Annotated in this window: 43 protein-coding genes, 1 tRNA gene and 3 pseudogenes; 30 read left to right on the forward strand and 17 right to left on the reverse strand. The window is 47.1% G+C overall.

Features of this window, described 5'->3' with window-relative positions; translation table 11 throughout:
- Positions 1–89 (reverse strand): annotated as a pseudogene (locus EII32_RS12515) (transposase); the annotation flags it as partial.
- 287 nt (positions 90–376) lie between these two features.
- On the opposite strand from EII32_RS12515, the gene EII32_RS07690 reads away from it, so the two are divergent.
- Both EII32_RS07690 and EII32_RS07695 read left to right on the forward strand, forming a co-directional pair.
- A complete protein-coding gene (locus EII32_RS07690; protein WP_233582349.1) occupies positions 377–1,111 on the forward strand; it encodes a glycosyltransferase family 32 protein in 735 nt (244 codons plus the stop codon).
- Positions 1,112–1,173: 62 nt separating this feature from the next.
- Positions 1,174–2,226, forward strand: coding sequence for a glycosyltransferase family 4 protein (locus EII32_RS07695; protein ID WP_125234855.1), 1,053 nt, complete (start codon positions 1,174–1,176; stop codon positions 2,224–2,226).
- Between the two features lie 311 nt (positions 2,227–2,537).
- On the opposite strand, the gene EII32_RS07700 is transcribed toward EII32_RS07695, so the two are convergent.
- Genes EII32_RS07700 through miaB form a run of 5 tightly spaced genes read right to left on the reverse strand, consistent with a single transcriptional unit; the run spans position 2,538 to position 7,121 of the window.
- On the reverse strand, positions 2,538–3,095 hold the full coding sequence (locus tag EII32_RS07700) for an RNA methyltransferase (protein ID WP_125234856.1): 558 nt from the start codon (positions 3,093–3,095) through the stop codon (positions 2,538–2,540).
- A gap of 7 nt (positions 3,096–3,102) precedes the next feature.
- Entirely contained in the window at positions 3,103–3,525 is a 423-nt protein-coding gene (locus tag EII32_RS07705; protein WP_125234857.1) for a SufE family protein, read from the reverse strand.
- A 4-nt stretch (positions 3,526–3,529) separates the two neighbouring features.
- Positions 3,530–4,771: a peptidase U32 family protein gene (locus tag EII32_RS07710; protein WP_125234858.1), complete on the reverse strand. Its 1,242-nt coding sequence runs from the start codon at positions 4,769–4,771 to the stop codon at positions 3,530–3,532.
- A 49-nt stretch (positions 4,772–4,820) separates the two neighbouring features.
- Positions 4,821–5,741: a site-specific tyrosine recombinase XerD gene (xerD, locus tag EII32_RS07715; RefSeq protein WP_125234859.1), complete on the reverse strand. Its 921-nt coding sequence runs from the start codon at positions 5,739–5,741 to the stop codon at positions 4,821–4,823.
- A gap of 42 nt (positions 5,742–5,783) precedes the next feature.
- Positions 5,784–7,121 carry a tRNA (N6-isopentenyl adenosine(37)-C2)-methylthiotransferase MiaB gene (gene miaB / locus EII32_RS07720; protein ID WP_125234860.1) on the reverse strand — a complete coding sequence of 446 codons (1,338 nt, stop codon included), beginning with the start codon at positions 7,119–7,121 and terminating at the stop codon, positions 5,784–5,786.
- A gap of 270 nt (positions 7,122–7,391) precedes the next feature.
- On the opposite strand from miaB, the gene glmS reads away from it, so the two are divergent.
- The 10 genes from glmS to EII32_RS07770 all read left to right on the forward strand — a co-directional run bounded on the left by glmS (position 7,392) and on the right by EII32_RS07770 (position 16,976).
- The gene (glmS, locus tag EII32_RS07725) at positions 7,392–7,805 is read left to right on the forward strand and encodes a methylaspartate mutase subunit S (RefSeq protein WP_125234861.1); all 414 of its coding nucleotides are present in this window, start codon (positions 7,392–7,394) and stop codon (positions 7,803–7,805) included.
- The gene (gene glmL, locus EII32_RS07730; protein WP_125234862.1) at positions 7,802–9,184 is read left to right on the forward strand and encodes a methylaspartate mutase accessory protein GlmL; all 1,383 of its coding nucleotides are present in this window, start codon (positions 7,802–7,804) and stop codon (positions 9,182–9,184) included. Before glmS ends, glmL begins: the two co-directional genes overlap by 4 nt.
- Before the next feature lie 26 nt (positions 9,185–9,210).
- Positions 9,211–10,674 carry a methylaspartate mutase subunit E gene (locus tag EII32_RS07735; RefSeq protein WP_125234863.1) on the forward strand — a complete coding sequence of 488 codons (1,464 nt, stop codon included), beginning with the start codon at positions 9,211–9,213 and terminating at the stop codon, positions 10,672–10,674.
- A 154-nt stretch (positions 10,675–10,828) separates the two neighbouring features.
- Entirely contained in the window at positions 10,829–12,067 is a 1,239-nt protein-coding gene (locus tag EII32_RS07740; RefSeq protein WP_125234864.1) for a methylaspartate ammonia-lyase, read from the forward strand.
- 83 nt (positions 12,068–12,150) lie between these two features.
- Positions 12,151–13,530 (forward strand): acyclic terpene utilization AtuA family protein, encoded by a 1,380-nt coding sequence (locus EII32_RS07745; protein ID WP_125234865.1) that lies wholly within the window; start codon positions 12,151–12,153, stop codon positions 13,528–13,530.
- A gap of 11 nt (positions 13,531–13,541) precedes the next feature.
- On the forward strand, positions 13,542–13,862 hold the full coding sequence (locus EII32_RS07750) for a DUF4387 domain-containing protein (RefSeq protein WP_125234866.1): 321 nt from the start codon (positions 13,542–13,544) through the stop codon (positions 13,860–13,862).
- A gap of 113 nt (positions 13,863–13,975) precedes the next feature.
- The gene (locus tag EII32_RS07755) at positions 13,976–14,920 is read left to right on the forward strand and encodes an alanine-tRNA synthetase second additional domain-containing protein (RefSeq protein WP_125234867.1); all 945 of its coding nucleotides are present in this window, start codon (positions 13,976–13,978) and stop codon (positions 14,918–14,920) included.
- Positions 14,921–14,963: 43 nt separating this feature from the next.
- Complete coding sequence (locus EII32_RS07760) at positions 14,964–15,806, forward strand: fumarate hydratase (RefSeq protein WP_125234868.1); 843 nt, start codon at positions 14,964–14,966, stop codon at positions 15,804–15,806.
- A gap of 259 nt (positions 15,807–16,065) precedes the next feature.
- Positions 16,066–16,623: a Fe-S-containing hydro-lyase gene (locus EII32_RS07765; protein WP_125234869.1), complete on the forward strand. Its 558-nt coding sequence runs from the start codon at positions 16,066–16,068 to the stop codon at positions 16,621–16,623.
- Positions 16,624–16,697: 74 nt separating this feature from the next.
- Positions 16,698–16,976, forward strand: a complete 279-nt coding sequence (locus tag EII32_RS07770; protein WP_125234870.1) for a hypothetical protein — start codon at positions 16,698–16,700, stop codon at positions 16,974–16,976.
- Positions 16,977–16,991: 15 nt separating this feature from the next.
- On the opposite strand, the gene EII32_RS07775 is transcribed toward EII32_RS07770, so the two are convergent.
- The gene (locus tag EII32_RS07775; RefSeq protein WP_125234871.1) at positions 16,992–18,713 is read right to left on the reverse strand and encodes a Na/Pi cotransporter family protein; all 1,722 of its coding nucleotides are present in this window, start codon (positions 18,711–18,713) and stop codon (positions 16,992–16,994) included.
- Positions 18,714–18,856: 143 nt separating this feature from the next.
- Here EII32_RS07775 and EII32_RS07780 point away from each other — a divergent pair, with 143 nt between their 5' ends.
- A complete protein-coding gene (locus EII32_RS07780) occupies positions 18,857–20,524 on the forward strand; it encodes a nucleoside kinase (protein ID WP_125234872.1) in 1,668 nt (555 codons plus the stop codon).
- A 423-nt stretch (positions 20,525–20,947) separates the two neighbouring features.
- On the opposite strand, the gene EII32_RS07785 is transcribed toward EII32_RS07780, so the two are convergent.
- On the reverse strand, positions 20,948–21,364 hold the full coding sequence (locus tag EII32_RS07785) for a rhodanese-like domain-containing protein (RefSeq protein WP_125234873.1): 417 nt from the start codon (positions 21,362–21,364) through the stop codon (positions 20,948–20,950).
- Positions 21,365–21,643: 279 nt separating this feature from the next.
- Positions 21,644–22,060, reverse strand: a complete 417-nt coding sequence (locus EII32_RS07790; RefSeq protein ID WP_125234874.1) for a DUF3127 domain-containing protein — start codon at positions 22,058–22,060, stop codon at positions 21,644–21,646.
- Positions 22,061–22,262: 202 nt separating this feature from the next.
- Here EII32_RS07790 and dnaN point away from each other — a divergent pair, with 202 nt between their 5' ends.
- Genes dnaN through recN form a run of 5 tightly spaced genes read left to right on the forward strand, consistent with a single transcriptional unit; the run spans position 22,263 to position 28,094 of the window.
- Positions 22,263–23,387, forward strand: coding sequence for a DNA polymerase III subunit beta (gene dnaN / locus EII32_RS07795; RefSeq protein WP_125234875.1), 1,125 nt, complete (start codon positions 22,263–22,265; stop codon positions 23,385–23,387).
- A 10-nt stretch (positions 23,388–23,397) separates the two neighbouring features.
- The gene (locus tag EII32_RS07800) at positions 23,398–24,255 is read left to right on the forward strand and encodes a 3'-5' exonuclease (protein ID WP_125234896.1); all 858 of its coding nucleotides are present in this window, start codon (positions 23,398–23,400) and stop codon (positions 24,253–24,255) included.
- Positions 24,256–24,259: 4 nt separating this feature from the next.
- Positions 24,260–25,471 (forward strand): bifunctional phosphopantothenoylcysteine decarboxylase/phosphopantothenate--cysteine ligase CoaBC, encoded by a 1,212-nt coding sequence (gene coaBC, locus EII32_RS07805; RefSeq protein ID WP_125234876.1) that lies wholly within the window; start codon positions 24,260–24,262, stop codon positions 25,469–25,471.
- Positions 25,472–25,526: 55 nt separating this feature from the next.
- Positions 25,527–26,429 (forward strand): DUF4835 family protein, encoded by a 903-nt coding sequence (locus tag EII32_RS07810; RefSeq protein WP_125234877.1) that lies wholly within the window; start codon positions 25,527–25,529, stop codon positions 26,427–26,429.
- A 3-nt stretch (positions 26,430–26,432) separates the two neighbouring features.
- The gene (gene recN, locus EII32_RS07815) at positions 26,433–28,094 is read left to right on the forward strand and encodes a DNA repair protein RecN (RefSeq protein ID WP_125234878.1); all 1,662 of its coding nucleotides are present in this window, start codon (positions 26,433–26,435) and stop codon (positions 28,092–28,094) included.
- A 332-nt stretch (positions 28,095–28,426) separates the two neighbouring features.
- On the opposite strand, the gene EII32_RS07820 is transcribed toward recN, so the two are convergent.
- The 3 genes from EII32_RS07820 to EII32_RS07830 all read right to left on the reverse strand — a co-directional run bounded on the left by EII32_RS07820 (position 28,427) and on the right by EII32_RS07830 (position 31,272).
- Positions 28,427–29,428 (reverse strand): TlpA disulfide reductase family protein, encoded by a 1,002-nt coding sequence (locus EII32_RS07820; protein ID WP_125234879.1) that lies wholly within the window; start codon positions 29,426–29,428, stop codon positions 28,427–28,429.
- A 47-nt stretch (positions 29,429–29,475) separates the two neighbouring features.
- Positions 29,476–31,155 carry a tetratricopeptide repeat protein gene (locus EII32_RS07825; protein WP_125234880.1) on the reverse strand — a complete coding sequence of 560 codons (1,680 nt, stop codon included), beginning with the start codon at positions 31,153–31,155 and terminating at the stop codon, positions 29,476–29,478.
- Positions 31,156–31,187: 32 nt separating this feature from the next.
- Positions 31,188–31,272: transfer RNA gene (locus EII32_RS07830), tRNA-Leu, on the reverse strand.
- Between the two features lie 176 nt (positions 31,273–31,448).
- Between EII32_RS07830 and EII32_RS07835 the strand changes: the two genes are divergently transcribed.
- Positions 31,449–31,670 carry a hypothetical protein gene (locus tag EII32_RS07835; protein WP_125234881.1) on the forward strand — a complete coding sequence of 74 codons (222 nt, stop codon included), beginning with the start codon at positions 31,449–31,451 and terminating at the stop codon, positions 31,668–31,670.
- Between the two features lie 126 nt (positions 31,671–31,796).
- On the opposite strand, the gene EII32_RS07840 is transcribed toward EII32_RS07835, so the two are convergent.
- The 5 genes from EII32_RS07840 to EII32_RS07860 form a co-directional block, all read right to left on the reverse strand.
- Complete coding sequence (locus tag EII32_RS07840; RefSeq protein WP_125234882.1) at positions 31,797–32,579, reverse strand: DUF5672 family protein; 783 nt, start codon at positions 32,577–32,579, stop codon at positions 31,797–31,799.
- 4 nt (positions 32,580–32,583) lie between these two features.
- A complete protein-coding gene (locus EII32_RS07845) occupies positions 32,584–33,342 on the reverse strand; it encodes a lipopolysaccharide kinase InaA family protein (protein ID WP_158611151.1) in 759 nt (252 codons plus the stop codon).
- A 599-nt stretch (positions 33,343–33,941) separates the two neighbouring features.
- The gene (locus tag EII32_RS07850) at positions 33,942–34,358 is read right to left on the reverse strand and encodes a hypothetical protein (RefSeq protein WP_125234884.1); all 417 of its coding nucleotides are present in this window, start codon (positions 34,356–34,358) and stop codon (positions 33,942–33,944) included.
- A 418-nt stretch (positions 34,359–34,776) separates the two neighbouring features.
- The gene (locus EII32_RS07855) at positions 34,777–36,273 is read right to left on the reverse strand and encodes an MBOAT family O-acyltransferase (protein WP_410524576.1); all 1,497 of its coding nucleotides are present in this window, start codon (positions 36,271–36,273) and stop codon (positions 34,777–34,779) included.
- Positions 36,274–36,283: 10 nt separating this feature from the next.
- Complete coding sequence (locus EII32_RS07860) at positions 36,284–37,657, reverse strand: hypothetical protein (RefSeq protein ID WP_125234885.1); 1,374 nt, start codon at positions 37,655–37,657, stop codon at positions 36,284–36,286.
- A 441-nt stretch (positions 37,658–38,098) separates the two neighbouring features.
- On the opposite strand from EII32_RS07860, the gene EII32_RS07865 reads away from it, so the two are divergent.
- From EII32_RS07865 to EII32_RS07915, 11 genes and pseudogenes are all read left to right on the forward strand, one after another.
- The gene (locus EII32_RS07865; protein ID WP_158611152.1) at positions 38,099–40,972 is read left to right on the forward strand and encodes a thiol protease/hemagglutinin PrtT; all 2,874 of its coding nucleotides are present in this window, start codon (positions 38,099–38,101) and stop codon (positions 40,970–40,972) included.
- A gap of 508 nt (positions 40,973–41,480) precedes the next feature.
- A pseudogene (locus EII32_RS12520) lies at positions 41,481–42,109 on the forward strand (transposase).
- Positions 42,110–42,273: 164 nt separating this feature from the next.
- Positions 42,274–43,779: a hypothetical protein gene (locus tag EII32_RS07875; RefSeq protein ID WP_125234887.1), complete on the forward strand. Its 1,506-nt coding sequence runs from the start codon at positions 42,274–42,276 to the stop codon at positions 43,777–43,779.
- Positions 43,780–43,783: 4 nt separating this feature from the next.
- Positions 43,784–44,227: a hypothetical protein gene (locus tag EII32_RS07880; RefSeq protein WP_125234888.1), complete on the forward strand. Its 444-nt coding sequence runs from the start codon at positions 43,784–43,786 to the stop codon at positions 44,225–44,227.
- A 120-nt stretch (positions 44,228–44,347) separates the two neighbouring features.
- Positions 44,348–45,892 (forward strand): hypothetical protein, encoded by a 1,545-nt coding sequence (locus EII32_RS07885; protein WP_125234889.1) that lies wholly within the window; start codon positions 44,348–44,350, stop codon positions 45,890–45,892.
- A 3-nt stretch (positions 45,893–45,895) separates the two neighbouring features.
- The gene (locus EII32_RS07890) at positions 45,896–49,432 is read left to right on the forward strand and encodes a hypothetical protein (protein WP_125234890.1); all 3,537 of its coding nucleotides are present in this window, start codon (positions 45,896–45,898) and stop codon (positions 49,430–49,432) included.
- 21 nt (positions 49,433–49,453) lie between these two features.
- Positions 49,454–50,080: a hypothetical protein gene (locus EII32_RS07895; protein WP_125234891.1), complete on the forward strand. Its 627-nt coding sequence runs from the start codon at positions 49,454–49,456 to the stop codon at positions 50,078–50,080.
- Positions 50,081–50,108: 28 nt separating this feature from the next.
- Positions 50,109–50,627, forward strand: coding sequence for a TIGR02281 family clan AA aspartic protease (locus EII32_RS07900; RefSeq protein ID WP_125234892.1), 519 nt, complete (start codon positions 50,109–50,111; stop codon positions 50,625–50,627).
- A gap of 115 nt (positions 50,628–50,742) precedes the next feature.
- Positions 50,743–51,549 carry a hypothetical protein gene (locus tag EII32_RS07905; RefSeq protein WP_125234893.1) on the forward strand — a complete coding sequence of 269 codons (807 nt, stop codon included), beginning with the start codon at positions 50,743–50,745 and terminating at the stop codon, positions 51,547–51,549.
- Between the two features lie 14 nt (positions 51,550–51,563).
- Entirely contained in the window at positions 51,564–52,592 is a 1,029-nt protein-coding gene (locus EII32_RS07910) for a hypothetical protein (protein WP_125234894.1), read from the forward strand.
- 343 nt (positions 52,593–52,935) lie between these two features.
- A pseudogene (locus tag EII32_RS07915) lies at positions 52,936–53,083 on the forward strand (IS5/IS1182 family transposase); the annotation flags it as partial.

The raw sequence follows: 53,083 nt of genomic DNA on the forward strand, positions 1-53,083 counted from the left end.
CATAGGTTTTTACTCAGTTCAACATTCAAATTCTTGTCAAACTCATCAATAATACAGAAAATTTCTATAATTTTGTCTTTGGTAATCATCGCTTGGTTATTTTGCAAACAACTGATTTAAAACAATAAAATTACAAAGAACTAACGAGATTACCAACTTTTACAAAGACTTTCTTAACCCGAACTCGCATATTATGATATGCTATCATTTCAGCACATACCAGACTTTCAAAGATTAAACATTCAAGATAGAAATACAATTTCTTTGGATGTTTTTGAATCGTCATATCTAAATTTGTGTGTATAAGTTGTTTTTTGTCAACAACATGTTTGTAATGCCGGAAAGAATGTGTAATTTTGCAGCAGTTTTTTAAAAGATGGCAATAAACACCGCAATGATACCCAAGACAATACATCTCTGCTGGTTCAGCGACGACCCTTTCCCCGCCGAAATAAAGGCATGTCTTCAATCTTGGAAGAAATACATGCCCGGATATACCATAAGGCGATGGACAATGGCAGATGCCAAGGCAATAGGCTTCGATTTCATTAACGAAGCACTTAAGCACCGCAAATGGGCATTCGCCGCCGATGCGGTGCGCTTCCATGCCGTATATACCGAGGGGGGAATCTACATGGACAGCGACATATTGCTCTACCGAGGTTTCGAGGATTTGATACCGGAACACGGATTTGCCACCTTTAATGAGAAGATTGACCACGAAGACACACCTTTAGCGTTGCAGGCAGCATTCTTTATGGGAGAAAAGGGCAACACGTATTGCAAAGAAATGACGGAATATTACCGCACACACCATTTCGAGAAAGACGACGGAACGCTCGATCAGACCGTGTCGCCGATGATAATGGCTGCGGTGGCCGAGAAATACGGTGCGAGACATTCGACAGAAATATTGCGTCTCGACGGTTTCACGATATACCCCACCGACTATGTTGCACCGCGCAAGAGATACGACCGCAAGGATGTTACTTTCGCACGGCACTTGGTGAACCACAGTTGGAAAAACGATCAAAAAATCGGACGAAAGATAGAGAAGTACCTCAAACACAAGTATCATGCACTGAAATATTTCTTATTCAGGAAATATTGAATGCCGGCGGCAGCCACATATTTTATTTTAAATAATAACCAAAAAGAAAAACTATATAAAAGATGAAGAGAATAGCCGTCGATCTACGTTTTCTCGACTGTTATACCGGTTTCGGAGACATCTGCCGTAACTATGCACGAAGACTTTCCGCGATAAATGTCCCCGACATGCACTTCATATTCATGTTATCCGACAACCATTTCGGAGAGTTCGGGCAGTCGGTGACTTACATTTCATGCGATCATCCGGAAGAAGACATACGGAACAAGGGACTGAAAATAGACTTGTGGCACAGCACCGACCAAATGTACGAATACTATTACGAGTCGCCGGAGACGGTTCATCTGCTCACAATACACGACCTGAATTTCCTTTACGAGAAGAAACATTTCCACCGGTGGAAGCATATATGGCGTTTCAGAAAGCGTGTGAAGAATGCCGACTACATATCGTTCATATCCCACTTTGCCAAGAACGACGTTGACCGAATTTACGGACTGAAGGACAAGCCGTACTGCGTGATATACAATGGTATTACCCCCGTTGGCGACAAGGAGGGCGTAAAACCGGCATTCGTGGGCGACAATAACGAGAAATTCTTCTTCGCCATAAGCCAGATACGCAGGAAAAAGAATTTCCACACGCTGGTGCCGATGATGTTGAATTTCCCCGACCACAAACTATACATCTGCGGTGACAACGATTTCAAATATGCCGAAGAGATACGAAAGTCAATAGCCAAATTGGGACTTGACCGCGTGAAACTAACCGGGCGCGTTTCGGAAGACGAAAAGACATGGCTATACAAGCACTGCGAGGCATTCCTCTTCCCGAGCAAGGCAGAAGGTTTCGGCATACCGGCAATAGAGGCTATGCAGCAGGGTTGCAAAGTATTCTCCTCACGACTGACAAGCCTGCCGGAAATATGCGGCAAGCACGCCGTATATTGGGACAACTTCGAGGCGGAACACATGGCACGGGTGGTGAAAGACGGACTTGCCGTGGACGACAGTGACATGGTGCAGGAGCGGAAAGATTACGCACACTCGTTCAACTACGACAAATACACGACAGAGTATTTGCAACTATACAAAAAGATACTCTGTCAAAAGTAGCAACGGCGTTTCCCCGCATGTAAACATATATCAAGACCTCTGCAAATTAATCACTTTTGCAGAGGTCTCGAACTTTTTTACGTTATTTCTTACACCGAACCAGTATGTCATTAGTGCTTAATCGTACTGCAATTTCGGCGAAATTACCGACCAATTTCGGCGGTTTCACTCATCAATTTCGGCGAAATTGCCAAATCGTTTTCATCGAATGACAAACGTTATTGTCATCAACTCGTAAAAGAACGCATGTCAATAAAAAAATATATGCAGACGGTACTGTGCGTAATTACTTTTGCAGAGTTTTTACATTGTTATTTTTTGAAGTGCCGACGTGCAAACTCCCATATAATTATGCCTGCCGTCACGGCCACGTTGAGTGAGTGTTTGGTGCCGTACTGCGGTATTTCTATGCAACCGTCGGAACGGTCGATGACCTCTTGACGCACCCCTCTCACTTCGTTGCCGAAGACCACTGCGCAGCCGTTTATGCCGTCATTGCCGCAGTGTAATGGCAGAGATTCGTCGTTGCCGAGCATCACCGATCCTTCACACTGCTCTATCGAGTAAACCTTGCAATTCTTTGTCCGCAGGTATTCAATTGCATCGATTGCCGTGTGGAAATACCTCCATGCGACACTGTCTTCGCCTCCGAGAGCCGTCTTGTGAATTTCCGGATGCGGCGGTGTCGCCGTGATACCGCACAGCAGCACTTCTTCTACTCTGAAAGCATCGCATGTTCGGAATACAGAACCGATGTTATACATAGAGCGCACATCATCGAGAACCACCGTTAGCGGCAGTTTCCCGGCTCGTCGGAAATCTTCCGGCGACAGTCGTTGCATCTCTATTGTTCGCAGTTTTCTTGGCATGTTTCGTCTATCCTTTCATTTTATACGCCAATGCGTATGCCCTTATCTGCTTTATCATTGCCAGCAGTCCGTTGGAACGCGTAGGCGACAAATGCTCGCGCAGCCCGATGCGGTCGATGAAGTACAGGTCGGCATCGAGTATTTCCTGCGGCGTGTGTCCGTCGAGTACCCTTATGAGCAGTGCCACAATCCCTTTCACTATAAGAGCATCGCTCTCTGCCGAGAATTTCATTACCCCGTCAACATGGTCTGCCTGCAGCCATACTCTGCTCTGACAACCGTCTATGAGGTTGCTTTCGTTCTTGTATTTTTCGTCGAGAGGTCGTTGTTCGTTACCGAGATCTATCAGCAGTTGATATTTATCCATCCAGTCTTCGAAGTCGGAAAACTCCTCTATCACCTCGTCTTGCAGTTCGTTGATTGTTGCCATTTCCTTATTTTGCTTTTATCAGTTTGAACAATTTGTCGCTCGGCCTGACCTTTCCCGGCACCTCTATGCTCACGCGTGTACCCTTGGCAGCCGTCGTAACGGAACCGTTGTCTCCGTGTATTTCTTCCGGTGTGACATACACCACGCCGGTTGTGGGACCGGTAATGAGCAGATTGTCGCCCGTTGAGAACTCGCATGCTTCCACCGAGAACTCCGCCACCCCGAGTTTGGAGAAATATTTCACACCCTTTCCCACATACTGTTTCCTTTCGGTGGCACTACTGCCATATTCCGTGTTCCACTCACCGAGTTCCCGTCCGAGATAGTATCCGTCCCAGAATCCCCGGTTGAACACCTTTGCGAGCCGCTCGTCCCACTCGTCTTTCTTCTCCTCCGTGAATGTTCCGTCGGTTACTGCCTTGATTGCTTCTTTGTAACATTTCACGACGGTATATACATATTCGGCACTCCTTGCCCTGCCCTCAATTTTAAATACGCGTACTCCGGCATTCATCATCTTGTCTATGAAGCGCAGCGTTTTCAAATCCTTCGGGCTCATTATGTATTTGTTATCCACCTCGAGTTGCGTTCCCGTTTCGCTGTCTGTAACGATGTACGACCTGCGGCACAGTTGCATACATTCCCCCCGGTTTGCACTTCGTGCCGCGTTGTCGAGCGAAAGATAGCACTTACCACTAACTGCCATACACAACGCTCCGTGGCAGAACATCTCTATTCGCACGGGGTTTCCGTTGGGACCGCAGATGCTCTGTTCCTCTATCCCACGGTATATCTGCCCCACCTGTTCCATGTTAAGTTCTCTTGCAAGTACCACTACGTCTGCAAACCGTGCATAGAAACGCAATGCCTCGATGTTCGAGATGTTGAGTTGTGTTGACAAATGAACCTCTTGCCCGATACTCCTGCAGTAGGTCATAACAGCCACGTCGCTTGCTATCACCGCCGTAATGCCTGCCTCTCGTGCCGCATCCACAATACGGTGCATTGCCGCGATGTCTTCGTCGTATATTATTGTGTTTACCGTGAGGTATGTTTTTATTCCGCATGCGTTGCATTGGCTTGCAATTTCACGCAGGTCGTCGATGCCGAACCTGTTTGCACTGTGCGAGCGCATGTTCAACTGTCCGATACCGAAATATACCGAGTCGGCTCCCGCTTGTATCGCTGCCGCAAGGCTCTCGCGGCTTCCCACCGGAGCCATCACTTCGAAAGATTTGTAATCCATTGGTAATCTTGTTTTCTTTTGTTTGTTTTATCGAGGCTTTTAAAAAGAACTATCTCTCCTTTTTGTTCCTCGGGTGATGCCGCAATATCTCGTTGCGGAGTGTCCGGGTGCTGACGTGAGTGTATATTTCTGTTGTCCCGATGCTCTCATGCCCCAGCATTGCCTGTATCGCACGCAGGTCGGCACCGCCTTCGAGAAGTGCCGTGGCAAATGAGTGGCGCAACGTGTGCGGCGATATGGTTTTCGTTATGCCGGCATCTCGTGCATAGTTCTTTATAAATATCAGCACCATGGTGCGCGTAAGGTGTGCGCCGCGGCGGTTCAGGAAAACATAATCTTCCTCGCCGGGCTGTATGTTCATTTCATTTCTGGTTTCGAACCACAGGTTCAATTCTTTTACGGCACGGTCGGATATTGGCACGAGCCGCTCCTTGCTTCCTTTGCCTAAAACGCGTATGAAACGCTCGTCGAGATATAAGTTGGATAGCGGTAAGCGCACCAATTCGCTCACTCGCAGTCCGCAGGAGAAGAGCATTTCTATCATTGCGCGGTTGCGGTGTCCCGCCCATTTCGTCAAATCTATGGCATCTTCAAGCATATCCACCTCCTCGGTTGACAGCACCTCTGGCAGGTGTTTTCCCGTTTGCGGACTCTCAAGCAGTTCCGACGGGTCTTTATCCATCCATCCATCCTTTACCATGAAATTGCAGAACGAGCGTACCCCGCTGAGAATCCTGCACTGCGACTTTGCCCCGATGCCTATGTCATGCAGCGATGCGGCAAATGCCCGCAGGTGGTCGAGGGTAACATCTGTAAGTGCGATGCCCTCTGCGTCAAGGTAGTCGGACAATTTCTTCAAGTCGCGCCGGTAAGCATCCAACGTGTTCTCGGAGTATCCCCTTTGCAGTCTCAGGTATCTGTTGTATGCTTTCAGCATTTCCACATTTCCGTTGCCGCCCGTCTTTCCCATTTCCTTATCCTCCCTTTTCCCCGTATTATGCGCAGCCTGCCGTCATTCTGCAAGTTCGCCGAGCAACGTGGCACTCGAAGAACCTGTTATTCTTACGCGCACGGTCTCTCCGATATGGTGTCCGCCCTTCGGGAAAACCACCATTTTGTTTTGCTCGTTTCGCCCGCACAACTGTTCTCTTGAGCGTTTTGAGAAATTCTCCACGAGAACATCGAACACCTTGCCCACGTCCTTTGCATTCTGTTCGGCGGATATTTTTGTCTGCAACGCTATCATTTCCGACAATCTGCGCAGTTTCACTTCCTCCGGAACATCGTCCGGCAGATGCTTCGATGCGTATGTACCCGGTCTTTCGGAGTATTTGAACATGAACGCGGAATCGTAACCCACTTGCCGCATCAGCGCCAGTGACAAGCGGTGGTCTTCCTCCGTCTCGCCGTGGTATCCCACAAAAATGTCGGTTGACAATCCGCAGTCGGGCACAATCCTTCGTATTGCCGCGATACGGTCAAGATACCATTCGATGGTATATTTTCGATTCATCATTTTCAAAATGCTGTTGCTTCCGCTCTGCACCGGCAAATGTATATGCCTGCACACATTCGGCATTTCGGCAATAACCCGCAGGGTTTCGTCGCTCATGTCTTTCGGGTGCGACGTGGTAAAGCGCACTCTCATGCCCGGCACCGTCTCTGCCACACGTTGCAGAAGCATCGGAAAATCTACCGTTGTGGCACCTTCCTCATACTTGTAACTGTTTACGTTCTGCCCGAGAAGTGTCACTTCTCTGTATCCGCGTTCGTCAAGATCTCGTGCCTCGCGCAGTATGCTGTTTACATCGCGACTGCGCTCGCGCCCTCTCGTATATGGCACTATGCAGTAATGACAGAAATTGTTGCAACCGCGCATTATACTCACAAAACCTCCTATTTTGGCAGCGAAAATGCGTTGCGGCACAATGTCACGATATGTCTCGGTTGTAGATAATTCGATGTTGATTGCCTTGTTGCCCATCTCTGCCTGTGCAATGAGATCCGGAAGGTTCATGTACGAGTCAGGTCCTGCCACGAGGTCGGTGTGGTGGTTCTTCAACAAGTCTTCTTTCACTCTCTCCGCCATGCAGCCAAGCACTCCTATTATGAGCGGATTGGGGGGCGATACCGAACGCCTGTTGCGTCTCATGGCATTCAGTTCTTCAAGCCTGTGATAAATTTTCTGTTCTGCATTGTCACGCACCGAGCATGTGTTGAGAAACACCGCATCGGCCCGCATAATGTCTTGGCAAACGTCGTACCCTGCCATCTTCATTACCGAGGCCACTACCTCGGAGTCGGCAACGTTCATCTGACAGCCGTATGTCTCGATAAAAAGTTTCTTCATCAGAATGATATTTGCGTGCAAAGGTAGCGAGAAAAAACGACTTCGAGAAACAATGCACTAAAAAGTATGATAAAGAACAAACTCAACATGCCAATTATATCAGGCATAAAGATAGTTAATAAGGTTAATTAATGTTTACAAAGACTTGCCAAATGAAAATTATATGTAATTTTGTAACAACTTAATAATACGCGACAGGTGGAAATATCTGACACCTTAAATTATAAAAAATAGATTTCAACCTTAAAATAATAATACACATATTATACTATGGACAAGAAAACTGTAGTGACCGGTGTTATTGGTGCGGACGTACATGCCGTAGGTAATAAAATCCTATGCTATGCATTGGAACAGGCTGGTTTCAATGTTGTAAACCTCGGAGTGATGGTGGCACAGGAAGAATATATCGCCGCCGCACTTGAGACTAATGCCGACGCAATACTCGTATCGTCGATGTACGGCCATGGAGAGATAGACTGCAACGGACTGCGCGAGAAATGCGATGAGGCAGGACTGAAAGATATTCCAATCCTTGCCGGAGGCAACCTCGTTGTCGGGAAACAGAACTTTGAAGACGTTGAAAAACGATTCATGGCAATGGGGTTCACGAAAGTTTATCCTCCCGGAACCCCTTGCGAAACGACAATAGCAGACTTGCAAGAGATATTGGCTGAAAAATGAAATACCTGACAGTTGACTTCGGCAGTACATACACAAAAGTGACAGCCATCGATGCGGTGGCAGGAAAAGTTGTGGGGACGGCTTCGGCTTTCACCACCATAGATACCGATGTGATGGAAGGACTGCACAATGCTCTGCGGAAACTTGAGACTGACATAGGCGAGTTCAAGTATGACAAACTGCTTTGTTGCAGCAGTGCGGCCGGAGGACTGAAAATGGTTGCCCTGGGACTGGTTCCCGAACTTACCGCTAAGGCTGCCAAGATGGCTGCGTCGAGTGCGGGGGCAAAAGTGGTGAAGGCATACGCTTTCGAGATTTCGCAGGCCGAGCAGCAGGAGATATACGACATAAATCCCGATCTCGTACTGCTGTGCGGAGGCACCGACGGAGGCAACAAGGAAGTTATACTCGCCAATGCGAGACGGCTTTGCGACGTAAAGCGCAATTTCGCAATCATAGCGGCAGGCAACAAGAGCGCATCGTACGAACTGGCAGAAATTTTCAAGGACTCGGGAAAGGTGTGCGTGATAACGGAGAACGTAATGCCACAGTTCAACAAAATAAACATACAGCCGGCGAAACAAAAGATAAAGGAACTATTCATCAGTCGCATAATAGACGCGAAGGGACTTTCCAAAGTGCAAAAGATGTGCGAAAATCAGATAGTACCAACACCGTTGGCAGTACTCACAGGCTGCGAACTGCTCAGCAAAGGGCACGGCATAGACGAGGGTATCGGCGATTTGATGGCCGTTGACCTCGGTGGAGCAACAACAGACGTGTACTCCATGGCCGACGGCGCGCCCACGATAGAAAACGTATTGATTAAAGGACTGCCCGAACCGTACAGCAAACGTTCGGTGGAAGGCGACCTCGGAATGAGATACAGCCTTACATCGCTCGCCGACGAACTCAACATGGAGGTGTTCGCTCAGGAAACAGGGGTGCCGCAAGACAAGGTGGAGGCATGGATAAAAACATGCTCGGCAAAGCCTTCGACGCTCCCTTCCAACGATGAAGAGGCAAAGATAGAGCAGGGATTGGCAAGGAATGCGGTGAGAATAGCAGTGGAACGACACTGCGGATATTTTGAAGAGGCATACACTCCGATGGGGCAAATATTCACACTCACGGGAAAAGATCTGACACAAGTACCGTTCGTGGTAGGCATCGGAGGCTCGATAATAAACAGCAGCAACCCGGAAAACATACTTAGAGGGGCTGAATGCACTAATGCAACGAACACCATGTACGCCAAGCCGAAGCACCCCGGATATATGCTTGACAAGAAATATATATTCGCATCGATGGGACTGCTTAGTACCATGGAACCGAAACTCGCACTAAAAATACTCAAAGAAGAAATAAAACTTATATAATTTAATATATTCCTCTATCACAACTTATGGAATTAAAAAACCGGAAAATTTCAGAAGACCGGTTCTTCGCCGAAAGGAAAGAAGTACTGGCACAATGGGAAACTGGAAAAGGAGTGGATTTCGAAGAGGCGGTGGCCTACCAAAAGAGCATCGCCCCGGAAAAGCGTTTCTCGGCAAAACTGGCTAAGGCCGTTGAAGAAAAGACAACTCTCATACAGCCGCGCGCCGGCGTAGCATTATATGAGGAGCACACGAAACTGTTGAAGTTCCTCGAAGAAGACGGCGAGGCCGACTTGCTGCCATCTACAGTTGACAGTTACACACGACTGAACCGTTACAACGAGGCAGAGACAGGCATACGGAAAAGCCGCGAGACGGGCAGATCGATGCTCAACGGTTTCCCCATAGTTAACTATGGCGTGGATATTTGTCGCAGAGTTACATCGGCATTGAAAAATCCGGTGCAGGTGCGTCACGGAACACCCGATGCACGTCTGCTTACAGAAATATCTATTGCCGGAGGTTTCACCTCGTACGAGGGAGGCGGCATATCGTATAACGTTCCGTACTCGAAGAACCACCCGATAGACAAGGTAATCGCACACTGGCAATACACCGACCGTCTCATCGGAATGTATGAAGAAGCCGGGGTGTCAATAAACAGAGAACCGTTCGGCCCGCTTACCGGCACACTTATCCCGCCGTGCATATCCAACACGGTGGCAGTAATAGAGGCGTTGCTGGCTACAACTCAGGGTGTAAAAGATTTAACTGTTGGCTACGGACAATGCGGAAACCTTATACAGGATGTTGCCGCCATACGCGCCCTTGACATAATGACACGCAGATATTTAGACCGCTTCGGTTTCAATGATGCCCGCATCACAACGGTATTCCATCAGTGGATGGGCGGTTTCCCGCAAGACGAGGCAAAATCGTTCGGAGTAATATCATGGGGTGCTGCCGCTGCCGCACTGGCAAAGGCCACGAAAGTAATCGTGAAGACACCGCACGAGGCAATGGGTGTACCCACAAAAGAGGCCAATGCTGCCGGACTGCGTGCCACGAAACAGGTTATAAACATGCTCAAAGACCAGAAATTCCGCGAAGTTCCGGAAGTTGTGGCAGAGAGCGAGATAATCATGGCAGAGATGAAATGTATCCTCGACAAAGTTGAGGAATTGGGCAAAGGAGACTATGCAGTAGGTACGGTGGCAGCATTCGAGGCAGGAATAATCGATGTGCCTTTCGCACCGAGCAAGTTCAATGCCGGTAAAGTAATGCCTGCACGCGACAACCTTGGCGCAGTGAGAATACTCGACCTCGGATACATGCCGTTCACGCAAGACCTGAAAGATTTCCACCGCAACAAACTTGAAGAGCGGGCGAAATACGAGAGCCGTCCAGTCAGTTTCCAAATGGTAATAGACGATGTTTATGCAATCGGCAAGGGACATCTCGTGGGCAGACCCGGGAAAGTGGAACAGTAGAAAGTAAAGAACTCGTATTTAAGCAGGGGGAAAAAGAAATAAAAAGCATTCAAAAAGAATGATGCACATTTTATTTTGAACACATGCTTAATAATGCGGAGAAAAAGAAAATACCGTACATAACAAGAATAGTAAAATTTTAATATATCTGAAAATGAAAATTCAAAAAGTAGTGTGCGCACCGGGAAAAACCGGTTTCTTCTTCGATGACCAAAAGGCCATCAAGTCGGGCGCGAAAAACGACGGTGCTTTCTATGAAGGCGCACCTGTCACTCCGGGGTTCACGGCTGTAAGACAGGCAGGCGAGTCAATCTGTGTTATGTTCTTGTTGGAGAACGGAGCCATTGCGTACGGCGATTGTGCCGCAGTGCAGTACTCCGGCGCCGGAGGACGTGACCCGTTGTTCCTCGCAGCCGATTTCATACCGGTAATCGAAAAGGAGATTGCTCCGCTCTATGAAGGAAAGGAAATCACTTCGTTCCGCGAAATGGCAGACATCGTTGACAAGAATGTCAGCCCTTCTACGGGAAAGAAATATCACACTGCCATACGTTACGGCGTTACGCAGGCATGTCTCGACGCAGTCGCAAAGAGCCGGTCGAAACTCATGGCACAGGTTATCGCCGAGGAATATGGCACGGAAATATCAAAGAACATCATACCCATATTCTCACAATCGGGCGATGACCGCTACATGAACGCCGACAAAATGATAATGAAAGGGGCAGACGTATTGCCCCACGCACTGTTCAACCATGTAGAGACAAAGGTGGGACTGAAAGGCGAGAAGATAAAAGAGTATATCGAGTGGCTGCGCAACCGCATCATAAAACTGCGCCAGTGCGAGTGCTACAACCCGACAATACATATCGATGTATATGGCACATTGGGCATTGTTTTCAACAACGATTTCGAAGCCATAGCCAAATACGTCGGCGAATTGGCAGAGATAGCAAAACCGTTCCGGTTGAGAGTAGAAGGCCCCGTTGACATGGGAGAAAAGCAGGCACAGATAAAAGCACTTGCCGCCATACGCGCAGCGATGGATCGCGACGGCATAGACGCAGAAATAGTTGCCGACGAGTGGTGTAACACCTTGGAAGACATAAAAGACTTTACCGAGAGCAAGGCCGGGCACATGGCACAAATAAAGACTCCCGACCTCGGCGGAATAAACAACAGTATCGAGGCCGTCATATACTGTAAGAAAAACAATATGGGAGCTTATCTCGGAGGAACATGCAACGAGACAAACCGCTCGGCAGAAATCTGCGCACACATTGCAATGGCCACATCGCCCGTACAGTATCTGGCAAAGCCGGGCATGGGCGTTGACGAAGGCTACATGATCGTGTTCAACGAGATGAGCCGCATATTGGCATTGACAAAATAATACATTATACATCCACATTTATGAATTTTCTCCTAGGGCAGACCTGTCACGGTTTGCCCGGGGAATAAAAAAGCAAAGAAGAAATGGAAGAGATGAGAATACTTTCCCCCACGGCAATACTTGGATACGGTTTCCCAATGGAATCGTTTGTGGAGGGAATGAAACGCAAACCGCACGTTATTGCGGTTGATGCCGGCTCGTCAGACCCGGGACCTTACTACCTTGGCGCGGGCAAGTCGTTTACAGACCGCAACTCTGTGAAAAGAGACCTCGAAATAATGATTCCCGCAGGCATAGAGGCTAAAATCCCGGTAATCGTGGGAACGGCGGGAGGAAGCGGTGCAAGACCGCACGTTGAGTTTGTACTCGACATTGTGCGCGAGATTGCGTCCGAAAAGAAACTTTCTTTCAAAATGGCCGTGATACAATCGGAGTTCGAGAAAGATTTCATCAAAGAGAACCTGCGCGACGGAAAGGTTACACCGCTTGCTCCGGCAAAGCCCATTACCGAGAAAGATGTTGATGATGCCGTACACATAGTGGCTCAAATTGGCGAACAGCCATACATCAAAGCCCTTGAAAAAGGTGCCGATGTTATTATCGCCGGACGCTCATACGACCCGTCGGTATTCGCCGCACTCGCCATAAAAGAGGGTTTCGACAAGGGACTTGCCATTCATTTGGGCAAAATCTTGGAATGCGCCGCAATATGCGCACTGCCCGGAAGCGGAAGCGACTGTATGTTCGGCTATCTGCACAAAGACGATTTCGTGCTTGAGCCACTGTCGCCAATGCGTAAATGTACCACATTGTCTATTGCTGCACACACTCTCTACGAGAAGACAAACCCGTACGTACTGCCCGGTCCCGGAGGTGCAATCGACCTGCACGAGTCAAAGTTCGAGCAAATAGACGACAACAAGGTACGTGTGTCCGGAAGCAAATTCGTACCCACGGAGCAATATTTCGTGAAACTCGAAGGTGTGCGCCGCGTAGGATACCGCACCATGTCGCCGGCCGCTGTCAAAGACCCGATAATGATTTCAAAGATAGACAGTATCGTGAAGAGCGTGAGGGAGCGCGTGGAGAACAACTTCGAGAAATTCGGCATCACGGATTTCTTCCTCGATTTCAAGATATACGGCAAGAAAGGAGTAATGGCTATGTTCGACGGTTCCGAGGAATCACACTCCGACGAGTTGCTCATCATTATCGAGGCGGTTGCCGATTCTCAGGAAACTGCCAACACGATATGCAGTTTCGCACGCAGCACGATGCTACATTTCGGCTACGAGGGACGCATCTCCACTGCGGGCAATCTTGCATTCCCTTTCTCACCATCCGACTGCAAGATGGGCGAGGTGTTCGAGTTCAACATCTACCACCTGTTAAAGGTAGATGACCCGGTAAGCCTCTTCCCTATATGTTATGAAACATTCGACAACGGAATAAGCAACTGTTAAAAGCAACGATTATGCAGAAATATAACTTGATAGACGTGGCATACGTCATAAGGAGCAAGAACTCGGGACCTTACGAACTGACATTCGATGTCATTTTCAAAGAGTTCGGCATGTATGAGAAAGTAAAGGCTGCCCGGATTTTCAACGATAAAATGTTTGCCGCTTTATATAAAATAAAGGAGGAAGACATAATAAACATCGTACACTTTGACCCTGCGAAGGCAATAAAGATTACGATTGTACGTCCAATCCCATCGGGCGCGCTCGGTGAGACCGACGTTTATGGCGCACAACAGCATGTGCCATTGATGAATAGTTCGTTTGAACTTTAGTATTTCCTTCAAGCCTTTCCTCGGTTTTATGCTTTTGCCTTGTTCGCATTGCCGCAGGGAAGGCTTTTTCGTTGCATAACACTTTATAAAAACCACATTATAAACCACAGCCTATGATTAACCCTGTCCAGAAATACCTCATCGCATCGCAATACTACGCACCGCGTGGAAAAGAACGCCTCATATTCCTCGGAGAACACATCTCGCAACGCCACCTGCAGTTTTCCGACAGACTGATAGGCATCGTGGGAGACGCCGGCTCGGGAAAGTCGTCGCTGATAAAGGGAATGTTCCCCGGACTGGAATTGTCGAACGACGACGACGTAATCAACCCTCGCAAGATAATGCTGACACGCGACATAATCGCAATGGACGAGGTTCGCGAGGCTGCATCGTTCCATCTCGATATACGTTTCATGCAGGGTTTCTTCCAAATGTACGAGATAGCACAGTTCATAAGAACTTTGCTCGAAAACAAAAAAAGGGTAATCATAGAACATTTCAACCTTATATACTCCACGCTCGGCATCAATGCCGACATCATTGTAGGCATTGGCGAAGAAATAATAGTGACACGTCCGAGCGTGTTCGGACCTCTTCCGGAGAGCATCTGCGAGATTGTTCACAAATCATTGAAATACAGGAAAATGGCACACTCGGCAGAGGAGATTACACGACTCGTGCTGCAAGAGGATTTCAACATAGGAAACAACCATTATTATTTCTCCGATGTGCGTAACGGTTTCGTTATGAAGTTTTATGAGAATTTAAATCTCGACATATCGCTGCTCGAGACGAAAGTAAAGGAAATAATCGGACAGTCGTTGCCCATTGCCTACTACGATGAAGATCACATCAAGATAGGAGAGAGTATAGTAGATTGCGATGGTCCGCGCCTACAAGTAAAGAATACGTCTGAAATCAGGAATTTCTCATTGGTAAAAGAACTCATACACGACCCCGAAAGCAATACATACTGCCTTATAGGTTTGGTTGACAAAAACACAGAGAACATTATGAACAGGAACACACAGTATTTTCTCACAAGGGATTGTTGAGGTGCAAGCCGCGTTCCTAAATACAATGAAAACAAAAAATAAAATGAGAGAGATAAAAGCAACAGAGATAACACAACTCGTAGAGAAACTATGCATAGAGGCATGTTATGTGTTGTCTGACGATATTTACCGCGAACTGAAATGCCGTTCGAAAGCAGAAAAAGCACCGCTGGGCAGGCAGATAATTGATACGATAGTGAAAAATGCCGACATTGCACGCAACGAGCGATGCCCCATTTGTCAGGATACGGGCATGACGGTGGTCTTCGTGGAAATGGGACAAGACGTGCATGTCACGGGAGGCTTCATCGAAGACGCGATAAACCAAGGTGTACGACAGGGGTATACCAAGGGATACCTGCGCAAGTCGGTGGTAAAAGACCCCATCGACCGGATAAACACAAAAGACAACACACCGGCAATAATACACTACGAAATTACGGAGGGAGAGGCGTTCCGCATCACCGTGTCGCCGAAAGGATTTGGCAGCGAGAACAAGAGCGCGCTGAAAATGCTCACTCCGAGTTCCGGCGTTCCGGGCATAAAGAAATTTGTTATCGACACAATAGCAACTGCCGGGGGGAATCCATGTCCGCCGATAATAGTCGGAGTGGGCATCGGCGGGACAATGGAACGTGCCGCCTACCTAAGCAAAAAGGCACTACTGCGTCCCGTGGGAAGCCGCAGCGAGAACGAGACCGTTGCACAATTAGAGCGCGAACTGCTTGAAGACATAAACAAACTCGGTATAGGTCCCTGCGGTTTCGGAGGCACCACCACGGCACTTGCCGTGAATATTCTCACCAATGCCACACACATCGCAGGTCTGCCCGTTTCCGTAAACATCGGCTGCCATGCCACAAGACATGCAGAAGGCGAACTTTAACCCAAATCGGTCATTAGAACCCTCAACCGATTTCGTTCGATTGTTGAGCAGATGTGCAGCCGTTTCATCGAAGGCGTAGCGGGCTGCGTCGAGATGTAATGGCTGCGCAGATGGCAGCAAGCGGGCTAAAGCAGTTGGGAAGCGTAACGGAAATAACAAATCTAAGAAAATGCGGTATAATGACAGATTGGGGTTTAAGCAATTGGCATAATCTTATGCAACGATATTTGCAACACTCAACAAATAAAAAAACATCAAAATGGAAGAGAAAAGAATAATGCAAGCACCGTTCACCGACGATAATATAAAATCGCTGAAAGCGGGCGACATGTTATATATTTCAGGAACAATATACACGGCACGCGATGCTGCACACAAACGTTTGTGCGAGATGTTGGAACGCGGCGAACACATGCCTTTCGACTTCAACGGACAGGTGGTTTACTACGCAGGACCGTGTCCGGCAAAACCGGGACAACCCATAGGGTCGGTAGGACCGACAACCGGAGGGCGCATGGACGCCTACTCCCCTGCTCTCATCGGCAAAGGACTGCGAGTCATGATTGGAAAAGGGTCGAGAAACGAAGAGGTTATCGAAGCACTTAAAAAGCACACCGGAGTATATTTCGCCGCCATCGGCGGAGCAGCGGCACTGATGGCAAAGTGTGTCAGGCACGCCGAGGTAATAGCCTTCGACGAACTCGGGACAGAAGCCATACGACGGCTCACCGTGGAAGAACTGCCCGTAATAGTGGCCATAGACTGCAATGGCAACGACATGTATAAAACAGGAGTGAACCTTTATAAAGTAAAATAACCACAAAGATAATGTTCTGTTGTCAAGCGGGTATTTTAAACCCCAATCGGTCATTAGACCGCATTTGCTTAGATTTGCTATTTCCGTTACGCTTCCCAACTGCTTTAGCCCGCTTGCTGACATCTGCACAGCCATTACATCTCGACGCAGCCCGCTACGCCTTCGATGAAACGGCTGTACATCTGCTCAACAATCGAACAAAATCAGTTGAGGGTTCTAATGATCGATTTGGGTTAAATTATTTATATGAGACCTCTGCAAAATTAATCACTTTGCTGAGGTCTCAAACTATTTACGCCATTTATTATCCCGAACCGAGGGTCAAGCAAGGCATCATCTGCCGTTCTGCGTAATCGCTTCAACGGTTTTCATGCTTCGCGATATTTGGTACCCATGCGCGCCTCCACCACGTTCACCACATAGTCTCCAAGTTTTTCGCACTCGTTCACTATGTCCATGTATATAGTACCTATGCCGTAAGAATATTCGTGATTGTTGACATCGTTTACGTTAAGACTTCTCAGTTGGTCGCGGAAATTGTTTATCTCGTTCTCGATGTTGAACGTGCAATTTATGTCGAAACTCCCCTTGCGCCCTGCCATCAACACGTTCATCTGCGTAAGAGCCTGCTCGGTAAGTTCCATTATCTGATGCATGTGCCTGTATTGCTTTTCTGTAAAATGTTCCTGTTTGCCCTGCACCTTTCTACTTATGGTGCGTGCAATGTTGTAGCACGAGTCTCCGATGCTCTCAATCTCGGTAATCTCACGCAGCATGGCTCGTATCTTGATCTTCGTTTCGTCTGAAAGGTGGTTCTCGCTCACTTGGTCGAGATATGTGGCAATCTCTATTTCCATGTTGTCGGCGATGTTTTCATATTTCTCTATTCTCGAAAACTGCTTTGCAAACTTTGCCTCGTCTTTTTCCACGAGCAACTCCCGCACCATTCCGAACATGCGCTGCATGCGCTCGGCGAATGACTTAATCTCTTTCTGTGCCTCGAAGACCGACAGTTCGGGGGTCTCCATGAGTCCTGCGGGAATGAAACGCAGACGGAAGTCTTCCTCCTCGTCGAGTTTCTTTGATTTGATGCATCGGCACACAATTTTCTCTATCTGCGGAATGAACCATATAAGTATGAAAGTGTTGGCAAGGTTGAAACATGTGTGGAATGCCGCCAACACGAAACTGAGTTTTGCCGCATTGGCAAGGAATACGGAGTGCTCAACGCTCTCTTTTGTCATCGTTACATCGTAACCTACGAAACCGCACACGAGATCGATGAACGGGCGGAACACCAACAATATCCAGCATATTCCGAACAGATTGAAAAACATGTGACCGAACGCCGCACGCCGTGCCTGCGTGTTTGCCGTAAAGGCGGCAATGTTCGAAGTTACGGTGGTACCGATGTTCTCGCCCATCACAAGTGCTATGCCTTGATATATGGGCAGTACGCCGCTCGAACAGAGTATCATCGTTATTGCCATCACGGCTGCCGACGACTGCACACACATGGTTAGTATTCCGCCGATGAACAGGAACACAAGCGTGGTAACGAAACTCGTTGAGTCGAACGACGAAAAGAAATTGAGCACGGCTTGGTTCTCGCCGATGTGCATGTCAATGCCTGTCTGGCGCAGCGTGCCAAGCCCGAGGAACATGAAAGAGATGCCGAAAAGGAAATCGCCAACGTTCTTGCGCTTTTTATTGTATATAAGAAGCAGAGCCATAAAAAAGGCAGGATAGACAAAGTCGGTTATGTTGAAAGAGAACCCCGCAGACATAATCCATGCCGTGAGCGTTGTTCCTATGTTGGCTCCCATTATTACCGAGATGGCTTGTGCCAGCGTGAGCAGACCGGCGTTAACGAACGATACTGTCATTACCGTGGTTGCCGTTGACGACTGCACTGCCGCAGTGACAAACACACCCGTGAGCATTCCCGTAAAACGATTGGTAGTCATGGCCTGAAGCACATGGCGCAATTGCGATCCCGCCATTTTCTGAAGACTCTCGCTCATCGACTTCATACCGTACATGAGAAGCGCGAGCGAACCTATCAACTTAAAAAATATCCAAATATCCATAACGGATAGATTAAAAAATATAAATATAAAATGTTTAATCAGGTTCTAATTTCTCAATAGCAAGATTGTTGTTATCTTTGCCATGTATTTTGCGGAGACTGTTCGTTTGGTCTTCGCCAATAATAACCGAAAATCTCATTATTATGAAACAGACAGTCAAAATACGTTGCAAAAATAATAAAAAAACGGTAAATGCCGAAATAGGCAGCACACTTTATGACATTTTTTCCATTTCGGGGATTGAAATGAAACACGAACCTGTAAGTGCCAAAGTAAACAACAAAGTTGAAGGAATGCATTACAGGGTGTATCACAGCCAAGACGTGGAGTTCCTCGATGTCACAACGCCGAGCGGGCACCGCGCATACGTCCGAACGCTTTTCTTCATTCTATGCAAGGCGGTACACGACATTTACCCCGAAGGACATGTCGTGATAGACATTCCGGTGAGCAACGGCTACTATTGCGACTTGAAGATTGGGCGAGCCGTAACACAGGAAGACGTGAAAATACTGAGACGGAGAATGGAGGAAATGATATCCTCGAAAATGCCGATACGCAGACACGAATGCCCGACGGAGGAAGCCGTAGAGGTGTTCAGCCGAATATCGGCACACTCGTCCAAGGTTAAACTGCTCAGAGGGTTGGGCTCGCTCTATACCGTATATTACGAGATAGACGGATACTACGACTACTATTACGGCACAATGCTCACAAATACGAGACTGATATACCTGTTCGGACTGGAGAAATATTACGACGGACTGCTGTTGCGCATACCGTCGCCATACAACCCCGACGTGCTGGGAGACATGGTAAGGCAGGACAAGATGTTCGAGATTTTCCAAGAACACCACCGGTGGCAGAACATAATAGGACTATCCACGGTGGGCGATTTCAACGAACAAGTGAAACAGAGGAGTGCCACGGAAATAATAAATGTGTCGGAGGCATTGCAAGAAAAGAAAATAGCACAAATGGCAGAAGCCGTGGCAGAAAAGAAAGGAGTGCGCATGGTACTTATTGCCGGACCGTCGTCGAGCGGAAAGACAACGACATGCAAACGACTGTCAATACAACTGATGACATGCGGACTGAGACCCGTGCAAATATCACTCGACGACTATTTCGTCAACAGGGCGGAAACACCGCTCGACGAGAAAGGCGATTATGACTACGAAAGTTTGTACGCACTAAATATACCGTTGCTCAACAATCACATGGAGAGACTTTTCGAGGGAGAGGAGATAACGCTGCCGCAATACGACTTCCAAACGGGAATAAGCAACGAGCAAGGCGGAAAGAAACTACGGTTGAGAGACAACGACATACTCGTAGTGGAAGGCATTCACGCGCTGAACCCGAAACTTACGGGGCAAATCCCCGATGAGAAAAAATACCGCGTGTATGCGTCGGCACTGACAACTATACTGCTCGACGACCACAACTATATCCCGACAACCGACAACCGACTGCTTCGCCGAATAATACGCGACTACAAATACCGAGGCTGCTCGGCAGAAGATACTATAAGGCGATGGGCATCGGTGCGCGCCGGAGAGAACAAATGGATATTCCCGTATCAGGAAAATGCCGACACGATGTTCAACACCGCAATGTTGTTCGAACTCGCAGTGATAAGGAATCAGGCAGAACCGATACTCAGACAAGTACCGCAGAACTCACCGGAACATGCAGAAGCATACAGACTGCTCAAATTTCTTAGTTACATATCGCCCATCAACGACCGCGAGATACCTCCTACATCGCTGATAAGGGAGTTCCTCGGAGGCTCGTCTTTCAAATATTAAAGAGTAAAAGAAATAAAGAGGAGGTGTGTTTTAAAATGAGTCCCGAAAGTTTTTCGTCTAACTTTCGGGATTTCATTATGTATGGGCATTACACGTTACACTCCGGTTAGAGACAAGTTGATGCCTTTTTACGACAATATGATGTCAAGGGAAACAACGCATTATTGAAACAATCGACTGCCTGCCAAAGAACAAGGTACAGTTTGCTCATTCAAGACATCGTTACATAATAATCTCATCATGAACATCATATCTGCATTGTTTACTTATCGTTTCTTTGACAACAAAGCCGACGCACTTGTCGTACATGTAATTTAAGACACAATACAGACATTTATTTTCTGATAGATTAACCCGAAAATGGATAACAATTTATTGTTTTAACGTGAATACCACGAAAACAATTAATGTCGTTGTCTATTCCTACATGCCGGTGCCGGCATCCGGTGTCACAACTGTCTTCTCCGCTTTTTGCCACGCGAGGAAGCCGCCAATGAGGTTTGCCACGTTCTTGAATCCTTTCTTTGTGAGGATTGAGGCGGCAGCCGCCGACCTCCGTCCGCTGCGACAGAACACAGCCACGGGCTTTCCCTTGTCGAGCATTGCCTCTCCCTTGGCTGCGAATGCGTCGTCCTTTACATCGAGCAGTACCGCCCCGGGGATTGTACCCTCGGCATATTCTCCCGGTGTGCGCACGTCTATTATTTGCACTCCGTCGGTCTTGTGCTGTGAGATATATGCCTCGAAAGCGTCCGTGTCAAGGTCTGTATATTCTTTTTGTCCGCATGCCGTGGAAGTTATGCACAAACATGCCAATAACATTTTTATGAATTTGTTCATAGTCTTGTATGTTCTTTTGATATTAATCTGATATTAAGCAACTTGCCTTTTTCGTCCCGAATGCAAACAAGTTCATTCCGAGCACGTGGTATGCATAATTGCAAATTGGGCGGAATTGCACGGTAAATTCGGCGGATTTGGAAAGCAAAACAGGCCGTTTTGTTTTCTTCAACGACATTTTTAACGGAGACGGGAAAGGCTTTCCGCTATGACGAAAGGCATTTCCCGTCCCATGTTCCGTTATGTGTACCGTTTTGTTCCGGCGTCATGAGCATGGTGTCAGAACGGCAGGTCGTCGGCAGGAGCAGTCTCCGAAGTCTGTGCCGCAGGCTGTTCGGCGAACGGTGCCGCAGGTTGCGGTGCGCCGAACGGCGGCATTGCCGATTGCTGCATGCCCTGTTGTGCGGCTTGTGCGGCTGCCGGATCGATGCGTTCCACCTTCCATGCGTTTAACGAATTGAACCAACGTCCCTGATACTCACGCGCATCGATGTCGAAACTCACGCGAAGTTCCTCGCCCGGCTGTATGTTCATTGCGGTTATGCGGTCTTCCCCGAACACTCGGAAACAGCATTTCTTGGGGTAGTTTTCGTGTGTCTCGATTACATATTCCTGTGATGCCCAGTGGTTGCCTGTGCGTGACGATGTACCCTCCTGTTTCGGGAGGACGTTGATAATTCTTCCTTCTATTTCCATTATATTTATGGTTTTATTTTTTGTTATTATGATATTTCCATTCGTAAAAAGAACACCAAAGTGCGAAATCGCTTGCGAAATTAATAAAATAGTTTTAAAAGAGGAACTTTTTCAGTTGTTTTTTTGTTTTACATTACCGTTTTTTGTAATTTTGTGCCTAATATACGATTATTACAAACAAACCATAACATAATTTCAGAATATGAGATTTACCATATCAAGCACGGCTTTGAGCAGCCGTCTGAGCATCCTTTCGAGGGTGATTAACAGCAAGAACAGTATCGCAATACTCGACTGCTTTCTCTTCGAAGTAGGTAACGGACAATTGGAGATAACGGCATCAGACAGTGAGAACGTGATGAAGACCGCCCTGCCCATTGAAGAAGTGGAAGGCGGCGGCAGTTTCGCCGTAAACAACCGCACCATTCTCGATGCCGTGAAGGAACTCCCGGAACAGCCGCTTACGCTTGACGTTGACACCGGGCAGATGACCGTGAGGATAATATACCAGAACGGTCTTTACAACTTTACCTGCCAAAACGCCGAGGAATACCCGCGCACACAGCAGTTGGGCGATGAAGCCGCAACGTTCACGATGCCGGCAAAAGCCATGCTCGACAACATCTCACGCTCGCTGTTTGCCGTTGCCAACGAGCAACTGAGACTTGTTATGAACGGAATATACATGGATCTCGCGACCGACTCGCTGAACATCGTGGCGACGGATGGCAGAAAGTTGGTGCGCAACAAGTATTTCGCACTGAAAAGCGAGAAGCCGCAATCGTTCATATTACAGAAAAAACCGGCAACACTTCTGAAGAATGTACTGACGAAAGACGATGAAGAGGTAATCATACGTTTCGACGACCGAAACGCAGAGATAACGTTCGGACAAACACAGTTGGCATGCCGTCTCATCGACGGACGATACCCGAACTACGGCTCGGTGATACCGGAGGACAACCCTTACGAACTGAGCATCGACCGCAAAACGCTCATTGGCGCGTTGCGACGCGTGCTGCCGTTTGCCAGCGAGAGCAGTCAGCAAGTGCGTCTGCGCATCAGTGCGGGAAAGATAGAGGTGTCGTCGGAAGACATCGACTTTGCCACAAGCGCGAGAGAAGAGGTGAACTGCTCGTACGAGGGCGCGCCAATGAGTATCGGATTCATGGGAACATCGCTCGTGGAGATACTCTCAAACCTTGAAAGTGACGAGGTGCAGATGCAGTTTGCGGATCCGAGCCGCCCGTGCCTCATCATTCCGTCAGAGCAACCGGAGGGAGAAGAGGTACTCATGCTGTTGATGCCGATGTTGCTGAATGACTAAACGCAGAGTGATGAAACTGAACTTGAAGAAACCGCTCGTGGTATTCGACCTTGAGACCACGGGACTGGACATCGTGCGGGATCGCGTGATACAGATTTCGTACATAAAGGTGTTTCCGGACGGAAAGGAGGAACGCGTAAACAAGTTTGTGAACCCCGGAAAGGAAATACCGCAGGAGGTGGAACAACTGACGGGAATAACCAACGACGACATAAAGGACGCACCGGAGTTCAAACAGATAGCAAAGACGCTGGAGGCCGACCTGAAAGGCTGCGATTTCTGTGGTTTCAACTCGAACCATTTCGATGTACCGATGCTTGCCGAGGAGTTTCTGCGCGCAGGCATAGATTTCGATTTCGGCAGCAGCAGACTGATAGACGCACAGACGATATTCCACAAAATGGAACGACGAAACCTCGCAGCGGCATACAAGTTCTACTGCGGAAGAAAAATGGAAGACGACTTTGCCGCACACCGTGCCGACCAAGACACGGAGGCTACATACCGAGTGCTGATGGGGCAACTCGACATGTACGAACCGGGGCGACAGGAAGACCCCGAACGGCAACTGCCAAACGACATGGACGCATTGGCGGAGATGTCGAAGAACAACGACAATGTTGATTTCGCGGGACGGATAATCTGGAAGGAAATGAAAGGCAGGGACGGAGAAACTCTGCTCGGAAAGGACGGGAAACCGAGACGACACGAGGTGTTCAATTTCGGGAAATACAAGGGCTGGGACGTGGCAGAGATACTGCACAAAGACCCGGGATATTTCAGTTGGATGCTCGGAGGCGATTTCACATATAACACGAAGCAGGTGCTTATGAGAATACGCCTGCGCGAAATGAAAAACAACAAATAAGGACATGTTAAACGGAAAGAAAATAGTACTTGGCATAACGGGAAGCATAGCAGCATACAAGGCGTGCCTGATAATTAGGCAACTCATTAAACAAGGGGCAGAAGTACAGGTGGTGATAACGCCGGCAGGCAAAGAGTTCATTACACCCGTCACACTGTCGGCATTGACGCGGAAGCCCGTAATCAGCGAGTTCTTCGCACAGCGCGACGGTTCGTGGAACTCGCATGTGGAACTCGGAATGTGGGCAGACGCAATGCTAATAGTGCCGGCAACGGCCAACACCATGGGAAAAATGGCAAACGGCATTGCCGACAACATGCTAATAACGACTTATCTTTCGATGAAGGCTCCGGTGTTCGTGGCTCCGGCAATGGATCTCGACATGTATGCACACCCGGCAATGCAAGCCAACATAGAAAAACTGCGCAATGCCGGTGACATCATAATCGAACCGAAAAGCGGTGCATTGGCAAGCGGACTCGAGGGCAAGGGGCGTATGGAAGAACCCGAGGAAATAGTGAAATGCCTCGATTTGTATTTCGACGGGAAGTATTATGCCAACTCTCCGCTATGGGGTAAGACTGTGTTGATAACCGCCGGACCTACTTACGAGAAGATTGATCCGGTGCGCTTCATTGGCAATTACTCAAGCGGAAAGATGGGATTTGCACTCGCCGAAGAGTGTGCACGACGAGGAGCAAAGGTAAAACTCGTAACCGGACCGGTAAGTTTGAAAGCATCGGAACGCATCGAACGCATCGATGTGGAGAGTTCCGAAGAGATGTTCGATGCCGCCGTGGCTGCTTTCGATGATGTTGATGCGGCGATATTGTGTGCCGCCGTGGCAGATTTCAAGCCCGCAGATGTGGCAGACTGCAAGATAAAACGAGGAGAAAAGGAACTGACACTGCAACTGAAACCAACTCACGACATAGCCGCCGAACTGGGAAGAAGGAAGAAACGCGACCAAATCCTCGTGGGATTCGCACTCGAAACAAATAACGAGGAGGAGAACGCAATCGACAAACTGAAAAGAAAGAAACTCGATTTTATCGTGATGAACAGCACACGCAACAAGGGGACTACGTTCGGTTGCAACGACAATATGATAACAATTATCTCGGGGACGGCAAAGAAGAATTTCCCAAAGAAACCGAAGACGGAGGTGGCAAGGGACATCATAGAAGAACTCGAGATACCGTTGCGCGAACAATAAAACCGCACCCTAAATGGCTGTACGCCGCAACGGCATTGCAATAAATGAAAGAACCATGAAAAGAATACTTGCCATAATACCACTGCTCGCAATGGTTTTGTGTTCGGAAGCACAGGAACTGCAGGCACGCGTCACCGTGAACCACCAACAGGTGCAGGGTACCGACGCATCGGTTTTCGAGACTCTGCAACAGACTCTCGAACAGTTTATAAACGAACAGCAATGGACATCGCTGCAATTTCAAAAGAACGAGCGCATACCGTGCAGCATAAACATAACGGTGACAAAATATGACGCGGCATCAAATCTTTTCACATGCAATGCCATGATACAGGCAAACAGACCTGTGTACAACGCTTCATACACCACAACACTTTACAACAATCGCGATAACAATTTCGATTTCGAGTTCGCACAATTCGATCAACTAAATTTCAACGAAGAACAGATAGACAACCAACTCGTGGCACTTACGGCATACTACGCATTGCTGATAATAGGCATAAACCTCGACTCGTTCGCACCGATGGGCGGAGAGGATGTGCTGCAGAGGTGTCTCAACCTGACGAACAATGCACAAAACCTTTCATTCACGGGATGGAAGGCGTTCGACAACGACCGTAACCGATTTGCCGTAATCAATGACTATATGGAGGGAGCAATGCGACCGTTCAGACAGTTTCAATACGACTACTACCGACTCGGACTCGACGAGATGGCAAACAACGTCGAAAGAGGGCGCACAAACATAACCACCGCATTGGAGAAAGGATTGAAGAAAGCACACGAAGACCGACCGCTGAGCAGACTGCCGCAGATATGGACGGACTATAAGAAGGATGAACTCGCAAATATATATAAAGGAAAGGGAACACAGAAAGAGAAAGAAACGGTATATGAAATTCTTTTCTCCATCAACGCTTCACAGAACAATTCGTGGGAAAAGATAAAGGAATAGAAAATGCTGAAACGACTATACATAAAGAATTTCACGCTGATAGAAACTCTCGACATTGAGTTCGGAAAAGGATTTTCGGTCGTCACGGGAGAGACGGGAGCCGGAAAGAGCATCATTCTCGGAGCAATTGCAATGCTGCTCGGTCAACGCGCTGACTCAAAACAAATAAAATCGGGTGCCGAGAGGTGCATAATAGAGGCGCATTTCGACATTGCCGACTACCAAATGCAGGATTTTTTCACGGAAAAAGACATCGAATACGATTCCACAGACTGCATTCTGAGACGCGAACTCACTGCCGCAGGAAAGAGCAGGGCATTCATAAACGACACACCCGTACCCCTCACGACAATAAAACAACTCGGAATGGCATTGATAGACATACACAGCCAGCATCAGAATCTTATGCTGCGAGAGGAGGATTTCCAACTCGGGGTGGTCGATATAATTGCCGGAGACAACAGACTCGTTGACGGATACAAGGAGGCATACGCCGCACTGACAACGGCAAAGAGGGAGTTGAAGAAAATGAAAGACGACATCAGGCGGAATGCGGAGGACGAGGACTACATGCGTTTTCAACTCGGAGAATTGCAAGAAGCCAACCTGTACGAGGGAATGCAGGAAGAATTGGAGCAGGAGAGCCTGACCATGAGTCATGCCGAAGACATCAAGGGGGCTTTGTTTTTGGCAAACTCACTGTTGTCCGGAGACGGCGAACAGGGCGTAATCGACAAACTCAGGGAGGCGGCACGGGCGTTGAACGGTATTGCGGGAGTTTACGGCAACGCTGCAGAAATGGCAGAAAGAATCGACAGTTGCTCAATAGAACTGAAAGACATCGGGCAAGATCTTGGGCAATGGGCGGACGACGTGGATTTCGATCCGAGGCGTCTCGATGATATAAACGGCAAACTCAATGTAATCTATTCGTTACAGAAGAAACACCGGGTAAGTACGGTGGGAGAACTGATTTCGATAGAGAAAGACCTCACCGAACGTCTCGAACATATAGAGAACGGAGACGAAGAAGTGAGAATGTTATCTGAAAAAGTGGAGAAATTGCACGCGAAATGCACAGACGCAGCGACAATACTCACAAAGCAACGACGCAAGGCAGCCGCAGAGATCGAGAAAGAAATGAAAAAAAGACTCGTACCATTGGGAATCCCGAAAGTACGGTTTGCCGTTTCAATAGACGAGAAACCGCTGTCGCCGGACGGTGCAGACAAGGTGTCGTTCATGTTCAGTGCAAACACAAGTACGGATATGTGTCCGGTAAGCGAGGTGGCATCGGGAGGAGAAGTTGCACGCGTAATGCTGTCGATAAAAGCCATGATAAGCGGTGCGGCGCAACTGCCTACCATTATCTTCGATGAGATTGACACCGGAGTGAGCGGCAAAATTGCAGAACAAATGGGAGCAATGATGCAGGAGATGGCAGGAAACGACCGACAGGTAATCAGCATAACACACCTTCCGCAGATTGCCGCAAGCGGCACCACACACTACAAGGTGTATAAAGAAGAAACATCAAAGGGAACCGTATCGACAATGACAATGCTTACCAATGAGGAACGAGTGCGAGAAATTGCACAGATGCTCAGCGGAGCAGACATAACCGAGGCGGCGGTAAACAACGCAAGGGAGTTGCTGGATAAATAAGGAAAGCAAGTAGATTACCATAAAAAATCAATTAACAAAAGAGACTTTTCGGTAATTCGGAACAGCCTTTTCGGAAATTGGTGAAAGTTTTTTATCAATTAAGTGTTCTAAATCAATTGCCTGTCATCTTTACATTTGCCTCTCAATCAGTATGTTGTATGAAAGAAAGAGTATGACGACTACACTACTGACGACAACCGACAGAATGACGAAAAACATAAGTAAAGATACGAGTAAAATAAGAAACTGATAAAACCATACATACAGGTATGGGATTAGTTTTGAATACCTGCCGGGATAAAGAGCCTCCGTAAAAAGAAAGGAATAAATGTTTATCTGATTTCGTCTATCTTCTTGATAAGTTTTTCCGTATCAAGATTTCGCTCCACGGCACGCCCCTGCTTGTTGAAGATTATGTTGTCCGGAACATTGTATAGTCCGAATTGAGCAGCCAGTCTGCCCTCGAACATTTTGCCATCGCACACCATAGGCCATGATATGGAATCTTGTCCCAACGCCCTCTTTATCTGTTCGCTGCTTGCATCGAAGCAAATTGTAATAACCTTGAATGCGTTCCCCGTGTCTTTCATTTTCTGTTTCAACATCCGGAGTTGGTTAATGCTTTCATTTTGCCATGCGGCACATGTAGTAATTATCGTGACATTCCCTTGCAGTTCTTTGTTGTTTATCGTTCGTCCGTCGGTAGAATGTACCGAGAAATTGGGCATTGTCATTCCCGTACCGGTGTTTTTCATAAGCATTATGTCATTTCTCAGTCGCACGAGCCGTCCATTGTCCTGTTGTTCCGCAATCATCTTGTCGAGTAGTTGCAATGCCTTTCCGTATTCCGGTTTGTTTGTTACAACGAGGTATCTGCGCAACAGATATTCGCTGACATGCGACCCGGGGTGGTCGCCGATGAATAGTTCTGCATGACGAGCCACTTCCGGTGGCGACATCTGTGCCGTCTGTTTCCGGAAGTTGGTCATCAGTTTGTTCTGTTCGGTACCCGTAACCTCCATTTCTTTCAGGCGGGAAGCGTCAGCGTTCATGTCAACGCTCCCCCCCGGCTCGGTAAACACCGGGTGTTCCGAGTAGTTTGGGAATACGAACATCAGCGTTCCCGGTGCGTTACAAGGTATCTCATACGAGAATCTTCCGCCCGACACGTTTATCGTGTCTATGCCTACCATGGCACCGTCGTTGCTGTAAACGAGCAGTTGTCCTTGATTTATGTGCAGGAAATGCCCTTTGATGCGGAATCGTCCGCGTCGCGATGAACACGCCGCTGTCAGCAATGCGCATATTATTATAAGGTATGTTCTCCATTTCATTGCTCAAGAACGTATGTTGTAATACTCTGCACAGCCGCCCCGGCATGCTATTTTTTCACGTCTTTCATCTCGATGTCGCTGTCTCCGTAAGTCGCAAAGAAAGAATCTGCGTATGCCGCCTTCAGCATATATTCCGATGCTTTGACATTCTGTCCGGTGCGTGCCATGAGCAGTGCGTTGAGGTAATGAGTCAGTGCATTGGTGTTCTCGATGTTCGCTAACGTCTGTGCTGCTCCGCTGTAATTCTTGTTCAGAATCTGTGCCAGAGCCTCAAGATTACTTTTATCATCTTTAAGATTCCGTTCCGCGAGTACATAATTACCCTTTGCTATGTTCAGTATGCCCAGCACTTTGCCCATGCCTGCTGCTCCGGTGGCATCTGAGAGGTATCGCTCCGCCATCTCGATGTCTCCGTGTCGCATAGCCATTATTGCCATGTTGGCATACGCTTCCGGCAGTTTTCCGGATTCCATTGCCTCGTTGAATTTGTCGAGAGCCTCAAGTTCTTTTCCTCTCATCATCTCAATCACGCCAATGTTGTTCTTTGCCCGATAGTCGCGCGGATATATTTCTTCCGTTTTTACATATACGGCCTTGCGTTTTTCCAAGTCTTCTTCGAGCGTAGCGGTATATAACAGTTCGTCCGCGGTAAGTTTCCTCGGGTCTTTGGCATACTGTTCTTTCAGTTGTCCGTCGCTTCGTCCCACCGTCTCGTAGTTTATTATCATTCTCGCGCGACGCAGTTCGGGTAGTATTCCATCGGCAAGTTCGCGGAAACCCTCGCTCATGTTACGTATTTGCTGCTCCCGTTGTTCGGGGTCTTGATACATCGACAGCACTCTCAGTATCACATCCTTGTCCTGAATGTTGCTTGCCGCCACCAATTGTTGGAAGCCTTCCCAGTCTTCCGCCGTATATCGTGCCGATACATTCCCTTTGATTTTTGCCTGCTTCATCTGCCCCCGCACATAGTCTTCGGATACCGACTGACGACGGTTTGCGAGACGGTCGTTTACCGAGAAACTGCCTTCCGGCGAAGCATAAGCGAGCACTTCCACGTTCTTCAGGTTCAGACTCTCGTGTTCCCGATTTATTCTGCGCAGCATTTCCACGAACTCTTTCACCGAGTTTCCTGTCAGTTCGCTTTTTCTGATGTTCGCTTGGTTTACGAGGAACTTTATCTGCGCCTCCATTTTTCGGTTGTTGATGCGCTGGAACGAGTCAGGGGCTATGCACGGCATCTCCGTCTCAAGAGCCTTTCTGTAAAGTTCCGAAGTGGCAATTATTCCCGATGCCACCTTTATCAGAGGTTGCTTTATCTCCTTTTTGCCCACACGTGCCACAACATTCATATAAAGATCGCTGCGGTGCAGTTCTTCGGTATAGTCGAATGTCTGTCGCATTGTGAAATTACCTCCGTTGTCGAAAGGAATTACCGGGAAATTATCCCTTATTTTCTCGCCTTGGAACGATGTTCCCTCTTCGGCTCGCACTATGTATTTGTTGCCTCCGCGCAGTTCGGGTGTAATGGTCACCACCGCATTTTTCTTCATGAACTTGGCAGGGAATCTGCCGTTGATGGTTACCGTTACCTGCCCTCCGCGTGTTTCCATGGGGTTCGGTGTCACCTCGAAATTAGACGCCGTCAGTTGCCCCATCTTTGATGAGCACGATGTGGTTGCGACTAAGACTGATGCTGTAAGAAGGTAAAGAAGATTTTTACGCATAACAAAAATCATTGTTTATAAGATGAAAAGTGTGCCGCGAGCGGGACTCGAACCCGCACAGCCATTCCTGGCCAAGGGATTTTAAGTCCCTCGTGTCTACCATTCCACCATCGCGGCCGACGAAGAATTTTTATGGTTGCAAAGATACATTGATTATTCCTAACCTCCAAAACATTTAGCATATTTTTGCAAGTCTCCGCGAGCGATAGCCGTAAGTGCAAACTCAATCGACAAATGGAATATTGAGAATAAGATTAAACCCAAATCGGTCATTAGACCGCATTTGCTTAGATTTGCTATTGCCGTCACGCTTCCCAACTGCTTTAGCCCGCTTGCTGACATCTGCGCAGCCGTTTCATCTCGATGTAGCTCGCTACGCCTTCGATGAAACGGCTGCACATCTGCTCAACAATCAAACAAAACCGGTTGAGGCTTCTAATGACCGATTTGGGTTAAAAAAACTACGGTTTGTGTGTGACCATGCTTTGCATCTTCACTTACATTATTGTATTTAGGTCTTACCGTATGAACCATTATTGATATTCTCATGTTATATGTATATGTTTTCTCTTGTCAAACCTGCCCGATGTTTGCATGAGAAAGTTTTTCGGTACATGGTGCAGATTGAGCGTTTTTGACAATTACGACCGAACTGACGGGGCAATGAAGCGTTTCCAAAATCCCCATCGGCTGCGGTGTCGGTATCCGTGGCAACCCATCGGCAGGCATCGACCGAGTTTTTTGTAGCACACCGCAGGTTTTACGTCGAATGCGAAAGTCATGGCCTCGTTTGCCGACGGTGTGCGCAGTTCGGTCGCCACGAGTGCGAAAAACACATCTTCGTTGTGCATAGAGTTGCGTGCCTCTATAAACATCTTCGCCTTATCGGCGTGAGTCTCGCATGCCTTTATGAATGCAGCGACACGCCTGAGCGACAGTCCGCCGTTGCCAACATGCCCGTAGGTATCGCTTCGCAACATTTTTTGGGAGGATACCATTCTGCGCCGCAGACTTGTCAATTGCTTAAAAGGGAAATGCGAATATAAAGGCCAGGTAATCCATGGTGCAGCCACATGGTCTATGGAGCGATCCATCCATATATCCAAGTCATCGCGAAATATCCATGCATCGGTATGGCATACGAGTATGAACTCGCAGTCGGAGAACATCCGATAGAAATCCGCCGACATCATCATGGCATTGTATCCGGCAATTCCGTTTTTTCTCCCCAACCACTCTTCGCTTACCTCTTTTACCTCTGCCTGTGGATATTTCCTTTCAATCCACGATATGTCAAGTCCCCGCGGCTTGAGCAGCACCGTTGTACGGCGGCTCAGTTGCCGCATGTTGTTGTCGAGTGCCTCGGTCTCCTCCGGTTTAAGTGTTTCCCGATATATGGGTATGATAATCTTCACTCGTGGCATGTCTTTAAACATCTATCTTGAAAGGGAGTTTGTCTTTATCCTTGTAATTTTTCCAAAAAGTGCGGCGCAGAGCCATTGTTTCCTTTTCGCAAGCATCCTCGTCGAAGCCGCGTGCGCGGGCATAACTTCGCACCATTATACCGACAAGTCGCCTCGAACCCCACATCTTTTTCATGTTGCGACAACCTTCGTGCATTCCCACCTCTCCGAACCGCATTCGGTTGGTATCCACGAGACTGAAACAAAACGTGCCGTCGTCGTTCTTGTTCCATAGTATATTGCCCGGAGTGTAGTCGCAATGCAATATCCGGGCATCGTGAAGACGTGCCGTAAAACAACCGAGTGCCTCCATTAGTTCCGCGTACTCATCGTCATCTTTTCCCGCTACCTCGTACATGGTGTGGCAGTTCTGCCGGTGTATGCTCACAAAGAACGAGAAACCCAATATTCCGGCAGTGCGTTGCTCTATGTATGCCACCGGTTCGGGGGTGTCTATGCCTGCGTCTGCGAGCAGTACGGGGTGCTCGAATGCGCGCTTTCCTTTCGCCTTCCGTATGCCCAGCGAATAGATAAGCGAGTTGGGGAAATGTGGTTTGTGGTAACGTTTGACATTAAGGAGAAGTCCTTCCGGCGCGTCCATTACCTTTATTATATTACGGAGTTTGTATATCTCACGTCCCTCATCGGAGAACTTTGCCGGCATCTCTTCGAGCCATTTATACAGTTCTTCGTACTTCGGGTTTATGAGGATGGTTGTCTTCATGACTGCAAAGTTAAGCGAAACATCAGACAATACAAAATTAAAGAGACTGAATTTTCGTGACATAAAAACAGAAAACAAAAATCGAACATTCGAGACAGAAATACACCGTTCCGGGATAATATTTTACTATGCGAAAATAAAAACATACTTACTTGTCATGGCAACCGAAATCCTCACATGCAGGATTAACAATAAAACACACTGCTCCATAGACAATTTTGACACAAATACTGACACGAATCCATTGTCGGTATTGGCAACATGCAATTTGTACCACAAGAAAACATAAACAAACATCGAAATCATCCATACAAACAGAGTAACCATCTGATTCTCTCGGCAGATGTCGGTACGGTTGCAATTTCGGCGGTTTTGGTATGCAATTTCGCCTGAATTACTCTGCAAAACCGCCGAAAATGCCTGCCATTATGCCACAAAATGGTAATTGAGAAAGTTTAGTTGTGAAAAAGAGATGACTTCTCCTATCGTGTGGAAAATTTACAGCCTGCAAAATAAAGACTTCGGAACAGGGCATAATCCCTCATCCGAAGTCTTGTTATAACATAAAGTGGCTTCTACGATCCACCATAATAGAAATATTACATTTCTTCCATCAGTTTCTCCATTCCCAATTCCTTGGCCGCTTCTTTTTGGAAATTGTCGTCTTCGATCAATTTCTTTCCGATTTCTGTTTTTTCAGCTGCAGCGTTAAAGTCGGTTATTTGTTTTTGAAGTTCTGTGAACTTTTCCATTTTCTCCATTATTTCCGCAGCTATTTTAAATTGCTCTTCCTCACTTTTTCCTTCCATTTCTTTTTTGAATGATACAGCTTCCTCAAGCATTGGTTTTGATGCTTTCATTACCGATTTGAAAGCATCTTTCCACTCGTCTTCGGTCCAGTTTGCACCGTCTTTCTGTGCGCTTTCCACTACTGTTTTTAAGTCTTTTTCTCCTCCGCAAGAAACAAAGAAGAGTCCCATCATCATGATGAATACACCTAAAATTGTTTTTTTCATTATCAATAAATTTAAAGGGTTAATAAAATTTGCATTATCTTATGTCATGATAATTCTGTTTTGTCGGCAAAATGTGTTGTTTGTTAATATTTCCGCAAAGATATATAAAAAGTTTATATATTCCAAATATTTCCTTTTAAAACAGGTTATTTGGTTCTTTTTTGTATCTTGCAATTTTTCTTTTTAACCCAAATCGGTCATTAGAACCCTCAACCGATTTTGTTCGATTGTTGAGCAGATGTGCAGCCGTTTAATCGAAGGCGTAGCGGGCTGCGTCGGGATGTAATGGCTGCGCAGATGGCAGCAAGCGGGCTAAAGCAGTCGGGAAGCGTAACGGCAATGGCAAATCTAAGCAAATGCGGTCTAATGACAGATTTGGGTTTAAATGTCGGGAGGCGTACGAATGCGTCGTACGGCATCAGAATTGGAAATATATGAACGGTTGAATATCGCTCGACTTTACCTGTATCACAATGTATATCACTGCCGTGATGAGTGTTGCCCCCACCATAACGTTGGTCATTGACAGGCGTGCGATGATGCGACTCTGCCATCTGTCAGGCAGGAAATGACTCACAAATCCGAACAGCATCAACCCGAACACCCAAGGATAACCGCTCACCACCTGCAGGAACAGTTCCGGATGGAAGTTGCTTACAATCTGTGTAACAATCGTTATGCTTGTTTCCAAGTCGCTGCTGCGGAAGAATATCCAGCAGAAACACACGAAATGAAACGTGAGTATTACGGCTGCCACCCGTCTCCATCCTCGGCCGGTGTAGCTTTTGTCGTGGTGCAGTATCTCCTGTGAGAAGAACTTGTGAATGCTCAGTGCCAGTCCGTGCAACGCTCCCCAAAATATGAAGTTCCATGACGCACCGTGCCACAGTCCGCCGAGTAACATTGTAATCGTAAGGTTTAAGTATGTTTTCAGTTTGCCCTTGCGGTTGCCTCCGAGCGAGATATACAAGTATTGTTTCAACCATGTGGACAGCGAGATGTGCCATCTCCTCCAAAAGTCGGTAACCGACACTGCACGATATGGCGCATTGAAGTTCATCGGGAAACGGAATCCGAGCAGCAGTGCTATGCCGATGGCCATGTCGCTGTATCCCGAGAAATCGCAGTAAATCTGTAAAGCATAACCGTATATGCCGAGCAATACTTCCAAACCACTGAACATCTCGGGGTGGTCGAATACGCGTTCCACGAAATTTATGCTGATATAATCTGATATGACTGCTTTCTTGAAGAGTCCTATTATTATAAGGTAAACTCCCATTCCGAACATTCGGCGTGTTACTTGCAGCGGTTTTCTTATCTGCGGAACGAAGTCGCGGGCTTTCACAATGGGTCCCGCCACGAGTTGGGGGAAGAACGAAACGAAAAACGCATAGTCAAGCAACGAGTCGAGCGGACATATCTCTCGTCGGTATATGTCTATTGTGTAACTCAGGCTTTGGAACGTGAAGAAACTTATTCCCACGGGCAAGAATATGTCGAGCGGTTGGAAGTTGTTGTCTATAATCTGCGAGAGCGAACCAAGAAAGAAATTGGTATATTTAAAATAAGCGAGCAGCGACAGGTCTATTATCACGCTCAGTGCCACTAGCCAGCCCGTCTTACGCTTGTCGTCAGGGTTTCGCTCGATTATTTTTCCCATCTGTCTTCCTATCAACCAATCGCTTGCCGTTACCACTGCGAGCAACATGAAATAGATGCCGCTGCTCTTGTAATAGAAGAAATAGGAGAACAGTGTCACGAAAACCAATCGTGCCATGAGTTTCCTTTGCAGCAACATGTATATGAATGTGAAACCGAGGAACAGCCACAAGAACATTCCGCTGCTGAAAATCATCGGCTGCTCGGAATCGTATTCCAACACCCGTGCAATATTCTCCATTATCGTCATCATTCCGTCCCGATTATTTTCCGGCCATTATTCCGTCGAACAATTTCTTTGCAACGTATGCGCCGCCTTTGAAATTGATGTGCGTATAGTCTTTTCCCGCCATTCCCTTCTGTGCCATCTTGCTTATGCCTCCGTTTCCTCCCATTGCCTCAAACATGTTGAAGAAAGCCACTTTGTTGTCTGCGGCCAGCAGTTGTTGGTATGAGACCAATTCCTCTACTCCTTTCATTGTTTTTATCTGCCCGCCTACTCGCTGGTCGCGGTCGCTCATGCTGACAATGAGGATGGCAGTGTTCGGATAGCAACGTTTTAGCATATCTATCACTTTTGTCATTTGTGCCACATAGTTCTGCATTTGCTTTTGGGTACTGCGCGGACTCGTGGCGTTCAGTCCGAACTGTAATACAAGCAGGTCATACGGTCGTTTTTCCGACATCTCTTTCATCGTATTTTCAGGTATTCCGGCAAGCGAAATTCCCGAACTGCCCCTCATGGCGAAGTTATCCACCACCACACCTTGTTGCGGGTCGAGTGCCGTTCCATAGAACAACGTCGAAGCGTTTGCACCGCTCACGGTCCATTTTACTTTTGTCATCTGCCCTGCCACCGTTACGCTCTGCACGCCGGACGATGCTTCTGCCGAGAACGTTTTCTGTGCTCCGTCGTTCATTGTTGCCGTGATGCTGACAGGGGTCGACGTCTTGAAATATATGCTTGACGTACCCCACGAGCCGCAATGTTTGTTCCACATCGTGCCGCTAAGCGTCATATACGCCGAGCCTTCCACTGTGAAATATCTCTGTGATATTCCCTGCTTCGAGGCATTGAACGACTTACGTTCCATCACGGAATGGCTCGTAAATCCGCTCGTTGCCACTCTCACCGTGGGGCGTGCGCTGTTGGTTGTCTTTCCGCAGTCAACCCATCCCACTCCGTTTCCACCAAACTTTTCTTGAAACAATGCTCGCAGGTCGGTTGTCATTATATCGCTCTCTATGAACGAGTCGCCCCAATAGGCTACTCTTACCGGTCGGTTCATTTTCTGTACGTTTGCCAAAGCCTTGTAGAATGCCGCCATGCCGTGTGCTCCACCTCCCGAATAGTCTATCACGCAGGTGGTTCCCGGCGGACAAGGTTTCTTCTTTACAGAAGTATTCTTCGCGTTTCCTTTTGCCTTTTCCGTAACGACCGGTGCTGCCGGTACCACCGGTTTTGCAATAACGTCGCCACCGGCATCGCCGTCAATTTCCGGCAACAAGTCGCTGAGTATGTCAACATCTCTCAACTGTGTCCCTGCAAGCGACACTTGTGGCAAGAAATGCAGATAAACCAAAATGGTAACTATAATTGCTATAAGAACAAACGTTCTTGCTGGTTCATTGTTCATTTTTTAAAAAACATCTATTTGAAATATTCTTTCCTTTTCCGAAAACTAAGTTGCAAAATTACAACTTTTTTATCAAACAATACTTTGATTTTTAGTTTTTTTGAGCAACAAGACCGAATATTATACTTTTTATCAAGTAAACACAATCGGACGAACACACATCATTGCAAGTGTCATCACGTTATCAAAACCATTCTGCGGACTACCGTAATAAACAATTGGCACAGTCTTTTTATCAATACATTTTGTTCGAATTAAATTGTAAACAAATAGTTGTTAAAAAATAATTATCCATTCATTGCAAATTTAAAATAATGTATTAATTTTGCAACAAAAATACAGCCTGTGCCAAACGAGACCGTGTACAACCGCACCTCGACAGGTAAATATTACCATACGGAATAATTATCAAACTAAAATTTTATACCAATGAAAAGAACATTGCCAATATTGTTACTGTTCCTGACGATACTATCATCGGCAACATTTGCCAAGAAAGTATCACAGACAGAAGCAAGGAAAGTGGCAGAACGTTTCCTGAACGCGCGAATGGCGGGGAACGTAAAACTGCAGTCGATTGCCATTCCGCAGAATCTTAATATAAGAAAGTCTCCCCGACCGGGATACGCTCCTTATTATATATATAATTCCGGCAACGGCAATGGATTCGTCATAGTTTCGGGTGACGACGACATCGCAGAAATTCTGGCATACTCCGACGAGGGTTCGTTTGACTTTGAGAATGCTCCCGACAACATCGTGGCGTGGATGCAGTTCTATGCCGACATCATAGAGGGAAACATGAAAGAAATACCGACAAATGGGAAATATGCCAAAGAACCGGGAACACCTGTGGTAAACCCCATCCTTGACAAAATTGAATGGGGACAAGACGCACCTTTCAACGGCATATGTCCTACATACAAAAACGACGAAGGCAAAGACGTTAACTACTATGTAGGGTGCGTTGCCACGGCAATGGCACAGATAATGAGATTCCACAAGTATCCAGAACACGGAACGGGGACGTACACCTACAAGTCTAACGTGGGAAATCTCACAGCCGATTTCGGATCTACCACATACGATTGGAACAACATGCCGGCACGGCTCGAGAAAGAGAATGCCGACGCCGTACAAAACAACGCCGTGGCAACGCTGTGCAGTCAACTCGGCGTGTCGGTCAACATGACATACCTTCCCGGCGGAAGCGGAGCATACTCGCAGATGGTAACGGGAGCCATGGTGAAATATTTCGGATACGACAAGGGCATGAGTTACAAGGTGCGCGACTATTACAGCACACCTGAATGGATGCAGATGATAAAGACAGAACTCAATGCCAACCGACCGGTATTTTACAGTGCGTCGAACGAAGACGGACAAGGCGGACACGCTTTCGTGTGCGACGGATACGACTCTAACGATTTCGTGCATATCAACTGGGGCTGGTATGGCAAAAGCAACGGATATTTCATGGTAAATGCCATGAATCCGTACGAACTGGGGATTGGCGCGAACGGAGGAGGTTTCAACCTCGGACAGGAAATAATAGTGGGCATAAAACCGGCAGAAGAACCGAACCGAAAAGGAGAGTGGCCTGTATATGGAGGCGTACGACTCGCGGTATTCTCATACGGTACCAACGATGTAATGTACCAATACATGACATTCGTGGAGAACAACGACACAGAGAATTTCTCGGGAAAGATTGCAGCCGTACTCGAGAAAGACGGGAACATCGTGAAAGTACTGAAAGAAGGCGACATTAGCATAAGGGGTGTTGACCCGAATGCACAGAACTTGATAGAGGCAGTACAATACAAAATGCAGGACATCCCGGCAAAAGTGCAAGGAGTGGCCGACGGACAATACCACACGATGTTTGCCTTCAAGGCCGCAGATGCCGACAAATACACCATACTGCGCCATCCCAACGGCCTGCCGGCTTATGCCGATGTTACCGTTGCCGACGGAACAATGAATGCAACAATCCATACACCCGAGCCCGATGTAACGCTGCTCGAAAAGATTACCCCCGACGGAGACCTTTACGCAAAGGGGAGTGGAGCGTTCAGACTAAACCTGAAAAACAACAGCAACGATTTTTATTTGGGTAAGGTAATGCTGAAATTTACATCGACAGACAACCCGGAGAAATCATACATGGCAGGAGAACGGGGCGATGTTACAAACCGGGTGTATGACAACAGCGAAAAAATCATCACTCTCATCGTAAATCTTCCGGCCGACATGCCGCCCGGAACTTATCAGATAACGGCATTCGAAGACAAGCACGAGACCCACCCGTTCAATGACGATGCCGTGGGAAAGACCGTCGTGGAAGTGAAAGAAGAAGCCACGACACCTGTCATACGACAGACGAAAAACTATGAGTGGATAGGTGCAACGACATACGACCAAACCGTGAAACAAGGCGATAAGGCTCTCGTGTTGCAAGACGTGAGAAACTACGGAACGGAAGGAAAGGTGGGTATGCTGATGAAACTGGAGAAAGCAGACGACGCAACTACTTCATATCCATTCATTCTAATTAACGAGACGTTCAAACAAAGTGAGGCTCGCAACATGAGATACTACAACAGACTCGACGTAGACCCGGGACAGTATAAGATAAAGACATACTATATAACCGACAACGGAGAGAAGGCCGTGGAGGGTTTCTTCGAAGACTGCATAATAGATGTGAAAGAGAACCCCGACCTCGTGTTGGAATGCAATGAATTCACACTGCCCACAGAGATGCAAAAAGACGTAAAAGTACCGTTCAGCGTTACGTTGAAAGCAAACAAGGACTTTACCCGAAAGTTCTATATAAGACTGCGCCAAATGACCGGCAAGGGAGGAGAAGCCGTACACATCGAGTTCAACCTCAAGATGAAAGCGGGCGAGACGAAGACGATAACAAAGAACTACAAACCGACCCTGGCAGAAGGGAAGTACATAATAATAATGGAGACACAGAAAGACAAAACCACTTTCGAGACCGTGGGAAAATACGTCAACTACGGCAAAGTTTACAGCATAGGCACGGTTTCGGGCATAAACGACATAGAAATGGCGGGCAACAACATCGACATATCGTTCTCCGACAACGGGCACACCGTTACGATAAAACATGCCGACAACAATCTCCCCGCACCAAATGTCGAAGTGTTCAGTCTGTCGGGCACCAAAGTGCTTTCCGTGCACCCAATCTCGGAAGTGGTGTCACTACCTCTTTCCTGCGGAGTGTATGTACTGCAAGTAAACACCAGCAAAGGCATCGTGTCAAAGAAATTCGTGGTAAAATAACGAATGAACTATACAATATTTGTTAGCGATCCATTTACCCGTTAGTGGTAAACAATAAATTAAAACCGCCGATTTTGGAAAACAATTTCAGCGGTTTTGGTGTGTAATTCCGCCGAAATCACGATGCAAAACAGGCGTAATCGCTTTTCACCTTTCATTCAACATGTTGTATATAAGATATGGCACGGCATGCTTAACGACAGGTAAAAAACGATGCCATGACGAAAAAAGACGTAAAGATATTGGAAAGGAGAAAACAAATCAACTTGATACAAACCATATATTACGCGAGTTCGGGATAAGAACTCATCATAAAGTTTGGTAATATGCGGAAATAGTTGTACCTTTATAGTAATATAAATCAATAAAATACAAACAAAATCTGCCATGATTACCAAGGACAAAGTTTTTCATTTCGTTCAAGAAAACTCCGGAAATTTTCTGTATTATTGATGAATTTAACAAGAATTTTAATGCCGAACTTGATAAAAATCTGATTTTGCAATAGTTGGACGGCAACGGCAGACGGTATCGTAACCATAAAGGTCAAATGTGGGAAAGTGAAATAATGACCATTATGATATGCTGTAATTTCGGCACATACCGAGCTTTCAAGGATTATTATATGTACTATATCAAAGGTTATTTGAAGCATGATTTTTCCACAGCCGTATTCTGCAATCGCTTCGTGGAACTCATGCCACGGCTGTTCTTCAAGATGATGATGTTCATGAAACTATATGCTTTCGGCAAATGCACCGGCATAACATTCGTTGCCGGTAACATGATACCCGTTTGCCATAACATAAGACGTTATTTGAATAAGTTATATAAAGCAAGGACTGTTCGATATGTCATTCATCAAGGGATACATATTGTGCATTGGATCAAAGAGAACATGAAGAACAAAATAATGCCAATGTGGGATGAGATAATGCTTCGGAAAAGGTACATCACAGAGTGAGTGAATGAGTTGCTCAAGAACAAGGCGAACCTCGTTCATTCACGACACAGATCCGTGCATAACTTCATAATGAATCTGTGCTCGGCACTTACTGCATATTGTTTCTTTGAGAACAAACCAAAAGCATTGCTGGTACATGTGAAAAAACGAGACGGTTAGAACTCTTTTTTTGATGGATTTTATCCCGAACTCGCGTATATATTGTTGGTTTTGAACATCTGCTTTAAAAAAGATGTTTAACAAAAAATAGCAGGATAATGTTGGTTTCGCTTGCAAAAAGTTGTATTTTTGCATTTTGAACATGTAACATGTTTTTATGATCACCAAATTAAAAACCATGACAAGAATGTTTTTAAGCATTGCCGTGGCAGCATCAATGATGCTTGTGCTGACCACGGCATGCAGCGACGGCGGCAAAAAAGAACTGGCCGCGCTCGTGCGCGAACTTGCCGGGGACGATGCCACGATAGACAGCGACGACTGGCGGAAGATAGCCGATTTCATGGATGCCAACAAGGCTCACATGAAGGAATTTTATAAAGACGGACGGCTGGACGAAGAAAGCGTAAAAGAATATGTACGGAAATTGTTCTCAAAAGGGAAAGACTGGAAGAACATAACGTTTTGGGGAAAGGCAGACAAGAAGTTCCTCACGGTGAAATTCTACCTCGAACGTTCGGGCAGCATGGTGAGTTACGACTCGCCGCAGACCACGGGAGAGTTTAAAAAAGCCATAGTGAAGATGCTCAATTCGCTGCCTTCAGACAACAACGACAACATAATTTTCGTGGTAAACGATGCCGTTTACGACTACCCGAAATCGTACAAGGAGTTTATCACGGACAACAACATCTTCAAGACTACGGAGGGGATAGGAGACCCGAAATACACCGATTTCGGCGTGATACTGGATTCCATACTCAACAAGAACGAGTCTAACGAGTTGAGTATTCTCGCATCAGACATGATATACTCGACGCGCGAACTCGCCACCGTGAACAAACAGAAGGTGCTTAACGAGGCAGAGGGAGTGGCAAACGCCATATTCAAAGAAAAGGCGCGGCACAAGTCGATGCTAATTGTGAAGATGTCGGGCAGTTTTGCCGGGGCGTATTATCCTTACAACTCGCCTTCGAAGGGAACGGAGTACAACGGCATGCGGCCGTACTACCTGATTATCGTGGGCGACAACGACGACATTGCACGACTGACAAACGACCCGCAGTATGCGGCATTCTCGAAGTTCGACGAACTCGAAGGATTCGAACACAAATATCTGTTCGATGCGAGCTACGCATACAAGCCGTTCTACACGATAATGCTGCGAGGCAGAGAGAGTCGCGGAGAGTTCCGACCGACCAAAGGTCAGACCGAGCGCATAACGAGCATAGAGGACGTAAGAGCCGACAGGAACTCTGACGACTTGCAGATAGAGGTGGCAGTAAACCTCGGTTCGATGCTCATAGAGAAAGATTATCTCACAAATCCGAAGAACTATTTGGTGCGGAGCGATGACCCGGCAGAGATAAAGTCGATACGTGCCATAGGTGCCGACGACCGCAACTCCAACAACAAAAAGTATCTTTACAAGGCAACACACATCATCACACTGAAGATGAACGCCATGAAACAAGATCAGGAAGTGAGCATCAGACTGCTAAACCGCATGCCCGGATGGATTGCCGAGAGTTCGTCGGAAGACGACACGAACCTTGCCGCTTCCGATTTTTCCACAACCACTTTCGGATTGAAATATCTGTTGCAGGGCATCTATGACAGTTACCGCAAATTGTCTGACGGCGAGCCATACTACTTTGACTTGAAACTTAAAATGAAAAGATAAAGAGATGAAAAACGGAATTTTCCTTATCGCGGGACTCGTGATTACGATACTGTACATCGTTTTCTCGATGCAGATATACGAACTGCTGTACTACGAGACAGAGTTCTCGCAGGCAATGTACGAAGAGAACATGTATCTCGTGGTAGCCATGATAAATGCCATAGTGGCGTGGGCTGCGGCAGCAATCTACTATTATGCCGTCAATTCCGTAAGTTTCGCGCGGTGGTATCATTGGCTGATATTTCTCGGCATCGCCGTATTTATCGCGCCGACGGCAGATTTCATATACCCCAACAGTGTGTTCAACGAGTATGATTACGAATACAACATGCAACTGATACACTTCTCGCTGTTGAACATAATGGTAGAGACAATTCTGTTCATCGCAGTATCCTATTCGATTAGATGGTGGAGTTCCAACTGCAGGCATACGCCGATACCGCAGTAGTACATGAGAGTCGGCAACGCTTCATTTCTCATAATGAAACGTAGCCTCGACACTTTAATTAAACAACTACTCAACTCCCCCCAAACCATAACTCCTTAAAAAAATGCCGTAATAACGAAAATGAGACTATTTCTTTTCCTTGTGGGAGGCACCGGATCGCGAGTGCTGAAACCACTTATAATGCAACTTGCGGCGGGTGTACGCCCGATTGATGAGAACGGAAACGCAATAAAAGACCTTGAGATAATCCCGATAATAATGGATCCGCACAAGGCGAACGAAGACCTTAAGCGCACCGACGACCTGCTGCGATGGTATAAAGATATTCGCTGCAGCATATATGGCGACGTGAGCAGCGACAAGGTTGAACGCGGATTCTTTGCCACAAGGATTTCAACGCTCGGAGATCTCAACCGCGATGCGGTGCTCAACGACACATTCGTATTCAATCTTGAGAGCATTTCGGCGAAAGAGTTCCGCGATTTCATAAACTACAACACTCTCGACAGCGCAAACCAAGCGTTGTGCAGCATGCTTTTCAGCAACGAGCAGTTGAAGACCAAGATGGACATTGGTTTTGTGGGAAGTCCCAACATAGGCAGCGTGGCACTGAACCAGTTCAAGGATTCGGAAGAATTCAAGCAGTTTGCAAACGTTGTGAGCACGTCGGACAGGGTGTTCATAGTGAGCAGCATATTCGGCGGAACGGGAGCAGCGGGCTATCCCATCATAGTAAAGAACATACGCAACGCCGTAAACAATCCTGCGGTGGCAAACAAGGGAACCCTCGCAGATGCGAAAATAGGTGCCCTTACCGTACTTCCTTACTTCAACATCGAGCAAGACAAGAACAGCGAGATAACCATTGCCGACTTCATAAGCAAGACGAAATCCGCACTCGATTACTACCGCGTGAACCTTACCGGGTCGAAAGACGGAGTGTCGGGGGCAAGCGTAAACGCATGCTATTATCTCGGAGACGAGGTTGTGTCGAACCCTTACAAGAACGACCCCGGGCAGAACGGGCAGCGCAACGATGCACATTTCGTGGAGTATGTGGGGGCAACGGCAATACTCGACTTCCTGTCCTTGGGAGACGAGAAACTGCGAACCGACAACGGAAGGGTGCGCAATGCGACATTCAAGGAGTACGGACTGAGACACGACAAGATGACATTGTCACTTATGGATTTCGGCGAACGCACACGACTTGTTTTAAACCGGCAGATGATAAAATTCCACATAGCGTTTATGTACCTCACATACGCATTCGGAGAAGACATAGGGAAAATGGCATATACGGACGATGCGCCTAAGATACAACGCTCGTTCCTCACCACATCGGGATACACGTCGCTGACAGGAAGTTTCTTCGCCGCATACAGACAGTGGCTGCAGGAGATGGCAATGAACAAGAGACAATTCACACCTTTCAATCTATACACACGCGAACTGTGCGACTGCCTTACGGACATAGCACCGACAACGGGATTCCTGAAGAGCAAAATATCTTACAAGACAATACAGGAGGCACTGAACAACGAGTCGAAAACGGCAAGCAGGCAGGCACGATACGGAAATGCCAACGTGATGTTCCGACTGATGGATCTGCTCGACAAGGCAACCGAGAATATCATCGACAAGAAGTACAACTCAATCGTATAGAACATGGACAACGTACTATCATACAACCGGAAAAGCAACGGCGAGGACTGGTTCTCGCTGACAGGACAATATAACGAGGACGACATAAAGGCGATAAAAGACCCCAACGGCGGATTGGCAGAGCACCCGAAGACGGCCATACCAAGTCCGTTCGCACAACTCGATCTCGTGAAAAATGCTTTCGAACACATAGCAAAAGACCCACGACTGCTCGGCTCTCGAATGGACATGCGTCTCGTATCGCAGGCTCTCGACATTGCACAGGTGTTCTATAATTTCGATGAAATGAAATCCATGTACGCACTGCAACTCGTGGAGTGGAACATGAAACACATACAGATGTTGCTCGACTCTCCCGACCACAGACTGCTCGGAGAGACGCTGCAAATGTTCATAAACCGGGACGCAACGGCGTATAATTTCTCGCAAGACATGTCCATATATTTCATAATGTATGGCAACCAAGTGATTGGAAGCACGTCGCCGGCATCGCTGTTCATGGCTTCACCAAACGCAAACTGCATAGAACAAATACAGGTGGAACAAGGGAAAGTTCTGTTCGGAGAGTGGAGAAACCTTTGGGAAAGGAACCCAAAGTTCGTGAAATATGTATATGCAATGTTCACGGCATTCCCCGAACTGAAAAGAATGTGCAGCGAGGTGAACAACTATCTTATAGAGAACTTCAAGATGATGGAGGGCGTGGGATCGGACTATGTCAGGACACGCAACGAGATAATAACAGAGATTGGCAATCCCGAGACTGCCGACCAAGAGAGTGCCATGAAAGCACGCGAATACCTGAACCGTAACTACATGCCGATAGAGAACGGGGTAAACGTGCTCGGTTTCCCACTATACAGATGCCGACAGGAAGATGTTACAAACGCAATTGCCGAGAGTGATTTCGTAATAGTGCCGTCACTGCCCGAGGCAATGGCAGAGACGAGAAAACCGCTGGTGCTGCAGAACAACCTGAACACATTGGCAAGCGACCCGTTTATATACGTCACTTACCCTTGGGACAACTCCACCGTGATAACACCGGATATGTATCGCGAGCAAGACATCAACAAACGCGTGCTGCCGGCAACCACACACCTGTATCCATGGCTTACCGATGACGACTTCTTCCTGCCGACAATGATAAAACTGGATTTCCCGATCGATGCCGACTGTTTCTTCGACGGGAACATCAAATCAGTCGGTCGCGACGTCGATGAGAATAGTTTCCTGCTGCCGCTTAAACCGACATTTTTCAAGTATTTCACCATGAAAGACCTTATGACGGGAACAGTTGCAGGGCAGCCGGTGTTCGAAATGCAACACCTAAGGATTGGAGGACAAGAGGCAGTGAAGGCAATACTGCGCATCAGAGTGCGCAAAACGGAGAAAAACCCGTATAGTTTCGTCACGCTGCAACGAACATACGTAGAGGCGGTAAATGGCGACATGACATACGACACAACGAACAACTACGGCAAGTTCGTCAGCATCCCGTTCGCAATAGCAATGTTCCCGTTTGCAAGGCGCGCCGACTTCAACCGCTACCACGTCCAGTTGATTGACCGGGCGTTGGGCAATCTCGCCGCCAGAGACATATCGCTGGAGTTCTATCGCAACGGACTGCACGAACGGATAGCAGAACCCTTGACACGGCGGCGCAGTCTGAAACACATTAAAAACATGGGGTCTGCGTTCTACACGATACCAACCGATTTCGATATTGTGAACGTGGTTGTGACAGACGACCGCGGACAACGCATCACAGAGGGATTGATAGCACCGCAGTGGATAGAAAACGAGTGCGGGACATCGGCATTCACGTTTGCCGTCGACTTCGGAACAACCAATACGCACGTGGAAAGCATGCGCGACGAACAACTGCCACAGCCGCTGAAAATAGAGAACGAGAACCGAGAAAAACTCGTGGCAACACTATACAACGGCAGCGACCAATCGAAATATCTTTTCGAAATAGTAATGCGACAGGAGTTTATACCAAAGGTACTGGGCACGGACTATGGTTTCCCGCAGCGCACGGTACTGTCGGAGTGCGAACGACTCGACACAATGAGAGCAGACTGCATCGAGGCATTGGGCGATGCCAACATACCGTTTATATACGAAAAGGAGAGTGTGGGAATAGGAAACCGCATAATTGCAAACCTGAAATGGAGTACCCACCCCGCCAACAAGAAACGCATATCGTGCTATCTCACCGAATTGGCACTCATCATTCGTGCCAAAGTATTACTTGACGGGGGAGACATGAGGAAGACACGTCTCGTGTGGTTCTACCCGCTCAGTATGCAGCAGGGAAACATAGAGAACATAAAGAGGACATGGGGGCAAATAATGAAGAGTATTTTCGGCATCGAGGCAACCGATGAAAACCTAATCCGTATGCCGGAATCAATAGCACCTTACTATTTCTACAAGGCACATCCCGACCGCTTCAAGGCTGCCGCTTCGACAGTGGCGAGCATCGACATAGGCGGAGGAACGAGCGACGTGGCAGTGTTCGAGGAGAACTCGGCAAGCCCAACATTGCTCACTTCGTTCCGATTTGCGGCAAATTCCATCTTCGGAGACGCTTATTCCGACATTCCGCAAGGAGATACAAATCCGATGTTGAGGAAATATGTGGAATATTTCAAAAGCATGTTCGACAACGACGAAGACAAATACGGCGAACTGAACGGAATACTCGACGACATAACAGAAAAGCGGAAAAGCGAGGACATAAATGCTTTCCTGTTCTCGGTGGAAAACAACAAGGCAACGAAAAACAACCCCGTATTCTCATACAACGAACTGTTGAACACCGACTCGGCACGCAAACTGATATTCATATATTTCTATGTCACACTGATTTACTATGTGGCAAAGATGATGAAGAAAAAGAATTTGCAGAAACCACGCAACGTGATGTTCAGCGGAACGGGGTCGAAAGTACTCGACATTGTCGGGTCGCAGGAAGAACTGAACATGCTCACACAGACCGTGTTCGAAGAAATATACGGCGAAAAATATGATGCCGGAGCCTTTTCCGTGGTTAAAGAGAAGGACAAACCGAAACAGATTACCTGTCAAGGAGGACTTTATCAGATACGAGACCGCATCGGAATGGAACAAGTAAAAGAGGTTAACGACGAACTGTCTGACTACGATAACACCATACGGACAAACTTCACGATGACAAACCGTGAACGTATAACCTACGCAGACATGGAAGATGCCGCCAAAAGACAGGCGATAGTGGCAGAGATAGTGGAGGAGGTACGGCGATACAACAAGTTCTTCTCAGATTTCTGCGACCGCATTCACGTCACAGACCGCTTCCTCGTGGATGTGAAAAGCATCAACATTTTCCGCGAAACCATCAACCGAGACCTTGAACATCACCTCGTGCAAGGCTGGGAGGCGGCACAGAAAAACAAGGAAGAGAAGAACGAGAACGATGAGATAGCAGACAAGCTGTTCTTCTATCCGATAGTGGGTTCGATACGTTACAACCTTATAGAGAACTTGGAATAAAACATATAGTTATCATGTGATATGGATATTGAAAACAAAATGATACTCGGCATAGGCATATATGTGCTTCTGTTCTTTGTCATCTACACACTGGCATTGCAGTTGGTGAAATTCGTTGTGAGGAAAATTGGCAAAAGTGACATATCGAAGCCTGAATACGTCACGACGGATGAGAATGACAAAAAACTCAATGCCTTGAAAGAGAGAATAGAAGAAATAGAGAAGAAACTTGAGAACTTGCAGCATAACCCGGAACAATCGGAGGTTTCCGAGCAGTCTCAAAAATCGGTACAATCAGGTAATTCCGAGTTTACCGGCGACTCCGAGCCGTCTCTTCCCTTAACTTTCTTCCTCCCGCCTCCTTCTCCCGACGGCGTGTTCCACGATGCATTCGCCGAACCGAAGATAGGAAGCACGGTATATAAGATGACAACCATCGATGGCAACAACGGCATATTCGTATTCTACGACAACCGAGACGCTCTTGCCACGGCAATGATTTCAATATCTCAGATAGTGAAAACCGTATGCCGTGTGGACAACAACAAGAACGCGCCGCGAAACATAATAAACGTAAAAGAAGGGCGGGTTGTACGCGAGGGCAACTCTTGGAGAGTGACGGAAAAAGCCACCGTTAGATTCGAGTAGGCATGAATGTTCATAACCGAAGGCGAGAATGAAAAAGATATTTTTATTCATCTTCACGACGGCAATCATCGTCTCGTGCCAATACAGACCGAGAGGAGGAGGAGAAAGGCAGTCGAGAAACCACGATGCGGAACGTACGGATAAGCCGCGACGCAACGGAAAACCCATGAAGATAAAGATGCGGCGCGAGGGCGGTGTCATCGTAATGCCGGCAACGGTGAACGGGGTGCCGATGAAATTCGTCTTCGACACGGGTGCTTCAAACATAACAATATCGCAGACCGAGGCACAGTTTCTTGCAAAGCAGGGACTGCTAACAGAAGATGACATTATGGGAAAAGAACACTATCAGACTGCCGACGGGAACATATCGGAAGGAACCGTGATACGACTTAAAGAGGTTGTGATAGGCAACAGAACGATAAAAAACGTGGAAGCGGCGGTAATCGAGAGTCAGAATGCACCGCTGCTACTCGGACAAACGGCATTGTCCAAGTTCGGAAAAGTGTCGATCGATTATGAGAACGGCTACCTGATATTCGAGTGACGACAGCATCTAGGTAAAAAGATACCGCAATATTATAAAACGTCAAACTCAATATAAACTTAATTTTAATGGTGGTTGTTTATGGAATCCACATTAACTTTAAACAATAATAGTTGTGAAAGTAAAATGCCCACATTGCAGATATAAATATAACGAAACTCTGAAACCGGGAATAGTAGAATTGCTCTCTATATGTCCGCGATGCGGGCATTCGTTTCAGATAGAAGTTACCGAAAGCGACATTGTCATTGAACAGACACCGCCGCCGGCACCGCATATCATATCAACGGAGCATTTGGAGACTCCCGAACAATCCGAACAACATGAGTATTCCGGTTTACCCGAACAACCCGTACAATCCGAGTATCATGACAACGCTGTGCAACCCGAACTTTCCGACTACCCTCCTTCCATGCCACGCAAAACATATTCCCCGCTGCCCAAGTCCGGAATAGGTTGCCTGCCGGTGGTGCTTATCTTCATCATGGTTGCGATAATAGCCATCGGATTTATCTACGGAATATCCAACAAATTCGGAAAAGAAGAGAATTACATTCAGTCAGACACTTTCGTCGACAATGACCTGCCTTCGACAATGACCATAAGTCCCACGGGCAAGTACACTTTCCGTTTCGAGGGTAAAATAATAGGTTCGAAGAAAAGTCTGCCGATAGTGATGAATCTCAATATACGCGGCAACCGTATAGACGGCACTTACTATTACGTAATGCGAGGCAGTCACACGCAACTCTCACTTCGCGGCGTGGTAGACGAGAACGGAGGGGTGTCCATGAAAGAATTCAATGCCGAAGGCAACCATACGGGCAATTTCTACGGAACACTCTTTTCTGATGGAACTTTCAACGGTACTTTCAAGTTCGGAAAAAGAAAGAAATTCAAATTTGAACTCTATACAAATTAGAAAAAATCAATATCATGGAAATAAAATGTATCAAATGCAGGTTCAAGTATGATGTGACAATCAACGAAAACCAACAGGAAGCAACGGTTATTTGTCCGCGATGCGGGGCGATACAAACGGCAATGCAAGCAGCAGATGTTCCACAAGAACCGGTGCGTTGCGACAACTCGCAGTCCTCCGTAAACGATAATACGCCTCCGCCTTTCGCCGCCGGCGTACCGCCAATACCGGAAATGAACGGCAAAGTGTCTGCGGAACATCGGAAATACATGCCGAACAACGAGACCGAAAAGCAGACAAATCATTACGATGCCTCAACCGAACCACCGAAAGACAAGCCACGGAAGGAAACCGGAGAAACCGCCCAAAAGTCCGCAGCGACACCTGTTCCGCCCAAGAAAGACTCGTCGTGCGCCAAGAAATTCGCACTCGGATGCCTCGTTGTGGCATTACTCGCCATACTCACCATTGCCGTAATAGCATTTACCGGCAAAAAACTGTTCAACAAAATCAGTACTGTCGACAACGACGAGAAAGAACAAGTGGAGACAAACAACAACAACGTAACAATACAACAAGTTGAAACCGAAACAGAATCTGAAAACGCCGCCGGCACGGAAAACGCCCGGGAAGACGCGACAACAAAGACTGACGAACGGCAACAAGTGACAAACACCGGAAACGAAGGCAACGGGAATACTTCCGTAATAGAAAATACAGAGCCTGACGAGGAACATGGAAAAAAGACGGAAGGCAATGTGGCAAAGACCGGAGGCAGTTATAAATGCAAAGGAAAAATGGCAGACAACGACGTGAGACTCGAACTTAACATCACCTCCGGAGGGTTCGTGTCGGGCAAACTTACTTACAGCGACAGCGAAACGAGTCTCGAAATAATCGGTGACAAATACAACAACGATTTCTTCCTTACTGCCTCGAACAACAACGAACTAATAAAAATAACGTTGAAAAAAGAGGGAAAGACGATGAAAGGAACGGCGAAAAAAGGATTACAAAATATGCCAGTTGAAGTAACTTTCTGACATTATTATTCACACTTGCACGCTTTACGGTGTGCAAAGTAATGCCGAAAGGAAACGGAAATCGGCGGTTACGAACTTCGCAACCGCCGATTTTTCAATGCAATTCCGGCGAGTTTGCGGTGCAATCTCGCCTGTTTTGTCGTTCCTTAAAAAGGACTTATTATAATAATTTTATTGCTGTCCAGTAAAACTTACATTGCATAGAAATCCTTGCGGAATTGTCTTTATATAGTCGTTCCTTAAAAAAGGTTTATTTCATTGATTTACAATCAATCATCCTCTTATTTATTTGTCTGTTTCTGCAAGTTTTTGTACCTTTACAGTATAAAACTTGCAGAATTTCATGTTAAAAAGAACCTCCAACCAACTATCCTTATTCTCTTCCTTAGAGGATATGCTCGATCACAATCATCCTCTTTACAAACTTGCCAATAAAATCAATTGGCGCAGATTTGAAGATGCCTTTTCTCCCTTATATTGTAGAACCAATG

The organism is Prevotella sp. OH937_COT-195 (assembly GCF_003932845.1).
In the GTDB taxonomy this organism is placed as follows: Bacteria; Bacteroidota; Bacteroidia; order Bacteroidales; family Bacteroidaceae; genus Prevotella.

Bases quoted from the DNA above. Each gene is read 5' to 3' on its own strand.
- EII32_RS07690 (WP_233582349.1), top strand. From the start codon at position 377: ATGGCAATAAACACCGCAATGATACCCAAGACAATACATCTCTGCTGG.
- EII32_RS07695 (WP_125234855.1), top strand. From the start codon at position 1,174: ATGAAGAGAATAGCCGTCGATCTACGTTTTCTCGACTGTTATACCGGT.
- EII32_RS07700 (WP_125234856.1), bottom strand. From the start codon at position 3,095: ATGCCAAGAAAACTGCGAACAATAGAGATGCAACGACTGTCGCCGGAA.
- EII32_RS07705 (WP_125234857.1), bottom strand. From the start codon at position 3,525: ATGGCAACAATCAACGAACTGCAAGACGAGGTGATAGAGGAGTTTTCC.
- EII32_RS07710 (WP_125234858.1), bottom strand. From the start codon at position 4,771: ATGGATTACAAATCTTTCGAAGTGATGGCTCCGGTGGGAAGCCGCGAG.
- xerD (WP_125234859.1), bottom strand. From the start codon at position 5,741: ATGGGAAAGACGGGCGGCAACGGAAATGTGGAAATGCTGAAAGCATAC.
- miaB (WP_125234860.1), bottom strand. From the start codon at position 7,121: ATGAAGAAACTTTTTATCGAGACATACGGCTGTCAGATGAACGTTGCC.
- glmS (WP_125234861.1), top strand. From the start codon at position 7,392: ATGGACAAGAAAACTGTAGTGACCGGTGTTATTGGTGCGGACGTACAT.
- glmL (WP_125234862.1), top strand. From the start codon at position 7,802: ATGAAATACCTGACAGTTGACTTCGGCAGTACATACACAAAAGTGACA.
- EII32_RS07735 (WP_125234863.1), top strand. From the start codon at position 9,211: ATGGAATTAAAAAACCGGAAAATTTCAGAAGACCGGTTCTTCGCCGAA.
- EII32_RS07740 (WP_125234864.1), top strand. From the start codon at position 10,829: ATGAAAATTCAAAAAGTAGTGTGCGCACCGGGAAAAACCGGTTTCTTC.
- EII32_RS07745 (WP_125234865.1), top strand. From the start codon at position 12,151: ATGGAAGAGATGAGAATACTTTCCCCCACGGCAATACTTGGATACGGT.
- EII32_RS07750 (WP_125234866.1), top strand. From the start codon at position 13,542: ATGCAGAAATATAACTTGATAGACGTGGCATACGTCATAAGGAGCAAG.
- EII32_RS07755 (WP_125234867.1), top strand. From the start codon at position 13,976: ATGATTAACCCTGTCCAGAAATACCTCATCGCATCGCAATACTACGCA.
- EII32_RS07760 (WP_125234868.1), top strand. From the start codon at position 14,964: ATGAGAGAGATAAAAGCAACAGAGATAACACAACTCGTAGAGAAACTA.
- EII32_RS07765 (WP_125234869.1), top strand. From the start codon at position 16,066: ATGGAAGAGAAAAGAATAATGCAAGCACCGTTCACCGACGATAATATA.
- EII32_RS07775 (WP_125234871.1), bottom strand. From the start codon at position 18,713: ATGGATATTTGGATATTTTTTAAGTTGATAGGTTCGCTCGCGCTTCTC.
- EII32_RS07780 (WP_125234872.1), top strand. From the start codon at position 18,857: ATGAAACAGACAGTCAAAATACGTTGCAAAAATAATAAAAAAACGGTA.
- EII32_RS07785 (WP_125234873.1), bottom strand. From the start codon at position 21,364: ATGAACAAATTCATAAAAATGTTATTGGCATGTTTGTGCATAACTTCC.
- EII32_RS07790 (WP_125234874.1), bottom strand. From the start codon at position 22,060: ATGGAAATAGAAGGAAGAATTATCAACGTCCTCCCGAAACAGGAGGGT.
- dnaN (WP_125234875.1), top strand. From the start codon at position 22,263: ATGAGATTTACCATATCAAGCACGGCTTTGAGCAGCCGTCTGAGCATC.
- EII32_RS07800 (WP_125234896.1), top strand. From the start codon at position 23,398: ATGAAACTGAACTTGAAGAAACCGCTCGTGGTATTCGACCTTGAGACC.
- coaBC (WP_125234876.1), top strand. From the start codon at position 24,260: ATGTTAAACGGAAAGAAAATAGTACTTGGCATAACGGGAAGCATAGCA.
- EII32_RS07810 (WP_125234877.1), top strand. From the start codon at position 25,527: ATGAAAAGAATACTTGCCATAATACCACTGCTCGCAATGGTTTTGTGT.
- recN (WP_125234878.1), top strand. From the start codon at position 26,433: ATGCTGAAACGACTATACATAAAGAATTTCACGCTGATAGAAACTCTC.
- EII32_RS07820 (WP_125234879.1), bottom strand. From the start codon at position 29,428: ATGAAATGGAGAACATACCTTATAATAATATGCGCATTGCTGACAGCG.
- EII32_RS07825 (WP_125234880.1), bottom strand. From the start codon at position 31,155: ATGCGTAAAAATCTTCTTTACCTTCTTACAGCATCAGTCTTAGTCGCA.
- EII32_RS07840 (WP_125234882.1), bottom strand. From the start codon at position 32,579: ATGCCACGAGTGAAGATTATCATACCCATATATCGGGAAACACTTAAA.
- EII32_RS07845 (WP_158611151.1), bottom strand. From the start codon at position 33,342: ATGAAGACAACCATCCTCATAAACCCGAAGTACGAAGAACTGTATAAA.
- EII32_RS07850 (WP_125234884.1), bottom strand. From the start codon at position 34,358: ATGAAAAAAACAATTTTAGGTGTATTCATCATGATGATGGGACTCTTC.
- EII32_RS07855 (WP_410524576.1), bottom strand. From the start codon at position 36,273: ATGATGACGATAATGGAGAATATTGCACGGGTGTTGGAATACGATTCC.
- EII32_RS07860 (WP_125234885.1), bottom strand. From the start codon at position 37,657: ATGAACAATGAACCAGCAAGAACGTTTGTTCTTATAGCAATTATAGTT.
- EII32_RS07875 (WP_125234887.1), top strand. From the start codon at position 42,274: ATGACAAGAATGTTTTTAAGCATTGCCGTGGCAGCATCAATGATGCTT.
- EII32_RS07880 (WP_125234888.1), top strand. From the start codon at position 43,784: ATGAAAAACGGAATTTTCCTTATCGCGGGACTCGTGATTACGATACTG.
- EII32_RS07885 (WP_125234889.1), top strand. From the start codon at position 44,348: ATGAGACTATTTCTTTTCCTTGTGGGAGGCACCGGATCGCGAGTGCTG.
- EII32_RS07890 (WP_125234890.1), top strand. From the start codon at position 45,896: ATGGACAACGTACTATCATACAACCGGAAAAGCAACGGCGAGGACTGG.
- EII32_RS07895 (WP_125234891.1), top strand. From the start codon at position 49,454: ATGGATATTGAAAACAAAATGATACTCGGCATAGGCATATATGTGCTT.
- EII32_RS07900 (WP_125234892.1), top strand. From the start codon at position 50,109: ATGAAAAAGATATTTTTATTCATCTTCACGACGGCAATCATCGTCTCG.
- EII32_RS07910 (WP_125234894.1), top strand. From the start codon at position 51,564: ATGGAAATAAAATGTATCAAATGCAGGTTCAAGTATGATGTGACAATC.